This window comes from Carboxylicivirga mesophila, from assembly GCF_018271975.1.
GTDB lineage: Bacteria > Bacteroidota > Bacteroidia > Bacteroidales > Marinilabiliaceae > Carboxylicivirga > Carboxylicivirga mesophila.
The window spans coordinates 57,672-115,342 of record NZ_JAGUCN010000001.1 but is presented as its reverse complement, the minus strand read 5'-3'; the positions used below and the strand labels follow the sequence as shown (position 1 = coordinate 115,342).

The window sequence follows — 57,671 nt, the reverse complement described above, 5'->3', positions numbered from 1 at the left end:
GCAGCGTTAATGTTTCGTGCTTGCCATAGCTCCAGCTAAAGGCATAGTCCACATCCAATCCCGAATGCTCCTTATGTCCCTCTTTAGGCGTTAGTTCTGAAGCACCCCGGATGGAGTACTTACCATATTCAGCCGTTGTCCATAAGTTGGTAATATTGGGCAACACCGCCAGCATTGCTGCAATAATCAACATACCCGTTGTTTGGGCAAAAGGCTTAATGGCTTTTTCTTTAATAGCATATACCAATCGTGACAGCACAATAAAACCCACCATAAACGCCAGGTAATAGGTAATCTGCACATGGTTATAAGCAATTTCCATTCCCAATGCCACAGTAGTTATCACCGCACCAATAAACCGGTTGCGATTATAGGCATACAGCACACCTGCCACCACCGGTGCCATCAGCGCAATGGCATAGGTTTTTGTGATGTGTCCGGCAATAATTATTATGAGGTTGTAGGAACCAAAGGCAAAGGCAATGGCCCCAATCACACTGAGCCAGTGATCAACTTTCATACTCAACAGCAAAAGGTAAAAACCCAGCATGTATAAGAACACGATGGCTACAGTTTCGTATGGTAAACCCAAACGCGTGTAGCGGTTCAGGTAACTGAAAATATTTTTAGATGAATCGCTTTTGATCTGGTAAGCAGGCATACCACCAAACATGGAGTTAGTCCACATGGCCTTCTCGCCAGTTTCTTTTTCATAGTCGTTTAACTCTTTTGACATCGCTTTGGCATGGGTATTATCCAGCTGCGGCAGTTGCTTCCCTTCGAGTACAGGTGAGAAGTAAACGAAACTTAAAACGATAAATAACAAAACTGCGCCTAAATAAGGCAGATAGCCTTTCAATTTGTCGAACATGGTAGTGTGTTTATATTTTGCATGTGAAAATACGTAATGTAATTGGATTAGAAAAAAAGCTAATAGCTATCGGCTAACTGCTATCAGCTTTTCCAATACCTTTGCAACAAATTACACAGCATGCTCGAAATTATATTCCAAGATCAATACATGGTTGTTATCAACAAGCCGCACGGCCTGCTGGTGCACCGTAGCTCCATTGCGGCCGATGCTGAGGAGTTTGCCCTGCAGATGGTGCGCGACCAGATTGGCAAAACAGTGTACCCGGTGCATCGGCTTGACCGGAAGACTTCGGGCATACTGGTATTTGCGCTTAACAGCCGTATGGCAGCCAGGCTGAAAACCATCTTTGAGAATCCGGAAACGCAGAAAACATACATCGCCATCGTACGGGGTTACTTCCCTGATGCCATTGAGGTGGACTATGCCCTCACCAATGACCGCGGTAAAACACAAGATGCTATTACTCACTTTAAAACCATAAGGAGAAACGAACTGCCCGTTCCGTTTGGTCAATTCGACACATCGCGCTACTCGTTGATTGAGGCTTACCCCAAAACAGGCCGCATGCACCAGATACGTAAGCACCTGAACCACCTGCGACACCCAATAATTGGCGACCGTCCGCACGGTTGCAACAAGCAAAACCGCTTGTTTAAAGAGCGCTGGAACATGACCACCATGCTGCTGCATGCCCATCAACTGGAATTTGAACATCCGTTAACCACCGAAAAGCTGGTGCTTAAAGCTGAGCCATTTGAAGAGTTTAAGAGGATGCTGCACACATTGGAACTGGAATAGTCAGTTTTTAAAGTGTGCTCATTAAAAGGTCTCGATACTGTCAGGTTGTTTTATTCCTTATCTGTTTCTTTTGCTCGAGGAACCAGGTAACGCGCCCCTATAAATTGCCCTAAAATAGCAATCGCTATAAATAATGGAATAAAGGCAACAGGTGTATCCAGCCATATGCGCAAGGGTATCAACACCGGTATCGAAGCATGGATGAGTAACCACCAGGGTATACTCATCTTTCTGTAGTTAGCCCGGTATTTCCCCAATACAAGATTCATTGCCAATGAAGCGACTGAAACATAAACAACTGACATACCCTTAGTTTTATTTGGCTGCTAATATAGATGATAAAAACGTTTATTGACTATAGTGTAATAAAAGTCAATAGTTACACAAAGCAAACCAAAACTTTTAATAAATGCTCATCAAAAGGATGGTGTAAATATTTCTATGCATCCCTCATACTCCATAAGTAAGTATAATATCATATAGCAATGCAATTTATTATTGCTATTTTTAAATACTCGTAATAACCTTAACACATCACATTATGAAGCATCTCGTGTATGGAGCCTGTCTCCTACTATTTATCGGCCTATCTGGCTGCAAGAGCATTGGCATCTCTGGTAGTGGCTACGATGAATACCCAGAATACAAAGAAGGCTACCGCGATGGAGATCCGGATGCACCCAAGTTTGAAACCGTTGAGGAATGGAAGAAACGACAAGAAGAAGAAAAAAAATTGGAAGAAGAAAAGTTAAAGAAGAAAGAGCAAACAAAATCTAAGAAAGATTAATTTCAGTAAAGAAGCTTGCCGGATGTCATAAACTTTGATTTAGGCAGTCATCCGGCAGCTAAGTTTTAGTCAACAAGTATTTCCTCTACCACCTGGCACTTGCGCTCCATATTTAAACCCTTCACCTGATATCTATAACGATTGCCTAATGAATCTTGCACTGTAAAAATAAACGCATAGTTTTTGCCACGTGTTACATTGCTTGCTTCAAGTCTAAATGAACCAAAAGAATCGTAATTAGTCGTTTCAAGCCTTTGGGGCAGTTGATTTTCCCAAATCATATCACCTTCGATGTTTTCAATCTCTACTAAGTCGCATGGCCAGCCATAGTTACACATTCTAAGGCTTAAAGTACCATTGCCCATGCCTCCTGTTCCCTTATCTTCAATGGCTGGGGCAAACAGGCGGTATATTTTTTCAATTTCATAACGCTTACCATCCTTAAACAGATCAATACCCCGACGATCGCCTTTCTTATAATCATCATATTTTAAAGTCATTGCTTCAGCGAGTAATGATTTATTAAGCATAATACTATCTGAAAAGGCTTTGTTCTTTAAATACAAGGCTTCCAGCTCGCTGTTTTTATATTGGTAGGGATTTTCAATAAATAATATGGAAGCCGAAATGACATCGTCTTTTACTTCCTCCACCTTTAAGTAATAAGCCGGTGATGAAAAGTAAGAACTCTCAACATCCTCAAATTTAATCAGGTATGACGTATTTAAGTTCGTCAATTTCCTTTGAATAGCGCTAATCTTATCTTCATGTTTACCTTCCTGGTACTTATAACTTTTATAATCATCGTATAGTTCATGGCCAACATATCCACAAATGCCCATGGCGATAAATGCTGGGATAAACCATAAAAATCGGGTGGCCGAAAAACCTTCACTATTGGTTTTAACAACCATTGTTTTCGAAATGGTATCATGCCATCCGTTATCGCCAAAAAACGAAAATGCTTCTAAAGGAATATGCCTGCTCAGCGTGCGTAAAAAAGCCGCCTTAAAACCAATGGAAGAACCATTTTCGTTGATTACAATAGAGGAAGTTAAGAGCTTGGCCGGACTTATACCCAACAATCCTTCGAACATTATTAAGTATATAAAACGACTGACAAATATTATGAGGTAGATAACGGTTCTTTCTCCTGCAAGAGATGCTAAACCAGATAGTTCCTCACGAAAAATAGCAACCAAAGCACCTGAGAACATTAGAATGCTCATTATCAAATCAAGTATATGATGAATGAATCGTTGATTCAGGCTGGCTTTCTGATATATCAACAGACTAAGCGCACTATCGTTTGTACTTTTCATGACTTCGGTATTGGCCAAAAGTAGTTTAAGCGCATGATGGGCTATAAATGTCCAGCCTGCTGCAACCAGAAGGTTAAGAGCAAAGATTGCATGCGAAGCTCCACTATACATGGCAAAATACTTGATATAACTAATAATTATAACCAAAATGGAAAACGCCTTGAAAAGAGCAATTATCGAAAATGAGAAAGCCAGCAAGCGCTTTTCTTTGCCCTTGCTTTTAGCATATAACATAGCACCTACAAGCATAACAAAATAAAAAGCCAGCAGAAAGTAGTTGGCTACAAATGGGTTGTCACTGTTTCTATATTCGAATAAGCTGTTTCGAATAAACGAAAGGTTGATGCCCGGGCTTAAATATGACGAATAGTTAATCAGGTCTATTGTTGTCTTTAGTGGCTGAAGAGGCAGAAAAGCAATTAACTGAAAGACTAAACCGGTTATTGAAGCCCAATAGCTTAGCCATTTAATTTGTTTATTCATGTGAGGTTTTTCTATGTATAATCCGTTGTTTAGTACGATGGTTTATGATTCAGGTTTCTGAATTCTGATATAAAGTTTGATATAAAAAGCCCGACTGATTCAACAGCCGGGCTTATTACTATTTTGTTGCATCCGGCAATTTCTGCCTTCAGCCTTATAACTATCAACTGACTTCTACAAATTCTTAAACGCCTCGCGCATGCTCACCTTCTTACTGATGATACCTTGCAGATCAGCAATCTTCACACGTTCCTGCTCCATGGTATCGCGGTAACGGATGGTTACTGTATCGTCTTCCAGCGCCTGGTGATCAACTGTTACACAGAATGGTGTACCAATGGCATCCTGACGACGGTAGCGCTTACCAATACTATCCTTCTCATCGTACTGACAGTTGAAATCAAACTTCAACTCATCAATAATGGCACGTGCCTTTTCAGGCAATCCGTCTTTCTTTACCAAAGGCATAACGGCCAGTTTGATTGGCGCCAATACCGGCGGCAGATTCAGTACCACGCGTGTTTCCTTCTTACCATCTTTACCCTCTACCTCTTCCTCGTTGTAAGCTCCGGCCATGATGCTCAGGAACATGCGATCCACACCAATAGATGTTTCTACCACATATGGCACATAGCTTTTGTTCAGCTCAGGATCGAAGTACTGGATTTTCTTACCTGAGAATTCCTGGTGCTGCGACAAATCGAAGTCGGTACGCGAGTGGATACCTTCCACTTCTTTAAAACCAAAAGGCATTTTGAACTCGATATCGGTAGCTGCATTGGCATAGTGCGCCAGTTTCTCATGGTCGTGGTAGCGGTATTTCTCCTCACCCATACCCAGCGATTTGTGCCAACGCAGGCGGGCACCTTTCCAGTATTCGAACCACTTCATCTCTTCACCCGGACGTACAAAGAATTGCATTTCCATCTGTTCGAACTCACGCATACGGAAAATGAACTGACGGGCCACAATCTCGTTACGGAAGGCTTTACCGATCTGGGCAATACCAAATGGCAGCTTCATACGACCAGTTTTCTGCACATTCAGGTAGTTCACAAAAATACCCTGGGCTGTTTCGGGACGTAAATAGATTTTCTGCGCACCATCGGCTGTAGAACCCATTTCGGTTGAGAACATCAGGTTGAACTGACGCACATCGGTCCAGTTCTTGGTACCTGAAATAGGACAGGCGATTTCATAATCAACGATGATCTGACGCAAATCTTCCAGGTCATTATCATTTAATGCTTTGGCAAAGCGGGTGTGCACCTCATCAATCTTCTTCTGATTAGCCAATACACGCGGATTCGTCTCGCGGAACTGTGCCTCGTCAAAAGACTCACCAAAACGCTTTTTAGCTTTCGTAACTTCCTTGTTGATTTTCTCTTCGAACTTCTGAATTAAGTCCTCAACCAACACATCGGCACGATAACGTTTTTTAGAATCTTTGTTATCAATCAAGGGATCGTTAAAAGCATCCACATGGCCCGAAGCCTTCCAGGTAGTTGGGTGCATAAAAATGGCTGAGTCAATACCCACCACATTTTCGTGTAACAACACCATGGCATCCCACCAGTATTTTTTGATGTTATTCTTTAACTCAACTCCATTTTGCGCATAATCGTAAACAGCGCCTAATCCATCATAGATTTCGCTTGACTGAAAAACAAAACCGTACTCCTTACAGTGAGCCACCAGCTTCTTAAAAACGTCCTCTTGTGCCATATTATATTGTTATGATTTTTAATCAGAAGCACAAAAATAGTTGAAATTTGAAAAGTAGAGAAGTTTTTTTGTGATGCGTTTAAAATAAGATACAAGGATTTGGTTCTCATTAACAGTCTTTCGGTTACTCAACACTGGAGGGTTTCCAAGTTATTTGCAGCAAAAAGTAACCATTAGTCGCGTAATTCGTAGGATAGCAATCAATAGGATTTATGCATTGCAGTGCCTGATTATATAATTCTATTGCACTGCGATGAAGTTGGGGAAAGCTATCCGTTAATGAAGAAAAGGTATACAAGGCCACAAATAACTCAAATAACTATTGATAAAAGTATATCGCTGGTAATGATGAGCAATGTACTAGGCAATGGTAACGGGCAAGGCGGAGGCTGGGGGGCCGGAGGTAAACCTAAAGGTGCTGCACAAGCTACCAATACACAACTCAACAGTAACCCATTCGAAAGTAATCCGTTTCAGTAACAGAAAACTATCGTATACAAAAAGCCATCCCGCAATGAGATGGCTTTCCTTTTTTAAGATGTTGTGCCTGAAACTTGTCAGGATATAATTCTCGTTAGAATTTAAAATTTAATCCGCCCAGCACCATGCCAGGTATTTCATCCATGTAAGCAAATTCTCTGTCTTTCATATTCAGGATATTTCGCCCGTTTACAAAGAAAGTAAGGTTATCGTTCGCTTTGTAACTCACCTTGGCATTCAATAAAAACTTGCCTGCAATTGTTTCGGTACTGTACTGGTTTTCGAACGTTTGCTCACCAAAGAAATAGGCTTGCGGGAAAATTTCAAGCTTTTTACAAGGGCGATAAGTCAATGAGAAACCTCCAAAATAGGATGGTGTGGCTTTGTGTTCATAATCGTCTTGCTCTACATCAGGTACTCCTCCTGTTGAGGAAACAATGGCATATGTCTGCTCTTCCGGGTTTATTGTTCCTCCTTGCACTCCTCCAACGTACTCTGCAATTGCCTGTCCTATCTTAGTTGGCAAATCCGGATCAGCACTTAAAACACCGGCCTGATAGCCAACCACTTCATTTCTGTTTAAAGGAAAGTAATTATCCAATTTAGTTTGCTGATAGGTAAAGTTACCATTAGCCACTAGTTTCTCAGAAATAACCCAATCGAAAGAAGCTGTTACACCTTGTTGCTTAGCCACAAGATCCATGTTTTGATAATTGATATTAACAATACCGTTAACATCAGGAGTTGCCCCGGTCATTGCCACGTCCAGAGGATTAAACACTGCAAAAGAAGTTGAAGAAGGCATTAATGCACCAAAATCTTCAGATATTGTGTAAAAAGCCTCAATATCCAGGAATAAGCTTTTAGCTGGTCTCGTACGATAACCAATCTCAAACATGTCCATTGTTTTCAAATCATGATCTTCATTACCATCAAATTGCATAATACGCGGATATTCCATATTTACCACATTCCAGGTATAATTAGAATACGTATTCACCAGGAATGATGATTGATTAGCTCTTGAATAAACAGCTCTTACAATGTTGTTGTCACTGATTTTATAGGAGCCAACCAACTGCCATGATGCATATACATCATCAGGTTTATTATATTTTTCCGCCCGCAAAGCAGCTACCAAACGCAATTTATCGGTTGGGCGATAATCAAAACGGGCACTACCAGCCATTATATTGATGGTTCTCTTTTGATTTAGGTAACCGTTACCAACTTTAGCAATGTGTTCCGAATCATCATACGACATTGACTGATAGCTCACACCCGGACGAATACTTACCTTACCCAGATTCCAATCATATTCGGCCTGCAGGTTAAGCTGCTGGTTATCCAACTCAAAACCCTCATTACCTGACATGTAGTCGATGGTTCCACCATTGTAATTAGCCTGCACACTAAGTCCCTTATAATTAGCACGCATATCAACATACGAAGTAGAGGCAATTTTTGTGGTATAAGGAGTTGGCACATCACCCATACTTGAGGTCACAGCCTGCGAATTCTGATGCCCGGCCATTAAGCTGATATTTGTACTTTCAGATGCTTTGTAATCCAAATAGGCATTAATACCCCTACGCTCTTTCGCTTGCTCAGGATCAGGAAAGGACTTGTAGATATCATATCTTTCACCTTTCACATCGTATGGAGGCCAAACAGGTAACGAACCATTTCGCATACGATTAATCTCTCCAATATTAAAATATCCGGGATCTACAGGCTGACCATCCAACGAATATTGCGAACCACCACGATCGTATATCAGGATTTCTTCGCGTTCACGATCGCGTGCTTCAAAATTACCTGTTACTCCAATACTTATTTTATCGTTAAGCTTTTCACGATAAGCAATATCACCAATTAATGTATTTAAACTACCTGCCTGCACATTACCCGACACCAAAGGCGATTCGTCGGTAATGGTTTGTGTAATAATATTAATTACACCTGACAGCGCATTAGGTCCGTAAAGTGCACTGGATGGTCCACGTACCACTTCAATACGATCAATATCTTCGAAGCCAACTGGCAGTGTTTCCCATAATGTTCCTCCGTGCGAGTAGTTAAATACCGGACGGCCATTAATCATTACCAGTGTATTCATGTTTTCGGAATACAACAGCATGTTTTTAGCTGGCAGATTGTCGTTACCACGGATATGCACATCAAAATTACCATTGGTTTTTTCGCGCACAATCAAACCTGGCACAAGGCGCAAAGCCTCTTCAATAGTTGTTGCACCTGAAGCAATAATCTGGTCATGTGACAATACAGTTGTTGATAATGGTGAATCGAAAAGGCTCTCTTCTGATTTTGATGCGGACGTCACATCTTTATTCAGCAATAGCTCATACAGTTCTTCGAGCGATGATACACCTACTACATCAATGGCTGACATCAGATCTTCGAGTGACAAGGCACTCAACTCCTCGGTTGTCATCGATAGTACTTTTTCTTTGGTTAAAGTAGTTTTTTCACCTTCTTGCGCCATTACACCAGCACAGGCAAATAGTGAAAACAATACGATGATAATGTATTTTGTTTTTAACATTTTTACGACTTTAAACAGTTGTTGCTATTGGACTTCAATGCCCAGACTTATTATTTTTTGTGTGACTTTAAGGTTGTGTGATTCGATTAATGCAGGACAGATTTCGTAACGTAACTTACCACTGATGGTTACAAAAGAAATACCTGCACCCTGCTTACATAAGCCACCTTTATCGGCCACCAGCAGCACAGGTTTATCCTGTTGCTCATAACTCAATGTCTGCATTAACGCGCTTTTGGCAGCGCCTAAAAATACAATGTGCGAATCACCCACTTCTTTCACACTTCGGGCCTGAACAATCTTAATGCTTTTGTTTCCGGCCTTTTTAACCTTCGCAATCTTCTCCAATTCTGCACTCACATCATCGTCACCCAAAATGGTGATTACCAAATCAGAGCCATTAGCTTCAGCCGGCCAGTCGATGTTTTTAGTAAAGTTGTAGAGGAAAAGTGCTTTGAAAGTGGCTGTTTGCCCTTTCATCTCACTTAACAATGCGCCTAAGCATAAGACGCAGATTAACAAGATTGATTTTCTCATGTTTGTTGTTTGTTATGCATGTATATCAATTTAAATGTATAATCAATATATCCGGCAAGACAAACGACCCGGAGAGACTTATCAGCTTAACGACAAAAGAATCTCATCAGCATAACTACTGCACATTACCGGTGCATGCACCGGCCACCAACAAAAACTGGTGCTTTAGCCGTTAATCCCAATGAGTCTTATGTCCGAAGTCAATTATCTCCCTAATATAATCTACTTCGATAATGGACGTGAAAATAGGTGTATACTGGTAATTGCACAAAAAAATATGATTAAATTACCATTACTTATGACGAATATAAACAGGTAAATGAGTACTTATAACAATTGTCATAATTTAAGCAATTATTTCAAATTAGGCTAACAGACCTGTTATAAGTGGACTTACAAAGAAAAAGTGATATTTTGTATTACAGTTTCAATCAATTATAACAATTGCATCATGAAAAGAAACAATAACAATAAAACGGTGTCACTCGTACTCGGAAGCGGCGGAGCAAGAGGATTAGCCCACATCGGTATTATTCGCTGGCTTCTGGAAAACAACTACACCATTCATTCCATTTCTGGCTGCTCAATTGGTTCGGTAATAGGTGGCATTTACGCAGCCGGACAACTGGACAAGTTTGAAGAATGGGTACGGTCACTCACCTTAGTGGATATTGCTTCTTATATGGACATTTCCTGGGGCAGCAGCGGACTAATCAAAGGTGAAAAACTAATTAATAAGCTTAAGGACCTTATAGGAGACACACATATTGAGCGACTTCCGATTAAGTTTGTTGCCGTTGCAGCTGATGTTAAAAATGAGAAGGAGGTATGGCTGTCGGAAGGTAACTTATTTGATGCCATCAGAGCCTCTATTTCATTACCATTGTTTCTTACACCGGTTAATATTAATAATACCGAGCTGATTGATGGTGGTGTATTGAATCCCATCCCAATTGCGCCTGTTTTTAGTGATAACAGCGACCTGATTATAGCTGTGAACCTTGGTGCCAAGTCCGTTACTTTAGAGAATAAGCCTACTGCTTCAAGCAATAAAACTTCCACTTTATGGAGAAAGAATATAAAAGAGCCGCAACAAAGCCAATCGGGCATGTATCAGATTGCCGATCAGGCTTTTGATGCTATGCAGAATACCATTGCACGACAAAAGCTGGCCGCTTACCCACCAGACTATTTAATTGAGATTGCGCGTAATGCCTGTGGGACCCTCGATTTTCACAAAGCTGATGAAATGATAGAGCTGGGTTACAATAAGGCAGCCGGATTGTTAGCTGACATTTAGCTTCGCACCGTAAAAGTACTGTAACCGGCTGCGTCCTTTTTTAATTCTATCTGTGTAGTAACACGCTCTTTGAGTGCCGGCACATGACTGATTATACCAATGGTGCGGTTAGTCTCAAGCTGCAGCCTTTCAAGTGCCGATAGCGCAAGGTCCAGCGTATTCTGATCAAGTGTTCCAAAACCTTCATCGATAAACAAGCTGCCAATAACGGTATTTTGCCCTGCCAAATCAGATAAGCCAAGGGCAAGAGCTAAACTTACCAGAAAACTTTCTCCACCAGACAGAGTCTTAACCGATCTTTCGGCATTACCGTGGTATAAATCAACCACAAACAGATCGTCCAGGTTGTCGTTTTTAATGTGCTTAACCTTGTAGCGATCACTTAAAGTTTCCAGATGATGGTTAGCCAGCTGTAAAACTTGTTTGAGTGTTAACTCCTGAGCAAACCTGGCGAATTTATTTCCGGTTGCATCACCTATGAGTAGAGTCAAATCATTCCAGCGATTGACCACCTGCTCCTGCTTTTCTATTAACAAAGCTTTCTCCTTATGTTTGGCCTTGTTACTTTTATCTGCCTTTACACGCTCTGATAAGGCGCCTGCCTTTCCAAGCGCCTCATTCAATAGGATTTCTTTCGCCCTAAGAGCTTCAACTATCACTTCTTTGCCTGGCAATTCGCTGGCTTTTTCTTCAAGTTTCGATAACCTGGCCTTATGGTCTTTCAGTGAGTGCTCTAAGCGGTTTTCTGTTGTAATAATTTCCTTTTGCCGACTTTCCAGCTGCTGCACTTCTTGTTCGGCTAATAAATTATTCAATGCAGCATCAATACTGGCTAGCTTGTGTGCTTCGAGGCGCTTCAGCAAAGCGTTTGAATCAGACGTCAATCGTTGCTCATCTGTTTGTACCTGAGCATTTAATACTTCTTGACGCTTAGTTAATGTCGCTGTTAAGGTAGAATTTTCTTTTAGCTTAATTTTCAATTCATTGTCTCTATTTGCAATCTGCTCCGCCTGCTGCTTCAACGTCTGCTCCACCTCATCAGGCATTTGCTTGCCAAACAGTTTTTCCCGCTCTGCATGTTTTGCATTCACTGATTTCTCAGCGAGTTCCAGTTCTTTATCAAGATCAGCAAAACGCCCCATGGTTTTCTTTAACTGTGCTCCCTTTTCATCACGACTTACTTTCAGTTGTAGCAACTGCTTCTCGTTGGCTTGCAAGGCTTCATGCTTAGCCTGATAGTGTTGAAGTTTTTGTTCAAGCAGTTCAATGGATGACTTAGCCGAAGCCATGTTGGTATCAATATTGTAGTGCTTTAAAAACTGATAATACTTAAGTTGCTCTGATGAAAGATTCTCCAACTGCTCCAACAGATTCTGGAAATCTTTACTGCGCGAAACAGCCGTATTAAATTGCTCTACCAACCTGATAGTCTGTTCGAGTTCCATCAGTTGCTTTGTCAGATGTTCTTTTTCTTCCAGTATCTTTTTCTGACTAATTGGAGATAACTTCATCTCCATGTCGTTAACCAGTCCTTCAACAGTTTTTCTATACTCTACAGCTTTAAGCTCTACTTGTCTTATCTGCTGCTTATAAGCAATAATAGAGGACTTTAACCGCGATACTTCAGCAATCAGTTGCTTCTCTTCATTTTTTAAATTTAGCTGTTCTTCGTTTCTCTTAGCTAACTTGGCCTCTGTCTCATTAGCATTGACAGTGTAATGCTCCACAAAGGGATGCTCCTGAGAGCCACATAAGGGACAGGCTTCTTCGGGTTTGAGCATTTTACGCGCCTCATCATATTTGGCCTCCAGCAGCTCACGCTCGCGTTTGGCTTTTAATTCCTCAACATGCTTGATGTTAATTAGTTGAGCCTTCTCTATCACCTGAAGCTTATTCTCATTCACTAACAACTCCTTGGATGCCTTATCTAAAGCAACAGATAAATATTGTTGTTCCTGCGTCATCTCCACACGGGCCTTTTCCAGTTCAAGGGCCTTTTCCAGTGAGCGATCTTTCTGCTGAGCGATTTTTAGCGTCTCATACAGCTGCTCTTTATCATTTAAACGAGAACCAAGTGATTGTTTTTTCTCAGCAATAAATGCCTGACTCTGATCTATGGCTTTGGACAGAATCTCCTTTTTATCTGCCACATGCTGCACACTCTCCAATTGCTGCTTAGTAGGTGATGACTCCAGCTCCTGTTGCTTTGATTCCGCCACTTTCTGTAATGATACCACTACTGCTGATGTCTGCTTAATTAGGGGCAGCTGTTCGGCCAGTCGCTCCAATTGCTTGTTAGCATCAATAAACGTATGCAGCTCCTTTTGGGTGACCTCCAACTGCTCAAGCTTCGCATCCTGCTCTTTTAATTCTTTATGCAGGTTATCAATGAGCTTACCTTCTTCATCAGCCGTTTTCCTTAAGCGCAACAAAGAACTGTCTTCCAGCCTGATCGCTTCATCCAGTAAGCGCACCTGTTTGATGATGGGTCGCAGCTCTTCTTCCCTAAATTTATGCTGTTCTATCAGCTGACTAAGTTCAGCTTTTTCCTCATTCAGCGTTGACTGTTCACGCGCATAAGCTGCCAGTTGCTCTTCATTTGTTTTAAACTCTTTACGCTTATCTTTTAGTAAATTTCGTTGACCCTGAATAGCTACAATATCAGCTTTCAGAGGCAGCACCTTCAAATGCTGCTGCAACCTTTTCTGATCCGGCTCAAAAGCTTCCTTTTGCTGTTTGACAGCCATCAGTTTCTCTTCGGTCAGCCCAACATCATTTTTTACTTGAGAGTATTCTTCCACCAGACGTTGTTGATTTCTCAACTCGTCAATATGCTGACGTTGCTCTTTGGTCGAACCGTCAATTTCAAGCAGTTCCTTTTCTAACTGCAGCACTTGCTCTTCGGGTAATAACTCTATGCCTTCGAGCTGCAGTTGTAGTTGCCTGAGTACATCATTTTCTGCTTTTTGTCTTTCAAAACAGGTCTTGCCTATCTCGCGGTATATCTCGGTCCCAGTAATTTTCTCGAGTAACTCACCACGCTCATTGGCATTCGACTTAAGAAAGCGGGCAAAATCGCCCTGAGATAGTAATATGGAACGCAAAAACTGATCGAAATTCAACCCGATTAGTTGAGCATTATACCTGGGTACCTCATTACGCTTAACATCCAGTGCCACAAAAGTCCCGTCGGCTTCTTGCCTTGACAATACCAATGAGTAATCGCGCAAATTTCCGTTACGGTTCACAGAAATACCCCAATGCGAGCGATAGGTCACTCCTTTAGTACGATAGTCTAGTTGAGCCCACGCCTCTTCGGTGTTACGCGTAATAATGCTTCCCAGGCGGGCAATATCATTCTTCGAAACGGCACCGCTCCTTGGTGTTTGGTTATAAAGTGCGAGGGTAATGGCATCCAGGATTGTTGATTTTCCGGCTCCGGTTGGGCCCGTAATGGCAAATAAACCAGTAGCCCCCAACGGGCCATCCACAAAATCTATATGGTGTTCTCCTTTAAGAGAGTTCAGGTTTTTGATGCGTAAATGAAGTAACTGCATGCACTATTCTTTTTCCGTCTGATGATAAAACTGATCCAACAATTCGGCGAATGTTTGGTTAAGGGTATCAACGTTGCTCACTTGTTTATTGTCCAAAAGGCTGCTGAATACATCTTGTACACTTAAATCACTCAAGGCAATCGTCACAACACTATCATCCATTTCATTCCCGCCTGCAAACTTCAGCAAGGGTTTTATCAACATTAAATTGTTGTCTGTCTGATTTGTTTCCTCAATCAGTTTCTCAAAATTCTGGCGAATGGTCGTATCCATTTGCTCTTCCTCAACCACCACTTCAGCCCAATCGGCCAGTTGTGATTCTCCCCGGTAATTTTTTAATGCTGTCTTCACCTCCTCAAAAGTGCCGCTTACACGAATAAGCTTTCTGAAACTGGGGACTCTTAGCTCTGTAATTTCAATTGCTTGATCCTTGTGTACATCCAGTAACACCAGTTGCTTATTATCCTTTCGTTCTGAAAAGCTCAAAGGCAGTGGCGAACCTGAATAGCGTATTTTTCCATCAACCGATAACTTTTGGGGCCGATGAATGTGTCCCAAGGCCACATAATCAAATACATTGGGGAATGATGTTGCCTGCAGGCCAGCCAGGTTACCTATATGAATATCGCGCTCACTGTCCGATAAACCAGCTCCCTGCACATACAAGTGTCCCATGGCAATTATCGGGCATTTATATGCTTTCGCCTCCATCGCTACTTGCTCATAATGTTTGACAATGCCTTGATTGGTAGCTTTCACACTGTCTTCATAGGACTCCCCCGCATTCACCTGCCGGATATCTTTATCGCGTAAAAATGGCACGGCCGCTACTACACATTCGGTTTGTCCGTTGACGCTCAGCTCAATAACTTCATCCGTAATTGATGATTTGGCACCGCCTATTACCTGTATGTTTAAGGCCGAAAGAATTTCAGAAGGTGCTTCAAGCGTACTGATATAATCATGATTACCGCCTGTAATGATCACCTGGCTGCAGTGCGTATGAATGAGAGACGTCAAAAAGTTATAATACAACTTAAGCGCACTATTGGATGGAAAGCCCACATCGAAAACATCACCAGCCACCAATAAAACATCTATTTGTAATTCATTAATCTTTTGCTTCAACCAATCGAAGAAAAGTTGATGTTCTTCTTCCCGATCATTACCATGCAACTTTTGCCCAATGTGCCAATCTGAGGTATGGAGTATTCGCATGCATTAGTGTTTAAAAAGTTCATCCAATATCTGTAGCGAAGACTCAATGCACTTGGAGCAAACCTTGTCTTTCAGCCTATGGTCATTGAAGTATTGCCTGCCTGCATCGGTTCGTATATCGCAACCTAAAAGGTGGACGCACTGGTCAGTCTGGTGCCGTTGGCAGAACTGCTTGCGAAACGCCTGTACCATCTCAGGGGTTTTCTCTTTTCGCTCATCATAATCGGCAATGGCCTTTGAATTGTGCAATCCAATCACCATATAAGCCCCTGTAACGGCACCACAGACTTTTTGCATTTTGCCCATTCCACCTCCAAAACCAAGCGCTAAAGCCAAGGCTTGTTCCTCGTCAAACTTTAACTCATCTGCATAAGCCTTAAGAACCGATTGTGCGCAGTTATTGCCATTGTAAAAGGCTTCAATGGCTTTTTCCTTTTTCTTTTCCATGGTACAGGTGATTTGTTCACTGTAAAAATAGCAAATGATTCGAAATAGGAATAGCTTAATACTGGCTTTCATGATGGCATTTTATCCGATATTCATCACCTATACTAAAAACGATATTGAAGCTGCAGTTTCCATTCTGTGAACTGATGGCCTTTGATTAACTGATTACCAGAACCTATCTCGTCAAGGTTAGTGTAACTTGTGTGAGCAAGGCGGCCCCAAAGACGAAGATTTGGCAGTGGCGAATAACTCAGATTACATATTACGCGAGAACCAGCATTGAGATAGGCCGGTATGGTAAAGGCATACAACACATCGGGTTCGTAACTGTAGATGCGACTGTCATAATCATCGATGTCGAACAGCACATAACGCAACGACATACTGTAACGTTGACTGGCCTTAAAGCGAATATCCTGAAAGGCCATCCAACCGTTCGACTCCTGCTCACTTTCATCGTAGAAAGCATATTCTATCTGGGTTTGAAAGCGCCACTTCTCACCGGAATTTAAGGCATAAAACAGGCGAATATTATCCTTTTGATAGGTGTTAATCTCATAATTGGCGGTACTTTGATAGCCATTAATCTCCTTTTGGCTTGACTTATAGCGCAGATAAGCCGAATGGACGTCATTAATACGATAATCAGCCTGTAAAAACCATTCGAATCCATCGGAAGGGCGGTACACATTGTATCGTAACCAATCATATGAAAACACATCAGCAAAGGCCTTTAGTTCCAGTTTTGCCAGTGGCTTAAAACTCATGGATGCAAATAAACCAGACTCGCCAGCAGGTGTTGATGATTCGGAGAAAGGATTGGATAAAATAGCCGTATATCCTCTGCTGTATTTCCGATAAGCAACAGAAACCACTACATCGTTTCCCGCATTGTAGGTCATCCCCTGGTAAATGCCATAATCGACCTGGTTCTGCAGCGCCACTTCACCAAAAATCATCAGCCTGTTCAGAAAAATGGAATGAGACAGCCATACACTCTCCTGGTGACTTCCGGTAAATCGGTATTTGTCCTTCAGGTGTTCTTTGGGAGCAATCGCTTGATCGATGGACCAGTTAGCATAACCTGTCTCCAGCTGAAATAAATGATGGTGATACCCTATACGCCCGCCATACACCAGTTCATTAACAGCATACCTGTTCGACAGCTCGGTTAAAGTGCGATGATAACCGGTTTCTTGTAAAGAAGATAAATACTGATTCTCCACCGAGTCTTCCAAAGTCGAAGCATCGCGTTTTTTATAGGACACGAATGGAGACACCTCCCATCTGCCAAATTTAAGCTGCAAGGCAGTGCCTCTTAAAAAAGAGCTTTCGTTGACAGATGTGTAAGAGTTAATGCCTTTGGGACGACGGCGTAACTGTGCCGTTTCAGGTGATTTAGAAAAGGCCATATCGGTCCACACAGCCAGCCCCTGTCCAAAAGACAAGCGATAGTCGCCAACTATCCATGTATCAATAAACTTCAAAGGCTGATTAAGTCGCAAAAAACCTGATGTAAAGTCGGCTGCCGGGAAATACTCCGGGAAAGCTTGTTCGCCCTGGTCTTTCTCAAGTGTGAATCCAGCTTCCACTCTATCGCCAAACCCAATACGTCCACGCGTCATCCATTTTTCTTTTTCACCAAGGTAAGCCGCCGCTACAGAGCCATTTTTAGGCTTGTAGCCAAGCGGTGTTTGAAAAGTACTTTGGACACGTGCCATGATTTGCCCCATTACTCTTTTGGACGGAGCCCTACCGACTTCCTCAACCACCACAAAAGGCAGCATATTTGAAATAGTGAGACTATCCATCCGCTCAACAGCCTGTAGTTCATATATGCTATAAAGCGGTCCATTGGTATAACGGTAGTACAGGAAATTTTCTATTTGATAGTCAGTCAGGAAAAACAATTGCTCCAAATCACTTTTAGTGGCGGTATTGAGGTTGATGGGCTGCTGATTCAGGGCGATTAAGTCGTTCACCAGCTCTTCATAGTCGGCTTGTAGCAATTGTTTATCAGCTAACGATTCAAGCATGTCGCCAATGAGCTTTTGTATGTCTCCGGCTTGTTGTGAAATAGCACCTAAAGGCATGAGGCAGACTGTGAATAAAAAGATCAAGCGCTTCATAACTAAGGGTGTTTTCGGTTAAATGAATAGCTCAGTCCCACTCCTGAAGTCATTCCCAACTGCTGATGATGCGCAAAACCAGCATCAATGAAAAATCCAGCAAAGCGAACACCCCCGCCAAAGGTCATTTCAACAGGGTTGCTTTTTATTCCTCCACGCGCAAATAACCGTTCATTAAAACTAAACTGAATACCTGTTTTATAAATAAGGTTGCGCTCCAGTTGCTTTTCTGCTTCTACAATCAACGTAAAATGCGAAGTGGGGTGCCAGCGGCAACCCGCATTGAATAAAACGGGTATTGCATAGCTGGTGGATTGGTAACTGAGTTCACTCTGTTCCGGATTCTGTATAAAAACTCCAACAGCCCACTGTTCCGAGATCAGGAAGTTAAGCCCAAGACTCGTATAAAATGAATTGGCAGGATCAGCTCCTTCAATTTGATGAGTCAGGTAATTAAACTGCAGACCGGCCGAAACTCTTTCACCAAACAAACGACTGTAGCTAAAGGCGTAGCGACTATAATTACTCTTAGAATAGCCACTCTGAAAAATGACACCTCCAAATGTGCCAAACCTGTTAGGCGCGACTAGTGTTGCGGCCCGCGAACTCAACTCATCCATATTGAAACGCATCTGATAGGCGGCTCCTACTGCGTAATGTTCAAATGAAGCCAGGTTAGCCACATTATTAAGTCCTGACATGGAGGAATTGTCAAACACTTTTGTAAAACCCATAGCAGTGCTGACGGGTCCTGAATAGTCAATGGTTTGGGCAAATGTAAGCGCGCCAGTGAGCACTGTTGCACAAAAAGTTAAGGTTAGTCGATTCATGATAACACAATATATTATCAATAAATTTATTAACCTATATTTTAAAAGTCAAGATACTACCTTACATTGAACTACAATTCGTTAAATATTTCTAAAACACCCCTTTCCGGTGTCACCAACTCAGTTTGAAATCCCAGGCTGGCAGCAGCCTCAAGGTTGGCGAGCGAATCATCTAAGAATAGTGTCCTGCGAGGATCAATACTGGTTTTTTTTATAACATACTTAAACGAGCGAACGTCGGGCTTACTCAGTTGCATCCGATAGGAATAGAAAACATCAGTAAACAAATTTTCAAGATTACCATAATCGTTTGCCATGCCGATAAATGTTTCGCGATGTATGGCATTGGTATTGCTCAATAAGTAAACAGGTTTTTCATTGCGAAGCTTATTCAGCAGGGTTACCCGTTCATCAGGCAAGCTCACCAGCATAGCGTTCCAGGCAGCTATTATCTGACTGGGTTCTACCCCATTTGGCAGTTCGCGTTGAATGGCTGCAATGAACTCACCATCCGTTATCGCCCCAAGCTCATATTGTTTAAATAATCCTTCGTGATGACTTTGATTAATGTGTTCTTGCATGCTATTGAAACCCAAGGCGGCAAAGGCATCAATAGCAGCCTGTGGACTAATATCAACAATAACACCTCCTAAATCAAACAAATAGGCATCAACAGCCGAAAAGTCAATCGTTTTCATTTCATGCAATTTTTATAACAAATGTACTCCAAGCTGTTAAATAAACTAATTGTGTGTCAACTTATAAATGACAAAATACCAAATTCGATGAAAACCATTATCTTTGCAAAACTTTTTCACTTTTTACAAGCGAAATAATAACGGTTGACAGGCAAATCTGTCATTTTAGTAATGTTCTAAAAATAGATTAATAGAATGAGTACGTTGGAACTGAGCGAACAGGAAATTATCAGACGAAAAAGTTTAGAAGAGCTAAACAAGCTGGGTATTAACGCGTATCCGGCAGCAGAATTTAAAACCACTCATCTGTCAACTGAGATAAAACAGGAATTTGATCCTGAAAAAGATAACCTGAAAGAGGTGGTGATTGCCGGCCGTATCATGAGCCGACGCATCATGGGTAAAGCTTCTTTCGCTGAATTAAAAGATGCCGAAGGGCGTATTCAGATTTACCTGAACCGCGACGACATGTGTCCGGGTGAGGATAAAACATTATATAATACCGTATTCAAGAAACTATTGGATATTGGTGACATCATTGGCGTAAAAGGATTTATCTTCCAGACACAAATGGGCGAAACAACCCTTCACGTGCAGGAACTGACTATCCTGAGTAAGTCACTAAAGCCACTGCCAATTGTTAAAGAAAAAGATGGCAAGGTGTATGATGCGTTCAGCGATCCTGAGTTGCGTTACCGCCAGCGCTACGTTGACTTAATCGTTAACGAGGGCGTTAAAGATGTATTCATCAAACGCACCAAGCTGATGAACAGCATGCGTCAGTTCTTCAACGACCGTGGCTATTTAGAGGTTGAAACCCCCATCTTACAGTCAATTCCGGGTGGAGCTGCGGCTCGTCCGTTTATCACGCACCACAATGCATTGGATATTCCGTTGTATTTACGTATTGCCAACGAGCTTTACTTAAAGCGTTTAATTGTTGGCGGTTTTGATGGTGTATATGAGTTTGCCAAGGATTTCCGCAACGAAGGTATGGACCGTACGCACAACCCTGAGTTTACGGTGATGGAAATTTATGTAGCCTACAAAGATTACAAGTGGATGATGGACTTCACCGAAGAGATGGTGGAAAAAATCGCTCTTGACCTGCATGGTAAAACCGAATTGCAGGTGGGTGACAAAACCATTGAATTCAAACGTCCGTTCAAGCGCATCTCTATCCTTGACGCCATCAAAGAACACACAGGCATTGATGTGTCGGGCATGAACGAAGAAGAGTTGCGCAAAGTATGTGGTGAGCTGGAAATTGAAATTGATGAGTCAATGGGTAAAGGCAAGCTGATTGATGAAATTTTTGGTGAGAAGTGTGAGCACAACTATATACAACCAACGTTTATTACCGATTATCCGGTGGAGATGTCACCACTGGCTAAGCGTCACCGCGACAACCCAGAGTTGACAGAGCGTTTTGAGTTAATGGTGAATGGTAAAGAAATCTGTAATGCCTACTCAGAGCTTAACCACCCAATTGACCAGAAAGAGCGTTTTGAAGAGCAGATGCGTTTATCGGAAAAAGGTGATGACGAAGCCATGTTTATTGACCACGACTTTGTGCGCGCATTGGAATACGGTATGCCTCCAACATCGGGTATGGGTATTGGTATCGACCGCTTAACCATGCTCATGACCAACTCTGATTCTATTCAGGATGTGTTGTTCTTCCCGCAGATGCGTCCGGAAAAACGCGTTTTGCCTGATAGCGATGAAAAATTTGCAGAGCTGGGCATTCCTGCTGAATGGATCGAGGTGATTCGCAAAGTAGGTTTCAGCAAGGTGGATGTCCTGAAAGAAGCGAAGCCAACGAAAGTTTTCCAGGATATTTGTGGCTATAACAAGAAAAATAAACTGGGCTTAAATAATCCATCGCAAGACGATGTAAAAGCCTGGTTATCTTAATAAGAACTAATCAACTAAGACAAAAAAGGTAATTGTTCCTTTTTTGTCTTATTTTTAACATTCTAATTCAAAACAACTGTATTTATGGATGAATCATCAAAGGTAGGTATTATAGGTAGTGGAAGCTGGGCAACTGCTATTGCTAAAATGCTATTGAATAATGTTCCATCCATCAACTGGTATTTTCGGGATCAAGTACATATCGATGACTTCAGACGCTTCAGGCACAACCCGAACTATCTGACCAGTGTTGAATTTAACCCGGACCGCATCAACTTTTCGGATGATATCAACGAGGTTGTTCAGCAATCTGATATCATCATACTGGCTATCCCGTCAGCATTTATCAAGTCGGCGCTTAAGAAGTTAACAGCTCCTCTCAAAGACAAATTTGTGGTCTCGGCCATTAAAGGACTGGTACCGGATGAGAACCTTATCATCGGTCAGTATTTTAACCAGGTGTACGGTGTGCCAACCGAATCAATTGGTGTTATCAGTGGCCCTTGCCATGCCGAGGAAGTAGCATTGGAACGCCTCTCCTACCTGACCATTGCTTGTCAGGACATCAAAAAAGGTCGTGCCTTTTCAGGTTTTCTGAAAACACCATACATCATGACAACTATTTCGGATGATATTTATGGTACCGAGTACTCGGCTGTTTTGAAAAACATTATGGCTGTTGCATCAGGTATTTGTCATGGATTGGGTTATGGTGATAACTTTCAGGCAGTCCTCATTTCTAACGCTATCCAGGAGATGAAACGTTTTGTAGATACCGTTCATCCTATCACGCGTGACATCAAGAGCTCAGCCTATTTGGGCGACTTGCTGGTAACGGCCTATTCGCAGTTTAGCCGCAACCGCATGTTCGGTACCATGATTGGAAAAGGCTATTCGGTAAAATATGCCCAAATGGAGATGCTGATGATTGCCGAAGGATACTATGCTGTTAAGAGCATCCATGAAATAAATGATAAGTACAAAGTAAACATGCCCATTACCGAAGCTGTTTACAATATCATCTACGATCGCATATCGCCAGCTATGGAGATACGGCTGTTAACAGAGCATCTAAGATAAAATTGCCCGCAGATTTCACAGATAAACGTAGAATCGTTTGACGGAAAATACGTGAAAACAAACTCAGTACCATGACTGAAAATGATATATCTTATCAAATACGAGAAGCTATATTTAATGTATACAATACACTGGGCCCTGGCCTATTTGAATCGGTATATTCAGCTGCGTTAATTTACGAATTACAAGAAGCCGGATTAAATGTCAGCAAGGAAGTTGCGGTACCTGTGCATTATAAAGGCAGCAAGTTAGATGTAGGTTTTCGCCTTGATTTATTGGTAGAAGATAAGGTTGTTGTTGAAATTAAATCTGTTGAAAACCTGGCGGAAGTGCATCATAAGCAGGTATTGACTTACCTCAAAATCACAGGCCTAAAACTTGGTATATTGGTCAATTTTAATGTTGATGAAATAAAAAATGGCATACACCTAAAAGTAAATGGCTTGTAAGATAGCTTTGCACTAATAGTGATGAAAATCGTAAACAATAAGTAATCAAGATAAAACCCCGCTTGGAAGCAGACTCTTCAAAGAACAATAAACAAATCGGCCAGAATCTGCGTCATCTGCGGGGAGCAAGAAATCAATACAAACAAACAAATACTACTAACATGTTACCAGGTATTAATCCAACTACTACCAAGGCGTGGAAAGAGCTTGAGGCGTATTATGCCCAGTTTAAAGACACGCAGATGAAAGACCTGTTCGCTAAAGATGGTGAGCGTTTCAACAAGTATTCATTGCGTTTTGAAGATATTCTTCTGGATTATTCAAAGAACCGTATTGACGAAAAAGTGATGTCATTACTATTTCAATTGGCCGATGAGTGTGGGTTGAAAAGTGCTATTGACAGCGTTTTTGCAGGTGATAAAATTAACGTGACGGAAGACCGTGCGGTTTTGCACACAGCCCTGCGTAATCGCAGCAATACACCAGTTATGGTGGATGGCAAAGACGTAATGCCGGCTGTTAATGCAGTTTTGGATCAGATGAAAACGTTCTCCGAAAAAGTTATATCGGGCGAATGGAAAGGTTATTCAGGTAAGGTCATCACCGACATTGTAAACATCGGCATTGGTGGTTCAGACCTAGGCCCCTTAATGGTAACCGAAGCGCTGAAACCATACAAAAAGAACGTCAATCTGCATTTTGTATCCAATGTAGATGGCACTCACATTGCTGAAGCCTTAAAAGTGGTGAATCCAGAAACAACACTATTCATCATTGCTTCAAAAACGTTCACTACCCAGGAAACGATGACCAATGCCAACTCTGCTAAATCGTGGTTCCTTGAAGCAGCCAAAGATGAAACAGCGGTAGCCAAGCACTTTGTGGCCTTATCAACCAATGCCGAAGCAGTTTCAGCTTTTGGTATTGATACGGCTAATATGTTTGAGTTCTGGAATTGGGTAGGTGGACGCTATTCTTTATGGTCAGCTATTGGACTAAGCATTGCCTGTGGCATTGGCTTTGACAACTTCCGTGAACTACTGGAAGGAGCTCATGCGATGGATAAGCATTTCAAAACCGAATCGTTCGAAAGCAACCTGCCGGTTATCCTGGCCATGATTGGTATCTGGTACAATAACTTCTACGGTGCCGAAACAGAGGCTATCCTGCCATACGACCAGTATATGCACCGTTTCTCCGCTTATTTCCAGCAAGGTAATATGGAAAGTAATGGTAAGTACGTTGATCGCAATGGTGAGCAGGTAAACTACCAGACAGGACCTATCCTGTGGGGCGAACCAGGCACCAATGGCCAGCATGCCTTCTATCAGCTGATTCACCAGGGAACAAAACTGATTCCTTGTGATTTTATGGCGACTGCTAAAAGCCACAATCCACTAAGTGATCATCATCCGAAATTACTGGCTAATTTCTTTGCACAGACAGAAGCCATGATGGTTGGTAAAACTGAGGAACAGGTGACTGAAGAGCTGAAAGCAGCCGGCAAATCAGCTGAAGAGATCAAGGCCTTACTACCTTACAAAGTATTCCTGGGTAATATCCCAACCAACTCTATCCTGATGAAAGAGTTGAACCCACGTACGCTTGGTGCTTTAATCGCTATGTACGAACACAAAATATTTGTACAGGGCATCATCTGGAACATTTACAGCTTTGACCAGTGGGGCGTTGAATTAGGTAAGCAACTGGCTAACGCTATTTTACCTGAGTTGCAAAGTGATGATGAAGTGACTTCACACGATGCATCAACCAATGGCCTGGTGAATGCCTACAAGGAAATGAAAAAGTAAGAGATGAGAACACAAATGTGAGTAGTGAGTCTATTTGCAGCTTATAAAAATAACAAAGGCTTTGGAGCATATCCAAGGCCTTTGTTTTTTTCAAAGTCCTCATCACCCACAATAACTTTCACGATAAGCTCTTTGCCAATTACAATTAGGCAAGTTTTAAATTAAGTCCGTAACTTCCACATAATTATATGTGCACCAAACGACCGATTCTTTCGAAAGCCCAATCCGGATCGTTGAATGTATTTGAGACATAATCATCTAACACCCAAAACAACTCTAAACGATGAACACCATCAAAACCAAATTGAACCCCCGAAAAACATTCTGGAAGGACGGAGCCTGCTCTCACGCCATGTTCCACCTGTTGAATCATGAATTTGACAATGTAAAACCTTTGGAAGAAAAAGCCTCAGATCTATTAGCAGGTGGCATTGCACAAAAAGGACATCAATGCGGAATGCTTTGGGGTGCTTCTTTAGCGATAGGTACAGAGTCGTTTCGCAAATACAAAGACAGAAACATGGCTATTGCAACTGCCATCAATGCGTCAAAACTATTGGTTAACTCATTTCAGAAGCGAGCCAAGACGGTTAATTGCAAGGATATCTCGAGAGTCAATTGGGAGAATAAGTTTGAGCTGGCACTTTATATGCTAAAAACCGTCGCAAGAGGTTTTGTTTTCAGCCCCTGCTTTAATCTGATAGCCAAGTGGACCCCAGAGGCTACAAATGCAGCCAATAAAGGACTTAATGAACAACCGGACTTCAGTATCCCCGTTCTTAGCTGCTCAACTGAACTGATCAAAAAAATGGGTGGTAGCGAAGAGGAATCAATTATGGTTGCAGGATTTGCCGGCGGCATAGGCTTAAGCGGCCATGCATGCGGAGCATTGAGTGCCGCCATATGGTATAAAATGCTTCAGCTAAGTAAAAGCGAACAGGGTAAATCTCAGGCCATGTTCAATAATCCGGATGCCAGGAAGATTTTAAGAACATTTTACATGCAAACAGATTCGGAAGTGTTATGTAAAAACATCTGCCAGGGTCAGTTTAAATCGGTCGACGAGCACTCCGACTACATTAAAACAGGCGGCTGCAGCCATATCATTAACGCCTTGGAAAAAATATAAAAGCCAACTTTATGCTAAACTTATTGAGACGAAAGGTTTATCTCGACAATAATGCCACAACCCGTGTGAGCTACTCTGTCAGAAAAACCATGAACCGTGTTCTTAAACGCCATTGGGGCAATCCTTCATCTGGCTACCGAAGTGGAAAAGTTGCCAGCCAGATTATTGAACAAGCACGCGAGCAAGTTGGCAGGGCCATTAATGCCCATACACACGAAATCTATTTTACAGGATGTGCAACTGAATCCAACAACGCCGTTCTTCAAACTTTAAGCAACCATTTCTACCCGGAAAAGAGGAAAATCATCTCATCACCTATCGAGCATCCATCAATAGCGAATACGCTCGAATTTTTGAAAACAAAAGGCATTATTGTGGAATATTGCTCAGTCGATAAATTCGGTTTTGTTTCGGCTGAAGAAATAGAAAAACTAATTGATAATGACACCTTTTTGATTTGCTGCATGCTGGCAAATAACGAAATCGGAAGTATACAAAACATAGCAGAAATATCAGCACTTGCCCAAAGAAACAATATCCTTACCCTATCGGATTGTGTACAGGCATTTGGCAAAATACCCATCGATGTAAAAGCATTAGGAGTTGATTATGCCACCTTTTCAGCCCATAAACTATATGGTCCCAAGGGTGTTGGTGCATTATACGCCAGAATCAGCAGTCCGCTTGCGCCTTTTATTCACGGAGGGCATCAGGAAGAAGGGATGCGTGCAGGAACAGAATCGGTTCATAATATCGCAGGATTTGGGAAAGCCTGTAACAATGTTCCAAAGCTTCTCTCCCACACTCATCGTACAAAGCAACTCAAGGAGCTATTGGTGGACCAATTACGTTCAGCTGTGCCTGGTATCATTATCAATTCGCCATCTGAAAACTGCCTGCCAAATACAATTAGTGCTACTATCCCCAATGTGAGTAGCAAAGAGCTGATGATGCTATTGGATTATTATGGAATTTCAGTGTCATCAGGCTCAGCATGCAGCACTCATCAAAACAAACCTTCGCGGGTTTTAAAATCAATCGGACTATCTGATAAAGCTGCAAAAGAAACCCTCAGGATAAGTTTAGGAATTCATACACGAAAAAATGACATAACTTATACCCTTAAAATTATAAAAAAGTACTTAGCTTCGGGCGCACAATAGCATCAAGGTTTTTTATTTTTATCACAATAACGGACAGCATATTTTTTGTTCAGGTAATTTATTAATCCATATAATACTTCATCATGTCGGCCTTAGACAGTTTTACCATCACCTATATTGCCATCCCTCTTTTAATATTTCTGTCAAGAGTAGCTGATGTGACCATTGGCACATTACGCATTGTATTTATTTCAAAAGGGCTGAAATTGCTGGCTCCCATACTGGGGTTTTTCGAAATCCTGATCTGGCTGCTGGCCATGTCCAAAGTGTTTCAAAACCTGGATAACTGGCTGTATTTCATTGCCTATGCAGGTGGCTTTGCCATGGGTAATTATGTGGGTTTAAAAATAGAGGAACGTTTGGCTCTGGGCTATGTCAACATCCGCATTACCACACAAAAGCCCGGCACAGAATTAATCCAAAGTTTGTCTGAAGCCGGTTATGGCGTAACATATATGAATGCCCACGGAAGTAAAGGCCATGTAAATATCATTTATTGTGTGCTTAAACGGAAAGACATTACGGAAGTCACTGAAATTATTAAGAGGTTTAACCCCAAGGCCTTCTACACAATAGAAGACATTCGCTTAGCCAACTCGGGTGTTTTCAGAACACGCGCTTTAGGTCAAAAGAATCCATTCCCTTTGCGAAAGAGTAAATAATCAATCAGGAACATTCCTCTTTATTTCTATGAAAGAAACAATTGCTGGAACAATAGCTTTATAATTTTATTTCGCTTTGGTCCTATCCACCTCTTCTAAAGCCCAATGTCTGTCATTTTGCACATAATAAGAGAATGATGGTAGTTCGGGATGCTTGACGAAAACTAAAACTTAGAAATGATGAAACTAATTTTTCTAAAATCGAAAATAAGCTGTCCTGAGTGTGGTTTCCAAAAAGAAGAAACAATGCCTGAAGATTCTTGCCAATTCTTTTACCAATGTGAAAATTGTAAAATGGTGATCAAAGCGAAAAAAGGTGATTGTTGCGTTTTTTGTTCTTATGGTACTGTGAAGTGCCCACCAGTTCAACAAAGGGGATGTAGTTGCTAAAAAAACAACCTCACAAAAGCATGAGGCTGTCTTGTAATTCTTCATCAATGCGATTATATTTTAATCAAATCGGCTGCTTCCTTAATGTTTTCCTTCAATTTATCAGCCATATCACTATTCCCATCTTCATTATCAGGATTAATTTCTATTAATCCATCTTCATCCAAGTCAACAGCTTTTGATAAATCTATTGTATATAATGAGTTTAAGAATTGGTCGATAACGAATTTCACGTTTATTTCCACATTATTGCCTGCAACAACAATGCCTCCTGTGTATTCAAAATCAAAATTTTCACTTGTATCATGCCAGAATTCAAATGGTGTACCATCAATTGTTCCTTTCATAAATAATGAACGGTCATACAATGGGTCAGTTTCCAACCTATCCATATCTTTATGTAGCTTAAATCTCAACACTTTGTATGTTCCGTCTGGAATATCAATCGTTCCAATAGTCTGACTAAGAGCATCCGTCTCGTTCATCAAATCAACATCATAAGGACCTCTAAATTGAACTTCCGTAGCATTTAAATCACTTTCGTCCAATTTAAATTCAACATCTCTGAAAGAGAGCTTGAAATCTGTAATTTTCACGTCTGCAACAAGACTATTTTCGGCTGATTTTAAGGTTTGATTAATACCTGTTAAGCTCAACGTCACGCTACCACTTTCTTCATCCTTGCTACAAGAACTAAAAACAAAAATTGCAGCAAATAATAAACAACTAATCTTTTTCATATGCTTAAATAATTAATCCATAACTAAAGGCAATACGCTTAAAAGCAATTAAGGTTTTAATTGCTTAATAATTAGGTTCTACTTTTTACAAGTGTTAATACCAAAAGGTAAGTATAGAGGACACCAACCTATTAAGGCTGTAAAAACAGGTATAAAACCAACTAATCCCCACCAACTTTTGAAATAAAAACCTGCTACTCCAATGGCCAGCCCAGCAATAACACGGATTACTTTGTCTGTCTTTCCAACATTACATTTCATATCTGTATATTTTTTAGTTTAACATTTTCTAATCTGTTAACAAATATACAGTGTGCCAAAGGCTTGACTTTGTGACGTAGGTTACAGAGGTCGAATTATTTTTATTATTCCTCTTTCAAGAGATATATAACCTTCTTTTTCCAATTGCTTTAAAAGTCTTGAAATAACCTCACGAGCCGTGCCAATTTCATTTGCTAATTCTTGATGGGTAATTCTTATTGAGTTCCCTTCGTTGGCTTGTAGCTTTTGTAATTTTTCATATAAACGGCTATCCGTTTGTTTAAAAGATATGCCATCAACAAGTTGAAGCAGTGAATCAAGTCTGGTATAGTAAAGTTGCATCACGAATTTTCGCCAACTTTTAAAAGTATCCATCCATTCCTTGACTTTTGCTGAAGGCACAATCATTAATGTAGAAGATTCTTCTGTAATAGCTTCTGCATTACTTTGCTTATCGTTTATACAGGATGTAATTGAGAGAATACAACTTTCACCAGGTTTAATATGATAAAGAATTATCTCCTTTCCAGTTTCATCTGATTTTCTCACTTTAATTTTTCCATCTATGACTAGAGGAATCTCCTTTATATATGAATATTCTTTAAGAATAACAGTTCCTTTGGGAATTTCAACTTCCGGTAAACTACTTATTTGTTCAAGTAATTCTGGTTCAAATATGTTGCTGAAATTTAAATCCATATTGGCATGAGCATGGTTAAAAAACTATTCCCAATTATTCATTTTATAAGGAGCTTAATACTTTAACAAATAAAAAAAATAAATGTTATCACCAGACTTTCTGCTTTTTTTTTTAATGGTTTTGTTTGTCCTTTTTAACATAGCTGAAAACTTGCTTAATATCTTACAGATGCAAAGCAAGTCCCAAAATCTTACAAGATAACTAAGGCTTTTAACTAAACTTAATCGACCCTTTATTCTCTTCATTTTCACCATAGGCATACATCTCACGTAATATATCGGCATATTTACGATAGATAATGCGGCGGCGTAGCTTTAAAGTAGGTGATAATTCTCCGGTGGCCGAAGTCCAGGCCTCATGCACCAACCTGAAACGCTTGATTTCTTCGTGCTTGCCAAGCATTTTATTGTAGCGCATCACCTCTTTACGAAATACGCCTTGCACCTTTTCATGCTGAATAAGCTCCTCATTATCGCGGAAATGCACCTTATGGTCATGTGCCCACATATGCAGATATTCAAAATTAGGCGACAACAAGGCGCCCGCAAACTTCTCACTCTCGCCTACAATAATGGCCTGCTCAATAAAATCCGATTCCTTCAACAGGTTCTCAATGGATTGGGGTGCAATGTATTTCCCACTTGAGAGCTTGAACATTTCTTTTTTACGGTCGGTAATTTTCAAGAACTTACCTTTGACCAGGGTGCCAATATCGCCCGTGTGAAACCAGCCATCCTTATCAATCACCTCGGCGGTGGTTTTCTCATCTTTATAATAGCCCATCATAATGTTAGGACCTTTGGCTAATATCTCACCATCATCATCAATTGTCACCTCAACACTATCGAAAACCGTGCCCACAGTACCAATCATCAGGTTGCCGCTTTCTTCGGTATAATTAGAGGCCAGTACCGGTGATGTCTCCGTCAGGCCATAACCTTCCATTAATGGAATACCGGCCGCGAAGAACAAACGGCTTAATCGCGGCTGCAGGGCAGCTCCACCGCTCACCACAAAACGTAAGTGTCCGCCAAAGGCCTTTTGCCACTTCGAGAAAACCAGCTTACGTGCCAGTTTAAGCTTAGCCGCATACAAAGGGTAGTTATTGCCATTGGTGCGATAGCGCTCACCCAGGCGCATGGCCCAGAAAAACACAGCCTTTTGAACACCAGACAGGTCGTTGCCTTTCGATACCAGCTTATCGTAGATGCGCTCAATTACACGCGGCACCGTTACGAAGGCATTGGCCTGAATTTCTTTTAAATCACGAGCTATGGCACCAAGGTTCTCGGCATAATAGATGCTACAGCCATTGGCCTGATACAGGTAGTTGATCATGCGCTCATACACATGACACAGGGGCAAAAAGCTGAGCACCTTATCATTGCTTGATAGAGGATAACGCGGAATGGCATCCTTCATATTACTCATGAAATTTTTATGGCTGAGCATCACGCCCTTGGGGTTTCCTGTGGTGCCCGATGTATAGATAATAGACACCAGGTCATCTTCCGAGATACCATCACGTATGGCCCTGAACTCTTCTTTACGCTGAATACGCTCCTGTTCGCCCAGCTCAATAATCTCGCTCCAGTTGGCCGCATCTTTGATATCGTTGAAGGTATAAACTTCCTGGATGCTGTCAATTTCGTCGGCAATCACTTTCAGGCGCCTGTACAAGATAATATCAGACACAATGAGCATGCGGGCATCACTGTGCTCGAGTATGTACCGGTACTCCTCATCGGAGATGGTTGGGTAAATAGGCACATGTACCACGCCTATCATCGACATACCCATATCCACAAAATTCCACTCGGGACGGTTATTGGAAACGGTGGCTATTTTATCACCCTTTTGAAAACCTTTGGCCAGCAGCCCGTAGCTAAATAAACGTGCCTGCTCGCTGTATTCTTTAACACTGAATTTCACCCAATCGCCATCGCGCTTGGCACACAATATATCTTCTTTGCTACTATCCTGCTTAAGATTAGCCAGCAAATCAAACGTCCTTTTAATCTCCATAAAACTGATTTATCGGATTTTTCCACTCAAACTCAACCAACAAAGATATAATTTTTTTAAAAGTGGCTGCATAAACATGTAACGCTTTGGTGTTAAGCCACAAAGCTGTAATTTTGAATTATGACCAAGATGCTAAAACCAGTCCTTCTTTACATTCCCTTTCTAATAGTCCTTGCCTTTCTTATCTACAGGATATATTCCCATATTGATTATATAGACACTGTTCAGCAAATGCGAAATATACGCTTAAGTTGGCTGGATAGCATTAGGCTTGAGGTAGTATTGGGTCGCTTCGTTCCTCCTGTTATGATACTTTTAAGTGCTATTGGTTTTTTCATACGAAAGGTCTGGGGATGGGTGCTTTGGGTAGCGTTTTACTACTACATTAGCATTTTTCCGTTTATACTGGCAACCAATCTTGATGGCATATTCGGCGGTGGCCTCATCTTATTTATTGTATCTGTTTTAATTATTGCCCTCAACATGCCATATATTCGGCAGAAGTTTAATGTCGGCAACTCATCACTATTAACGATAAATCTATTGGCAATACTTATAGCGATGGTTGCCAATAGTATTCATGGCTATATCATTGCCAGCTACCACATCACACTCTCTGAAGCACTAACAAAAATTGGCTATTAACATGACAGCAATTACTATATCCGAAGTTTACCCGGTGAAGCCCGAAGCTGTTTGGAATGCCATTACCCAGGTTAAACAGATGCGCCAGTGGTTCTTCGAAAATATTCCTGCTTTTGAACCTGAAGTAGGCTTTACCACGCAATTTGAAGTGGATGCCGGCGAAAGGCAGTTTATACACAAGTGGAAGATAGTTGAAGTAATTCCTGGTCAATTGATTAAATATGAATGGAGCTACGAACATTACCAGGGCATGGGCTATGTGACATTTAATATTGAGCAGGAAGCCGGGCAAACAACACTAACGCTGATAAGTGAAGGACTGGATAGCTTTAAGCCAAAGGTACCTGAGTTTACCACCGAAAGCTGTCAGGCTGGTTGGAATTACTTTATCAAAGAACGATTACAAGCCTATCTTTCTGGTAGTCTATAGAATACCTGCTGACTTGTATGTGCTTCTTTAATTGAGATACGACACACGGCAATCGCATTTGAAAAATATTTTTCCAACTCAAGCCGTTGAGGCTTCACACAACCATTTAAAATAATAATGGTATCTTGCAATCAATACATCCAAAATCATTAATGAGCAAACGCGGCAAAATACTACTTCACACCCTTGTGTTTATAGTGCTAACGGCATTAACACAAATTGGTGGAGTCGTTTACCTGATGTCGTTTGTGTTCTGCGGCCGTATCAAATATGCTTTCCCGTTAAAAGGGCTGGCAGCTTTTCTTATCATATACAGCCTTGGCACTTTTGTTACAGCTCCCATGTTGGCTAAGCTATTCGACCGTGAGCGCATTGAGCACTACGATAATCTGCACCCGGCCAACTACATGACTATCATTTTGAATCGTAACTATGTACGTCCCGAGGTAAATGCCTATCTGAAAAGCGTGTCGGAAACACTGCAGGAGACCAATCCCGATGTAAAAATACGCTATCTGGATGCCAACTTCCCCTTGATTGATGGTTTCCCGATGTTGCCACATTTGAGCCACTACGACGGTAAAAAGATTGACCTGAGCCTGGTCTACGAAAATGAGCAGGGTGACATTATAGATGCCTGCAAGTCGGTAAGTGGCTACGGCGTGTTTGAAGGCCCCCGCAATGGCGAAGTTAACCAAAACAAAGCTTGTATAACAGCTGGCTTTAGTTACTACGATGCTCCCAAGTACATGACGCTGGGCAGCATCAACGAGGAGCTGCGCTTCTCCGAAAAAGGCACTCGCGCCCTGATGGACGCCCTGACGCGCCCCGACGAAGTGGACAAAGTATTTATGGAACCTCACCTGACGCAGCGCCTGCGTCTGAAAAATAAAAAGATACGCTTTCAGGGCTGTCACTCAGTACGGCACGATGACCATATCCATGTGCAGGTGAGGTAAAACCATAAGAAGCTAAACGCCGCTATCCATCATTATCATTTGCCTTGCTAATTAGTTAATATCAGTTCAATCACAGGTATTTCGCTTAAAGGCTTTACAACCGGCAATTTTAAAACGATGTTACCCTTGATATTTTGCTCATGAGCTGGTCCGTAGCCATGTCGCCTGGTCGACATTTTAATCTCTGAACCATCGTGTAAAAGTTGAGCGTATGCGATTTTACCTTCATAGCCCGGAAGTATGAGGTCGCCCATGGGGTAGTCCACAAGGTGAATGTACAAACGATGCGTTGATGCATTATAGGTGAGAATGGTATGCGCTGGCACGCTATATTGTTCAGGCGCCTGGGTGCAACCATATATCGCGCGGTCGTTGAATGTCATCCACTGCCCCATGGCCTTCAGGCGCTCCTGCGCACGGTAATCGAAAACACCGCGGGCGGTAGGTCCCACGTTTAGCAACAGGTTGCCTCCTTTACTAACTGACTCAATGAGCAATACAAGCAGCTGTTTGGCATCTTTCCAGGTATGCTCATCGCGGTAATAGCCCCACGAACCTGAAAAAGTCTGGCAGGTTTCCCATGGCACACGTTCCCCGTCTATCTCCACCCACTTGCTGGGTTTAAACTGTTCGGGTGTGGTAAAGTCCCAGCCACCTTTAACATCTTTCAGGTCCAGGCGATCATTAACCAGGATGCCGGGCTGCAACTGACGGACCATTTTCAACAACTCCACTGAATGCCAGTCATCGCGTCCCTTACCATTGTTACCCGGGTATGAATAATCGAGCCACAAGATATCTATCTGACCATAGTTGGTCAAAATCTCGCGCACCTGGTTATGCAGGTATTCGCGGTATTTAGCCATATCCCGTTCCTTATTCAGTGCTTTCAGCTGTTTGGCATCGTCGGTTCGTAAGGGATGAATACGGTCAACGGTGAAATCGGGATGGTGCCAGTCGATGAGCGAATAGTAGAAACCAACTTTTAACCCTTCGGCGCGCAAAGCCTCCACATACTCTTTAACCAAATCACGACCAATAGGCGTGTTGGTCACCTTATAATCGGTATACTGCGAATCGAACAAGCAAAAACCCTCGTGATGCTTCACCGTCAGCACCACATATTTCATACCGGCCGCTTTTGCCTGCCTGGCCCACTCTGTGGCATCATACAGGTCAGGGTTAAAATAGTCGAAGTACTTCTGGTAGGCTTCATCATCCATACGCTCGTGCATCTTCACCCACTCATGACGAGCCGGCAGGGCATACAAGCCCCAATGGATGAACATGCCAAAACGGTCGTGTGTCCACCAGGCCATGCGTTCCTGCTTTTCGGCAGGTGTTTCATTCCAGATAGCAGCTTGCTGAGCAACTATGCCCATGTACGACAGGCATAAAACAATGATTAAAAGGATTTTTTTCATGATGATATTTTCTTTAGTTACTGACAAGCTAACAGCATTCAACCACATTCATTTACCTACCGCCTTCGGTCATTGCGTTTTAAAAATGGTTAAAATTGGCCAGAGCAACAAACCCATCCAATGAATAAACCAAGTACAGAGAGAAGCCAATAAAACGTGGTATGATAAAACAGCTGAATAGTCTATAGTCAGAATCACTCGGGATGTTCAGACTTTGGTTTTTAACCAGACTGAATGCTTTGGTTATTGGCATTTCTATTTTAAGCTATAATAAAGTTGACAGGAACAATGACAAACGATTCTGTGGGTTTACCGTCTTTCATTGCAGGTACGAAATTCCATGTTTTTGGTAGCTTTTTTAATACTCTTAAGGATTCATCATCTAAAGCTTTGTGTGAGCTTTCAAATATAACACAGTCTATTACTTGACCAGTCTTATTAATTTTTATGGCAATCTTTGGTCGACCACTTACTCCACTTTCCATAGCTTCCAGTGGATATCTAACATTCATTGCGATAAAGATTCTGAGTTCATCCGGACTAAATAATGGTAATGGAATACGGTCTGCTTGTGTTTTGGTCTTAAGGTCTAGATAGTGGTCGTAATTGTTGGGTTCTTTATAATTTATAATTTTATGCTCTTGGTAATTATACTCTAATAATATAGAACCATCAGAGTCAAAGTATTGAAATGTTTCTTTTTGTCCAAAATTATATGTTCCTTTTGCAAGTAACTGTCCTTTTCGTTTTCTAATATATTCACCATGACGAATTGACTGGTCAGTTTTTAGAACTTTAAATGTTTCGACTATTCCAAATTCCGAATTTTTAATTGTCATTTTTTTGAGCTTAATCTGTCCATTTATGACAAAAGGGAACATTAAAAGTAGGATTCCGATAGTTGTTTTCATTGTTTAGTTTTTGTTAGTGCTATTTTCAATGCCAAACAACGCGAAAGGATTCGCGCAGTAGCGACGTTATTTTTAATTCCAAATCTCAAAGTATTTTAATATCTGTCCAATCTGGTCAGCATCCATCAGATAGAAATCTGGGACAATCCCGTGATTGTCTATCGAATTTATTGGTATGCCAATAATTTTAGTCATCGGGTATTGCAAATACAATGAATCTTCTAATATTTCATGCTGATTGACATTGCTATAATCAATTAGACCAGCTGTATTTTCACCAAATATCTTCACTTTTAAACTTTGCTTTGCGGATAAAACAAACATTTCTCCAGAGCTTTTTACGTTTCTGTCAACAAGTATGGCTACTCTCTTGGGATATTCATTTATTCCAGATATCGTAAAACTTTTAAAAATTTCAGATTTGTTTTTATTCCAAGGAAGATTGACAAATTTCCCTTCGTTGGTTTTATCCCATTTGCCATATTTTTCTTCCCAATTTGCTTTTGTCTTTAGAAACTTGGCATTGCGTAGATATATATCATTTGTTGCAATTATTTGTAAAAGTTTGTGATATGAATTGTCATTACCTCCACCATTACCTCGAATATCAATTATCAAATTTCTTTTTCTCGAAATGGAACTTATATTTTCATTTATTAACTTCTCAACTAATGAACTGGACAAAAAATGAGGAATTTTTAAATAACAAGTTGATTCATTTAAAATGTCAAATTTGAATTCACTAGATTTATATTGGTTATTCTTTCCACTCGCGATAAACTCCGCCAGATCAAAATCATTCAATTTTAAATGTCTGTCTTCGAAAAATGCAAGATATCTATCTAAATTATTCCTCAGGTCATTAGATGAATTAATAGGGTCTTGTCTGATTGTTTGTAGAAGATAATTGTAAAAATCATTCTTGTTCGTAGTCTTGTCTTGGTAGCCTGCATAATTTTCTTCGACAAAATTTACTGTCTCATCAAAAATCGAGTCATACTTTGTTTGTGTAAATCCGATATTTGAAACAATTATGAAGAGTTGAAATATCAATACTTTTCTCATTAGCTCAATTTGGTTGGTTTTTATAATGCATGTTAACTTCCCAATACAAAGCACCAACACTTTATATCACTCTTATCGTACCATATATAGTGTATGCCGCTATTATATACCCTGTGCAAGCCACATAAACATACCAATAATAAAGCACTTTTGGGTGAGTAATGGGATTTATTGCACACCTAACACACGGTAAAGAGGGAGCATGACTGTGCTTTATTGAGGACTCATTTGTCGGCTTATAAGTTGTTTTTTTGAGGGACGGGAAACTTTTTATGCCAAACAACGCGAAAGGATTGGCGCAGTAGCGGAGGCATAGCTATTAGTGACCGGGCTTTCTATGTTTTATGCCATATTGGTCTAACATGGTGGTTAAATACTTAACCCCTCCTATTACTCCCAGATTTCCTTCTTGTCCTGATACAATTCCAACTAAGTACCCATTCTTATCAATTACAGGAGAACCACTTCTTCCTGCCGGATGAGTGTCTGTTTTGAATGGTTTTATATAGAAATAGTCTCCCAGGTTTTTGACGCATTGCAGTTTTATTAGGGCAGGTTTTGAATTGTCTTTCTGTTTTAACCCCCAGCCAACAGCATATACTGTCTCGTTACTTTTTACAGGTGAGTATCTAATCTTCAATGGGTAAAGCTGGTTGCTGTTATCTTCTAATTCAAAAATAATCCAGTCACGTATTTTCAAGGTATTAAACTGACCAATCTGTTCGTTTGGGTCTTTGTTAATTAATTGTTTTATCGTCACTGTTTTTTCTTTGTGATTTTTAGGGTACATCGTCCAATAATTGAATTTGGTCCCTAAATCAATACTGCTTAATCCAAGTTGATTCTCAAAAACCATAAACAGATGTTTACATGAAACACCAATGGTGTCATAGCCTGTATTTACGAGAAATGAGTTGGCAATGTCAGAATAGCTTGTGTCGGTGAAACTAATTTGGTTGGTTAATGCAAAATCAGGCCATGATGCAACAGGTTTTTCAATCCAAGGTTCTTTGACGACCTGTGATGAATTCCGGCATCCAAACAGTAATGTTATACCCACTAAAATCAAAACTAGATGCTTCATTATCTTTCAGTTTTTAAAGGACGAGACTATCGAGGCAGGAATCGGCACCCTCAAAAACCGCTAGGCCCGCTATACATTATACACATACCTGCCGTTTTTATTTGCTATCTTTTGATGTATATATAAATCTCAATCCATGATATAAACTCTGAAAAGGAACATGTCCCTCGTCTTCATAGATTTTTAATTTACAAGATATATTGTTTTTTGATTCAAGCCTTTGACTAAAATCTACAAGTTGCTCTTTTATTACTCCTTCTGGGTCTAAGAAATCAGTCATGCCATGCGTTAGAAAAAGATTTGTTGGCTTGTCTTGCTCAACTTTTAGGTAATTATTTGTTAGGTCAATGAAATATTCTTCACACTCAGGAAACCCACCACTACATGCAATAAATGAATCAAATGAGTTTGGGCTTGTCAAGAAGTAGTATATGGTAAATATTGCACTTAATGATTGTCCGCATAGAAGTTTTTCATGAGTTGTTCGATAAGAACTATTTATGTGTGAAACCAATTCATTTTCTATAAACTTTTTAAAATCGACAGCACCAGGCTTTGATGTGAAAAAGCTTGTATTTGTCGGCATCATGTCACGATTCCTGTTTGTGTTCTCAATCATAACCACAATCATGTCTGGTATTAATTCATCCATATGAACCAGTCGATTGATTGTCCCAACAGTCTCAGTGTACGTGTCTAAATCTCCATCTAATCGATAAAGTACAGGATAGGATTTGTCTGAGTTATTATAATCTCTTGGAAGTTTTACGATAAACTTTCGGGTTTCATTTAGCACATTTGATTGAATCGAATCTTTAAATCCAATTTTAATTGCTTGTCCGGATGATATTGCCGTTGATAAAAATAGTAAGGTTAAAAATAGTGTCGTTTTCATGCAATTTCTATAGTTCATTATCGGATACAGTTCTTTATTCAAATGGCAGGTAACGGCAGTCTGTCTAAAAACCATTTAAGCTGCCGCGTCATCAGTTAAAAATAGGATTAAGTTTTGATAATTAAAAAGGAGGTGTCGTTTTCGCAATCATCACTTCCAAACACATATTCTGGTTCATAATTATGTTTCTCTGGGATTTCCGGCTTTTTTGAGCTGATGATTGATCTGCTGGCTCACCTCACTTATATCAATTCCCATAGACTGTGATTTCTACCCGGTTGTCGGCAACACCGCGTTCAGACTCTGGTTTTCAACCAGCCAGAACGCTTAGTTATTAGGGAGCGTTTCTTAATTTAATTGATTTGGCATACCCAATTCCGAGTTAATAAACCGTTGTCTATCAAATTCGTTTATGGGATTATAAGTGTCATAAAATGAATCATAGTCCTTCGATATTTGATATTTACTCAACTCTTCATTGGCAGTTTCAAATCTATTAAGCAACATTAATATATTAAGTCTGTAAATACTAAATTGGGCTTTCCCTTCCATCTTTTTCTCAAATAACAAGAGTGCATTTTCATAATAGAATCGAGAACTATCTTCCTTATTTTGAAGTTCGTATATCATTCCTTTAATTGTTGAAAAACGAATATTGTCATAAGTACTGATACTGTTTAAGTAATTTAATGCTTCTTGAAACTTATTATTCCTGCAGAATTCTTGAATCAATAAATGCTTTGCGTTATTATCATTCTTTTTTAATTGAATCACTAAATTCAATTTCTCTACTCTTGTTTCATAGTCAGAATAATTGCCATTTACAACATCAATTTTGATCTGACTGACATAGGAATTATAAATTATGGGACTTATTAAAAGTAGAATCACAGAAAATGATATCAATACGATTTTTACTTTCTTACTTTCTTCTTTATTCATTGATGTCTTTTAATGTTCCATAACAACTTGGCAATTACGCGTAAGTGAGGATTAACCTCAGTTCACTTTCAAACTTCACGGAGCCAAAGCGCTGTATTGGTTTTTAACTTTTCATTTCAAAAGCCAAATCAGTGATTTGGCGATGACCGCCGAAGCTACTAAATAACCATATGAAACGGCTCACTTTATAACCATTGTTGGCCAGCATCATTTTTATGAAAATGAATCTGCTATCATGGATAACTACACAACTAATCCTTATCAAAATATTGCTTTGATACTATTTTTTTAATATTGTAGTTACTCCTCTATTCCTACTCTTTTCCACTTTAAGAATGTATACCCCTTTATAAAAATTACTAAAATCTACTTGTTCCTTTGTAGTTTTGGATGTACGGGTATAGATTTGCTTACCGCTCATATCATAAATTGATATCTTTGTATCTGGAAAGATGCCATCTACTACTAACCTGTTTATTACAGGATTCGGATATACTGAAAAATTTATTGCGTTATTCGATTCAATCCCTGTTTTAATATTAAAAAAGTCTTTCCATTGATCTGCTTTTTGATAGTCTGTTAAACTTTCTACAGAAACATATACAGGTATTGTTTTATCAACCCCAACAAAAACATCAGAAGATAAAATAGGAGGCGTTATGCTCAAACAGGTAATAGAGTTTATTCCAGTGCAATTTTTGAATCCATAATATCCTATACTATTTAGAGAGGAACCTAATGTGAGATTTGTTAGTTCTATACAACCTTCAAATGCTTTCCCTTTAATACTTTTTACAGAATTAGGTATTTCGATTGTGTTTATACGAATACAACCTGCAAATGCAGAATTACCAATAATAGTTAGGTAATTATTTAATTCAATGGATGTTAGGCTTAAGCAGTTTTTAAATGTATTGTAAGCGATCTCCTCTAAGGGATCAGGTAATTGAATCGACGTTAATTTACTACATTTTTCAAAAGCACTCGCGCCAATAATATCAACTGAGCTACCGAGCGAAACTTTTTCCAAATTATAACAATTATAAAATGCTCGTTCCTCAATTGTTGTGATAGTATTCGGAAGTACTATTTCATCAATTTGGTTGTTATCTTTAAAAGCTTCTGATTCGATGCATACTACTCTGAAGTTGTCGTATTTGTGCGCTATCTCAGATGATATAACTATTTTGCCAGAAATACCTGCGCCAATAACAATCACCTCACCGGGTTCTATCGAACTAATTACAAACAAAATTCCATTGTCATTAATTATCTCAAATTGGATATTGGTGAAATCTTTCCAGCCAGTAGCACTTTTATAAGCATCAATACTTGGCCTTAAAACGTAGAGCGGGATGGTTTTAGATACATCAGTGAATACCCACCAGTCAAGGCTTGGTGGTTCAATTGCATAGCAGGTTATTTCTTGCATGGAATGACATCCCCTGAAAGCATTTTGACCAATTCTTGTAATTGACTTTCCTAATACAATTGAAGTTAAGTTAGTACATTGATCAAACGCACCTATACCAATAGATTCTACTGAATTTGGAATAACTAGCGAACTAATTTTCTCGCATTCACTAAAAGCTGCCTGGCCAATGGATTTAACAGAACTACCTATTGTAACAGAATTCAAAGAAGAACAACGCTCAAAGGCATAATATCCTATTGACTGCACTTGATCGGGAATATTAATTGACTCTAAAATAATACAATTATAGAAAACAGAGCCCCCCAAATTTTTGAGAGTATTTGGCAAAGTTATATTCGATAAATTAATACAATTATAAAATGCCATATCACCTATTGTTTCAACAGAATTGCCAACACTTATTGAAGCCAATTTATCACAATTCATGAACGCTCCATCACCAATCGATTTAACTGTATTTGGCAATTGTATTGTTGTAAGTTCATTGCAACCACTAAATGCATTAGCCCCTATAGTTTCTACTGATTTTCCTATGTGAACTGAGGATAAAATGCTGCAGCTATGAAATGCCAAATCTCCAATATATGTAACCTGATCGGGAATCGTTATATCTTTTTAGTAGATAGCAATATCTAAAGGCATTATCTCCAATTGAAGTTAATGAACTACCTAGAGAAATGGTAGCTAGTTCATGGCAATATATAAAAGCATCATTACCGATTGTTTTAACATTATCAGGGATTTCAATTTTTGATAATTTTCGGCAATCCATAAAAGCCTCGTCACCAATAGCAGTTACAGCATATGTATTTCCTTCGTGAATTAAAGTATTAGGAATCACAACAGTACCTGAATATTTTGGTTCTTTATTAGATACCTCTACAGTATACGAACCATCTGTGGATGTAATTTTATATGCAATCCCATTAGAGATAAAACTTTGGGCAATAGAGACATTAAAACCCGTACTTATGAGCAGTATTAATAATTTAAGTTTTTTCAATGTTCAAAATATTAAATAGTTTTTATTTGATGCTTAATAACTTCCAAACACAAAAACACCAACCCTCTATATCGCCCTTATATATACCATGCCGTTATTATGCACAATAGCCACATAAACATACTAATAATAAAGCACTTTTGGGTGAGTAATGGGATTTATTGCACCCCTAACACAAGGTAAAGGAGGATCATGATTGTGCTTTATTAAGGACTCATTTGTCGGCTAATAAATTGATATTTGAGGGATGGGAAACTTTTTATGCTATTTCAACGCGAATGGATGCGCACATAGCGGAGTGATAAAAACGGCTGAATAGTCTATAGTCAGAATCTCTCAAAAACAGGTGTTTTAATCAATTTGTACGACTGAATATCACCCGTATCAGTTATAACTTTTAACCTTACTGTATCACCTTCAAAACTGGTATTTTTAAATACACAGTAACTATCCAGGTCGGCCAGTGGCATCCCATTAACCGAAATAACCTCGGTGCCAACAGTCAAACCGGCCCTGGCTGCAGGCATATCCTCTGCTATTGTTCCAATTTCCACTTTCTGAGTGACGCCGTTATATTGAACAGACATACCGCTGGTGTTAATATTAAAATCGGGCTGGGTAGTGTAGGGTTCCAGAATGAGTAGATTATCGGGCCAGCTTATGGTGGTGCGGTAATTAGTAAAGAAGCCCAAGCCTAATAAATTGAGACTTTTGGAGCCAGCCCCCACAGTTACATCGGTAACATGATAGGATGACTCACTAAACAGCAGGCTATCCAGCAAGTAATAATGATGAGTGATAGTGGTATCCACTTTTGTTCCCAGTCCTTTACTCGCCTGCCCATCTATTCTTTTTGACAACAGAGGGATAGAGTCACTCAATAGTAGGCTTTCCTTGATGGCCAGGGTGCGGTTACTGCCCAGGTCCACCAACACTTCTTTAGGCCGTTTATTGTACCGCAGTTTTATCGCCGCCCGCAAATGATGACTGTATTTATTTCTGCGTAATGGTATTTCTATTCTATCATCACTTAAACTTAATTGCTGCAGGCTATTGGCTACAATAATCATCTGCTTTTCAAAATCGATTTGCCATACCAAATGCTGCATAAGGCCTGTACCGATTATACCAGCCACATGTTGCTGACAATCAAAATTGAAATCAGCTTCTTTGGCATTAAGCCCAATAAATTTCAATGCCCCAATTTTTAACGAATCAATCCCTTTGATTTTGGTTACAAAGACATTCTCCGCCGAACCGATACCAATACCATAACCATTATTATCAAAATCCTTACCAGCCGTAAAATGGCTAAACAACATGTTAGATGCTCCGCTATCCAATATAAACGGATAAGCTTCTTCATTGTCGTTGATTTGAGCATCGATTAAGATGTGGCCTGAAGGGGAATAATAGAATGGAATGGTATCGCAAAGCACTTTGGAAGCTAATGTGCCCTTTGCCAGCTTATGATGCTGTGACAATATCTGGTAAATGGATGTCACAACAGCACCTGCTGTTAACATCAAAACAATGGCCAAACTAATTAATAGGAATTTTTTCATCTAAAAGTTTATTAACGCGTCAACAAATCAGCCAGAAACGCAATGCTGTTCCAGGTGGCATGTATTATGAATACCGGCATAAATGCCCAATTAGTTCGATAGCGGGCTGCATAATATGCTACACCCATAAACACCCCCCCCACAGTGGCCCAAATAATATAATACACGCTAAACCAATGCGATAATCCAAAAAGAATAGAAGAAAGCCCAATGGATAAGATAAAATTATAGCGTGGCCGTTTGATAAAAAAACAAATACCACCAATTATGAGTGATTGATAGATAACGGTTTCTAACCATGGTCCGAAAAATATGCCGAAGACCACCTTTTTGCTATCGGACATGCCATTAACCACAGCGTTGTCAGCCCAATTACCAGGAAAGGCAAATGAAATAAGTTGGAGCAGGAAAAAGCACATTAGAAAGACCAGAATGAATTGTACGATGTGCAGCCTCCTTAATAGGAAAAGACCGCGAGTAAGCCATGTTATACGCATAAGTTTCTTTGTCAGGTTTAATTATTCTGTATTTTCAAATTTTGATATCCATTCTAACGCCCACTTATGCCATTACCTTATTTTGTTATATGATTTCTTTAAGATGGCCACCGCGGATAATAAAGCCGAAATAGCAATCAGTAATAAACCGACAGGCATCAACCCTTCTGCTTTGGCAACAAAAATTGCCCAAAGGATGATGAGCAGACCTGCAAAGGCCAGCACTAATTAGAATGCGCGTAAGCACAGTAAGCTGTTTAGATGGTTATTTCAATCTTAAAAATACATTGGCTGCTGAAGCAAACAAAAACATACATAAAAAGAGTTGCCAAGCAAATTATGGCAACCCTTGTATTTCTTTTATTTGTCCTATTAATTTCTAACAAACAGGCCCGCTACCTCCAGCAGGTCGTTGCGCTTGCCCAGTGCCAGTTTCAACAGGGCAATTAACTCCCTGTTTCGGGCTATCATTTGTTCAACGGCGTCGTTTCGCAACTGGGTGGCACGCTGTGCTTCGCCCGTTTCTTTTTGCTGCCTGGCCTGTAGCTCAATTAACTCTATTACCCGGGCCTGCTCAGCCTGCAATACTTCAGCACCCCGGTTATACCGGCCCATTAAAGTCAGCAGCTGTTCATCGCCCAGCACGCCATCATAAAACGAGCGCATGCGTTCGATGCCGGCATTGATTTTGGCTGGCAAGGGTAAACCAATTTTAAGCGAAGTATTTAAGTCATTGTTTGCTAAAACAATCCGGGCAATACCTTCGGTCTTTTTGTAGATCTCTTCCACCTCGTCGAGTTTACTGTCGCGCTCGTTAGTGGCGTTGTACTGCTCGCTATACTCTTTCTTTTGAGTATTGCTGGCATCACGCGCATTAGTGACAGTTTGCAAGCCTTCGTCCAGATAAGCTGCATCAATATTAAAGACCGTTAGCAGACTCATAATTTCTTTACTGCTTTTAACGTTGTTGAAACGTTTCTCTACATCGGTAATTTTTTCGTCAACCGATAGTTTTTGAAAATTTGACATGGATTAGTGTTTAAAGTTAATATTTGGTTTATTCATAGTGCTAACTCTATCGCCTTAGCTCTGTAGCACTGAAATAGGATATAATTGCTTTTACTAGTTATTTTATCGGGGTAATTATTCATTTTATCGGTACGAACTCTGAGCTTGTCTTTTGAAACATTCATTTTAGCGGGTCGATTAATGACTTTATCGACACCATTATCCACTTTATCAGCTCAAAAATTCATTTTATCACCATGGAGAATGGCTTTATCGTGTCACAGAATCATTTTATAATTATGATGATTGATTGTGTATTGTTGGGGATTCATATTGTCGGTTAATAGCTTAATTTTGTTGGGATGGGTATTTAGTTAGCGCTATTACAACGCGAATGGATTTGTATAGAAAGGCGCCCTTTAAGTTAAACTTTCTTTTTTCTCACAGGAAACCAAATCAATAAGCCAATAAACAATACAATGTATCCCCAATAGGGAAATATTATATAGTTGTTATCCTTAACATCAAGCCAGATAAGTGTTTTATTAATTATTAATAAAGCGAGATAGAAGATTAAACCACCCAAGAATGAGATGAAAAATTTATTTTTTATAAGTATTATAATAGAAGGTTACTAAATTCATTAATACACCTAGAAAACAGACCTTCTCTTCCAAAATCCTTCTTTAATCGAAATCACAATTAATAAGAGAAAAACAATAAGTTTTGAAATACTATAAACATTTGTTGAAACGTAATATGAGATATTAAAGGTTGAGCAAATCTTCTCAATACAAAGTTCTGCCATATCAACAAATCCAATACTAGCAAAGACTAAAATAATTAGTTTTAATGCATTTATAACAATTCTTGTTTTCATAAGTCAATTTAGGCTGGCATTGCTACCAGCCTATTTAATTTAATCGTTAGACATTTTTTCAATTTGCTTATCAACCCATCCATGTGCATATCCAATACCGTATGCAACATACTCAACAGCTCCGATAACTCCAAAAACCGTTAAAACAGCACCAAATGGTGTTATACCTCCATTTGTTTCCTTGAGTTCTTTGGCATCTAATTCACGTAATATTTCTATATTCTTCATAGCTTTCTATTTATTACCTTCTGCATACCCTTTATCGTAATTATCAACTACTTTGTCAGCAACTACAGCAGCGACAGCGCCAACTGCTGCAGTTCTTAATGTAAAGGTCCCCCAACCTACTGCTGCAACAATTAATAGCGGAATAATTCCTCCATCCGTCTTTTTCATTTCTTTAGCATCCAACTCCTGAACGCCTAATTCATTTAAATTTTTCATTTTCACAAAATTTAAGTTTATAAAATAATTAATTTTGTGCTGGCTGTGGCCAGCGCCCCGGTGGAACTGTTTTGCAAGGACGTCCATCTAATGTACAAATTACAAAACTGTGTCAGCGAAGAGATAACCGAATATCATAATAAATCAACGCGAATAAAACATGAATGATAGTAGGACGAATGTTTTAATTAGTGCTTTTTATTTGCTTAAGCATTGAATAAAAAAGTATAGCGAAAGTTCCAATTACCTCAATTAGCATCAGAAAACTAAGGTTATTTAAGATATTAACTACACTTATGGTGAATAAGAACATAGCAAGGATACTAAATTGCCAATGGATACTCTTATTATTTAAACAGTACAAGTTGAATGTGATGATATACAATATTATTGCAACAATTAAATAACCGAAATCCAAAGAAATTAGACTTAATCCACCAAGCGTAATGATAAAACTAATAAAAATGTATTTTAACATAATATATAGGTTTATTGGTATCTGTGTTTTGGCACCCACAGATACCAATGAGTTATAATTACCTACCAACATCGTTCGCCCATGAAATTAGGGCTCCTGCAGCAAAAGCAGCACCAACTAGTGCAAATCCAACTCCTCCTGTTGCGATTCCAACCGCAACTCCTACTCCTGCTAAAGGAACACCTACTACTGTAAATAAGTCAGATAATCCACCTGCATTAATGGTTTTCATTTCTTTTTTACTCATCTCCTGAACGCCTAATTCATTTAAATTTTTCATTATCACAAAATTTAAGTTTATAAAATAATTAATTTTGTGCTGGCTGTGGCCAGCGCCCCGGTGGAACTGTTTTGCAAGGACGTCCATCGGGGTATTTTGTAACGTTACAAATGCAATGTTAAAATATGCCAGTCTCATTTTTTGAGACTGAGAATAATTTCCTGTTAATATTTGTTAATTTTTCAAGTGTGGCGAAGCCCCCATTTAAAGCCTGCAGTTCTTGTGCTTTCAGCTCATCAGCGTAGAAACCACAATAAAAAGCCACATTCCTTGTATAAACAAAGCTTTGCTTTACAATACAATACTCAATGGGTGCACCAAATTCTTTCATTACATCAATCACCCTGTACAGCGATGCTTTTGATATATTCAGTCTTTCGGCCAGTTCATTGGGTGTCCCGGTTGCATTTCGTTTAATGAGCCTATCAATGCGCTCCATTAGTTCAATCGTCTTGGTTAGTTTTGCCATATATAAGAATTAAGATTTAATAGTTAAAAGTGAAAAGTAATAGGTTAATGGTAAAAGGCTATGATCTGAGTGATGCCTTAGTTGTTTTTACTGTGGAAATCAACATTGCAATTAGCTCACTGCACTGTTTTATTAGATCATCAAACTTGTTTTGGACAATATAACCGCTATCAAATAATAGGTTGAGCCAATAATCAGTTTCATTAGCTTCTTTAAGTGCAATACTCATCTTGTGAATAAAATCTGCCTTGCTTTGTGCAAATTCAGCTTCGCGGATTAAGGCACCTAAAGCTGTTCCACTTTTCAAAATCTGACGACGTAAAACAAACTCTTTCAAATTTTGGAGTTGACTTACCAATTCAACAATTTGTATCGCAAAATGGTAACTATTATCTCTTAATGGACTATTCTTTCTCATAAAACAATTCTTCATTATTCACTACAACCTTTTCACTTTTCATTATTAGGTATTCACTCTAAACTCTTCACTTATTTGTGGCATCTGCTTCTCCCACATCTTATAGTATTTCCCTTTCTGCTCAAACAGTTGATAATGGGTGCCCTCTTCCATCAAACGACCACCCTCCAGCACCACTATTTTATCGGCATTCATCACCGTACTGAGGCGGTGGGCAATCACTACTATGGTTTTACCTTGCTGTTTCAGAACATCGATAGCTGCCTGCACATGGCTTTCCGATTCGGAGTCGAGCGACGAAGTGGCTTCATCCAGTATCAGCACCTCCGGATGGCGGTACAAGGCACGGGCTATGGCCAGGCGTTGCTTTTGCCCGCCACTGAGGCTGGCACCGTTCTCGCCCAGATAGGTATTAAAGCCATTGGGTAAGCCTTCGATAAACTTCAGAATCCCAAGCTGGTTACACACCTCCAGTACCCGTTCCATATCCGGATTAAACTCACCCACTGCAATGTTTTCCACCACATTGCCCGCAAACAAATCGAGCTTTTGAGGCACACTGGCCACCAGCTGTCGCAGGCTGTCGTTACTAAAATAATTAATGTTGTGCTGCCCAATGGAGATGCTTCCCTTGTTGAGCGGGTAAAGTTTCTGAATAAGGGCTGCAAGCGTGGTTTTACCCGATCCACTCTCGCCAATAATGGCTGTTAACCGGCCTTTAGGAATGGTAAGACTGAAATCTTCAAATACATCCACCCGCGTGCCATAGCTAAACGACACATTTTCAAAGTTTATATCTCCCAAAAGCTCCTTACGTAGGTCTATTTTATTCTCTTCCGACTCCCGTTCCAGATCCATAATTTCAAACAAGCGGTCAGCAGCAATCAGGGCATTCTGCACTGTTTTGTTCATCCCTATCAAACCGGCGGCGGGCGAGGTAAAATAGCCTATAATGGCATAAAACGACAGCAGTTCGCCAGGGGTAATACTTTGGTCGATGACAAAATAGGAACCGACCCAAAGCAAAATAATGGTAAATACCCGGCTTAGAAACTCCGATGAGTTACCGGAAAAGATGGAGTTAAGTCCCGACTTGTAAACCGTTTTTAACAAGGTAATAAAACGCACCTCGGTTTTTACATTGGTAAAATCTTCCAGTCCAAACTGCTTGATGGTACGCACCGAATTGAGCGATTCCACCAATTGGCTTTCCAGCTCAGCGGCATGCTCCATTACTTTGCGTTCCTGTTTTTTGTTGAGTCTGTTGGTAATAAAATAGGTCAGCGCATAAAGGGGAATCACCACAGCCATAATCAAGGCCAGTTTCCAACTATAGATAAACATCAAGCCAAACGAGAACAGTACGATAAACACATTCACTAACAAACTAACAGCCGTATCATTGATAAACGCCCGGATTTTGACCGCATCATTAATGCGCGAAATAATCTCTCCAACCCGCATCGTATCAAAAAAACGCTGTGGCAAACGCAGCAAGTGTTTATAGTACCCCAATATCAGGCGCGCATCAATCAGCTGGCCGGTTCGTAACATCAGAATAGTTTTGGCAGCTCCAATAAAGATTTGAAACAATAGAATCACCAACATGCCCACACTTAATAGATTGAGTAGCTTGGTATTCCCATCCACCAATACATAATCGGTTATCTTTTGAATATAGATGGATGTTGACAGTCCCAGTATGGTATATAAAATAGCTCCCACCAAAGCCTGAAGAAGCATACTTTTATGTGGCTGTAACAAAAAGACAAAGCGCCTGAAGTTGGACACCTTCTCATTGCGGGACACAAAGTCATCATTGGGTGCAAACAAAACCAACACACCGGTCCATTGCTTCTCAAATTCAGCAAGCATGACTTTGTGCATCTGCCCGTCACCGGGATCCATATACTCCACATGCGTTGCACTTACTTTATAAATAACCACATAATGCTGCAACACTTCTTTTACGATAACATGCGCAATAGCGGGTAGCGGTATTTTGGGTAATGCATCAATACCACCTTTAACCCCCTTGGCAGTAAAACCCAATTTTTCAGCCGCTTTAATCAAGCCAAGCACATTAGTGCCCTTCTTATCGGTACCTGCCAATTGACGTATTCTGGAAACCGGTAGTTTCAATTTATAATGTGATGCGATGGATGCCAGACAGGCTGCACCACAATCGGTTATATCGCGTTGCTTAATTTTCATAAGTTAAGAACTAAGAGTGATGAACCATAAGTGAATAGTTAAGAACTAAGAGTGAATAGTTATGAGTTTAGGTTAGCTTTGGTAGTTTTGATAGTTGAGACCAGCATGGCTATTAACTCATTGCACTGTTTACTGAGCTGATCAAACTTGATTTCTGCCAAGTAATCAGTATCAAACAATAGATTCAGCCAATAATCGGTTTCGTTAGCTTCTTTGAGTGAGATGCTCATCTTGTGGATAAAATCAGCCTTGCTTTGAGCAAATTCAGCCTCACGAATCAATGCACCTACAGATGTCCCACTTCTAAGTACCTGTCTACTTAAGACAAACTCTTTCATATTTTGCAGTTCCCGTGTCAATTCAACAATTTTAATTGCAAACAGGTAACTCTTATCTCGCAATGGACTGTTCTTTTTCATTTCTACTTACTATACATTTTTAGCTTTTCACTATTAGTCATTCACTTTTCACTAATTTCGGATTCATCCAGTCATCAACTTTATCAAACAATAATTGGTAAAGCGTACGATTGGTCAAGACAAAGCGCCCTGTAAGGGTCATTCCTTTCATCAAATGGCCTTTATGTCCTGATTTTAATTCCAGGTAATTAGCCGGTATAGTAGCTCTTACCTTAAACACCGGCTGATTATTAATTACTACTATATCATCAGCAACAGCACTAACTTCACCTATTAGCAACCCCCATTGGTTATAGTTATAAGCATCCAGCTGTAATCGCACCTCCTGCCCCTGTTTTATAAAACCAATATCCTTGGGATGGATATAACACTCTGCAATCAAGTGCTCATTTGGCGAGATAGTTGCCAGAGCTTGGCCTGGTGTAATAAAACTACCTACCTGCACGCCTGCCGGAGCTGATATGGTTCCTGCAATTGGAGCTGTAATGATATATTGCTCACATTCCTTTTTAAGCCGGTTTATTGAAGAACTTAGACTAGTGCATTCTTGTAACAGTTTTGTTTTCTCAACCTGCCAGTTATTTAGTGATTGGCGCTGATATACCTCAAGCTGAGAAACTGCTGCATCGTAATTGCTCTTCTTCTGCAGGTATTCCATCTCAGGTGTAACATTATCATGGTACAGCGACTTAGCAATTTCATACTCTTTTTTAAGAATATTACCTTTTATAGATAACTCATTCAGCCTGGCCTGATATTGGGTAGCTTCCAGACAGTACCTATTTGTTTTGGGTTTGTTAATACCTTTTAGTAACAGGCTAAGGTCATCAACAAAACGCTTTTTTTCATCCAGCTGCTCTCTTGCTAACTCAACCTGCTCCAATATGTCATCAGCACGCAAAACCACCAGGGTATCACCCACAAACACTTGCTCACCTTCATTTAGTTCACATTTTATTATCTGACCAGCAAATGAACTTTGAATCTGACTATTCTCAACAGGTGTTCTTATTACCCCCCTACCCTGAGTAGTAAGTTCAACATGAATGAAAGGCAGGACAATTATCGAAATAATTATCAAGATTAAGGAAAATACATAAATCCATACAAATTGTTGACTATGCTTTTGAAAATGTGCTTCGGTCGAATGCACAGCAATTTCAGGCGGAAAAATTTGCTTCATAAGTTAAGGCTAAGTGTTTTGGCAGCGTCAAATATAGCCATGGGTTTGTCCAAAAAAATGGAATAACATAAAGTACCACCATTAATTTTTTCTAGTTCCTCTTTATCAATAATTTGAATTGGCTCATCAACCTTAACACATATATCCTCTTTTAAATAGAAAGATTTTATTTTCTTATCATACTCAACTTCAATTCCTTTTTCCTTTAAATCATCAATCAGGTTATAGAGTTTACTTCTTGATATTCCAAGCTTTTTATGAAAAGTGCTTGAATTACCGGTTTGTCTTTTATGAATTAACTCAAACATTCTTTTGAGCATTTCAACTTCTTCAAATAGTTTCATGACAAAAAAATTGATAAAACATAGGCCTCTATTAGTTAATTGCAGAAAACCAGAAACGTAACACCTTTTTGAAGGGAAAAATACCATTTGCTTGACTAACGGTTGATTTATTATGACTAATGAACAAATACACCTGATTAATTTAAATATATAGATTAACATAACTAACTCTCAATGTGCATACCATGGCAGATTCTCACATTTTAACTATCATTGCACAAAATCTACACGCATGAATATGAAAGCATTGGGCATAGTATGCCTCCTACTCACCGGCCTGTCGTCGTGCCAGCTAAAACCCGCGGATGCGCTCGAAGCACACCGCCAGGCTATCACCATTGACACACACGTGGATACACCCATGCGCTTCTTGCGCGACACCTTTGATATTGGAAAGGAGCACCAGGCACCATCGAGCCGGGTAGATTTGCCGCGTATGCAGAAGGGCGGCCTCGATGCCATCTTCTTTGCCATTTTTACCGGGCAGCGACAGCGCACCGACGAGAACAATGCACTGGCCTACCAGATGGCGCATGAGATGATTGACTCCACCGAGAAAGCGGTTAAGGCCAACAGCCAGATAGCCGAACTGGCTTACACAGCGGAGGATGCCATTCGTTTGGAGCAAGCAGGTAAGCGGGCCATCTACCTGGGCATGGAAAATGGCTTTCCGCTTAACAGGGAAGCCAGTCGTGTAGAAGAATTTTACAACAGGGGCGTGCGCTACATCACCCTGTCGCACACCAAAAACAACGATATATGCGATTCATCCACCGATAAGAAAGGTCCCGAGCACGATGGCCTGAGCCCTTTTGGCAGTGAAGTGGTTAAAGAGATGAATCGGCTGGGTATGATCATTGACGTATCGCACATATCGGATAAAGCCTTTTACGATGTGATGGACCAAAGTACTGCACCGGTTATTGCGTCGCACTCATCGGTGCGTGCCATCTGTGACCATCCTCGCAATATGGATGACAGCATGATTAAACTGCTGGCGGCCAAAGGTGGTGTGATACAGATATGCATACTGGGTGGCTACATACAAGCCGAAGACACCACCTCACTTAATTACCTGAAGCACGAAGAGCTGCGCATAAAGTACAATAACTGGAACTATAGCAGCGATGAACAACGCAAACAGGCCTGGGCCGAATGGCGGGCTATTGACGAGCACTACCCGCCCCTGCTTCCGAGTATTGCCGATGCGGTGGATCATATCGATTACGTGGTAAAACTTGTGGGTATTGATTATGTGGGTATCGGCTCCGATTTTGATGGCGGTGGCGGGCTGAGCGACTGTGTCGATGTGGCCGACTTTCCAAAAATTACCGAAGAACTGGTGAAGCGCGGCTATACCGAGACGGATATTGCCAAAATATGGGGCGGTAACTTCCTGAGGGTTTTCAAGCAGGTAGAAGCAGCAGCTGAAAGAACGTAGTATTAAGGTTTACATCTTCTTATTAACATCTACGACGTTAAGGATCGCATCTTTATTTATTTCTTGCGAATAAAGATGCGATCCTTAGAGCTTCTCACAACCCTCTGAAGTTAATCTTTTATACCACTCCTTCTAAAAGAGAAGGTGACATTACACGAAATGACAACTACCTCTAATGCACGATAATATACTTACTAAGTAGTGGCCTCCTCTCCTTGAAGGAGAGGATTGAGGAGTGGTGTTTTTACGAATTAATCATTAATAACCGATTAAGTATATATTCAACCTCGCTGAGGTTGATTGGTCATTTACATTGCGCTTATCTACAAATATTTATCTCCGCTGGAGATAATAACAGGGAAATTGCTTTTAAACACCATTAAAAATATTAAACCACTAATTGCACCAATTAACACCAATTATTTCGCTATGCGGAATTTAACATTGGTGTAATTCGCGAAATTGACTTCGTCGAACGTTGTTTTGTGGATAAAAGAAGAAATTTAATCAATCTATTTTTTAAAGGCGAAATCTCTGGAGATAATACAACAACTTTGGAGAAGTTGAATATTTATAGAAAAAAAGCCAACCCTATTAATAACAATCCCGGCGGGATTGCATATCACATAGGCTTTTCAATGGTTTTTACATTGTAATCGGTCTTTATTTACACCCTGCTTATCAAGATGCGATCCTTATATATTTTATGCTCTCTGCTGTGAATAAAAAAGGCTGCAACAGAATAAACCTGCCGCAGCCTTACTATATTAAGTACAAACGTTTCTTAGTGTTGTGTGAGCACCCACACAGTTTTAAAATCCTCTTTCTGACGATACACGCCCATATCGGCAATGGCATCGGCTTTGTCGGCATAACCTTCAATAGCCACGCGGTAACGATTATTGGGGCTTGGCAATACAAAAGCCTGCTGCTCGCCCATCTCATGCACAATATTCAGAAAACGCTGCGCCTGGTTCTCTGTTTTAAAACTACCCGCGATTAGGTAGTAACTATTCTTCTCAACAGGCGTCGCTTCTTCAGCTGCAAGCTCTGCTTCTTTTAATTCGGCAGGCTGCACCTCATAGTTTGCTTCGGTTGGTGTTTCCGGCATTACAAACGAGATGGTACTGGCCGCATTCATACTCTTCTTGAGCTGCGGGTTTTCCACACTCTGAGAAATAGCAAACAAGCCAACCAACACAGCCACCGAGGCCGCAATCTGTTTCAAACTAACAGGCTGCAGTAAACGACGTACCTGACGGTTTTCAACCATCGGCTTCTGAGGCGTTACCACAGGTGTAAAATGGAAAGACGACAGGCCATAAGCATCAGTCAGATAGGCCTCCGACTCATCCGCTACAAACAACAGGTAGCCCAGCGCATCTTTCTGCAGCGTGCCCACCTTTTCAATTAGCGCCTTGCCTCCAGTATTCACCTTAGCCTCCACCGCAGCTACAAACTCTTCCACCAGTACCTTGGCTTTGCCATAACTGATGCCATTCTGCTGCGCCAATGTGCTAATCAGCAGTCCATCGTTATGCGAAAGGCTGCGATTAAAACCAATTTCTTTTGATGGTGGTAAAAACAGGTTTTTATCCATATCGCGCGCGGCACTTACCGGACTCGATACAAAAGCACCTAAACCAGGAACAATCACACACTCATGCGTGAACAATAGATTCGATATTTGTTGGCTAACTGTTGTCATACCTGCAAAATTAACAAAAACGTGCCTGAGGATATTAACTTTCTTTCAACATCTGTTGGTAAAGTGTTGAAAACCGGTTGATAAACAACCTACTTATTAACCACCTCCCGTTAATAATGTGCTAAGTTACTAAATTTGAGGCAACAAACACAATCCAATACTGTGAATAAGTTATCCCTCTGACTGTTAGTACTCATAGCCGGCCGTCAATAATAAAAGTACTTTTAACGTTTATTAAGGGCTTACATGATAAAATACAGCCACATTTGATCCGCTCATTGCAAACGATTTCGTACTTTTGAAGCTCGTTTAACTATGAAACGAACAAGCAGAGTACAGATTTTCACTTAAACGTAAGTAGTCAGTCGCTGTTTGTAAGTTCAACCTGAATAAAAGACAATCAGGTTAAAAAGAAAGCTACACTAATGGCAAAGCAGATTTTAGTAACCGGAGGAACAGGTTACATTGGATCACACACCGTGGTTGAATTACAGGAAAAAGGATTCGACGTGGTGATTGTTGACAACCTGTCGAATTCCAAAATTGAAGTGCTGGACAACATCGAGAAGATTACAGGCATCCGTCCGGCTTTTGAAAAATTCGATTTATCTGAACGCGAGCTCACCGACAACTTCTTCCAGAAGTACCCCAACATTGATGCCATCATTCACTTTGCAGCTTATAAGGCCGTTGGCGAATCGGTACAGAAACCGCTGGAGTATTACCGCAACAACATGGGCTCACTAATGAACCTGCTGGAGTGCATGAACAAGTACAAGGTGCCTCATATGGTATTCTCTTCATCTTGCACCGTTTACGGGCAACCTGAAGTACTGCCTGTTACTGAGCAAACTCCCCGCAAAGAAGCCGAATCGCCCTATGGCAACACCAAAGCCATATGCGAAGACATTATGCGCGACTACTGCAAGGCCAATGAAGCCATCAATTGTATTGCCCTGCGCTATTTCAATCCTATTGGCGCACACCCAAGTGCATTGATTGGTGAGTTACCAGTAGGCGTACCTAACAACCTGGTACCATTTATCACACAAACAGCTGCAGGTATTCGTGAAGAACTGAGCATTTTTGGTGACGATTATGACACCGAAGACGGCACGGCTATTCGTGACTACATTAACGTAGTTGATCTGGCAAAAGCACACGTTGTAGCTATCGATCGCATGCTGAATGGACAGACGAAAGCCAATTACGAGTACTTTAACGTAGGAACCGGCTCAGGCTACTCAGTGATGCAGCTGGTAAAATCTTTTATTGAAGTAACAGGTGTTGACCTGAAATACAAGCTGGTGGACCGACGTGCAGGTGACATTGAAAAAATATGGGCCGACACCACCTATGGTAACAACGAGTTGGGCTGGAAAGCTGAGAAAACACTTGAGGAAACTTTAGCCTCGGCCTGGGCCTGGGAAAAGAATGTGAGAGGCCTTTAAC

At 40.4% G+C, this 57,671-nt stretch carries 54 protein-coding genes (1 of these 54 only partly in view); 17 read left to right on the top strand and 37 right to left on the bottom strand.

What is annotated here, in order from left to right; all coding sequences use genetic code 11:
- Positions 1 to 871, bottom strand: the start of a protein-coding gene (locus KEM09_RS00505) for a YfhO family protein (RefSeq protein WP_212223722.1). The gene continues 1,622 nt to the left of window position 1, outside the view; the window shows 871 of its 2,493 coding nt (coding positions 1–871); it begins with the start codon at positions 869 to 871; its stop codon lies beyond the left edge, outside the window.
- A 120-nt stretch (positions 872 to 991) separates the two neighbouring features.
- Between KEM09_RS00505 and KEM09_RS00500 the strand changes: the two genes are divergently transcribed.
- Complete coding sequence (locus KEM09_RS00500) at positions 992 to 1,672, top strand: pseudouridine synthase (protein ID WP_212223721.1); 681 nt, start codon at positions 992 to 994, stop codon at positions 1,670 to 1,672.
- Positions 1,673 to 1,722: 50 nt separating this feature from the next.
- On the opposite strand, the gene KEM09_RS00495 is transcribed toward KEM09_RS00500, so the two are convergent.
- Entirely contained in the window at positions 1,723 to 1,977 is a 255-nt protein-coding gene (locus tag KEM09_RS00495; RefSeq protein WP_212223720.1) for a hypothetical protein, read from the bottom strand.
- A 236-nt stretch (positions 1,978 to 2,213) separates the two neighbouring features.
- Here KEM09_RS00495 and KEM09_RS00490 point away from each other — a divergent pair, with 236 nt between their 5' ends.
- Entirely contained in the window at positions 2,214 to 2,459 is a 246-nt protein-coding gene (locus KEM09_RS00490; RefSeq protein ID WP_212223719.1) for a hypothetical protein, read from the top strand.
- 65 nt (positions 2,460 to 2,524) lie between these two features.
- Here the strand turns inward: KEM09_RS00490 and KEM09_RS00485 are convergent, their stop codons facing one another.
- A complete protein-coding gene (locus tag KEM09_RS00485; RefSeq protein WP_212223718.1) occupies positions 2,525 to 4,264 on the bottom strand; it encodes an RDD family protein in 1,740 nt (579 codons plus the stop codon).
- A gap of 174 nt (positions 4,265 to 4,438) precedes the next feature.
- On the bottom strand, positions 4,439 to 5,989 hold the full coding sequence (locus KEM09_RS00480) for a glycine--tRNA ligase (RefSeq protein WP_212223717.1): 1,551 nt from the start codon (positions 5,987 to 5,989) through the stop codon (positions 4,439 to 4,441).
- A 279-nt stretch (positions 5,990 to 6,268) separates the two neighbouring features.
- Here KEM09_RS00480 and KEM09_RS00475 point away from each other — a divergent pair, with 279 nt between their 5' ends.
- Positions 6,269 to 6,469 (top strand): hypothetical protein, encoded by a 201-nt coding sequence (locus KEM09_RS00475; RefSeq protein ID WP_212223716.1) that lies wholly within the window; start codon positions 6,269 to 6,271, stop codon positions 6,467 to 6,469.
- 94 nt (positions 6,470 to 6,563) lie between these two features.
- Here KEM09_RS00475 and KEM09_RS00470 read toward each other — a convergent pair whose 3' ends face one another.
- The gene (locus KEM09_RS00470; protein ID WP_212223715.1) at positions 6,564 to 9,035 is read right to left on the bottom strand and encodes a TonB-dependent receptor plug domain-containing protein; all 2,472 of its coding nucleotides are present in this window, start codon (positions 9,033 to 9,035) and stop codon (positions 6,564 to 6,566) included.
- A gap of 24 nt (positions 9,036 to 9,059) precedes the next feature.
- Positions 9,060 to 9,572: a YfiR family protein gene (locus KEM09_RS00465; RefSeq protein WP_212223714.1), complete on the bottom strand. Its 513-nt coding sequence runs from the start codon at positions 9,570 to 9,572 to the stop codon at positions 9,060 to 9,062.
- 451 nt (positions 9,573 to 10,023) lie between these two features.
- Between KEM09_RS00465 and KEM09_RS00460 the strand changes: the two genes are divergently transcribed.
- Positions 10,024 to 10,872, top strand: coding sequence for a patatin-like phospholipase family protein (locus KEM09_RS00460; protein ID WP_212223712.1), 849 nt, complete (start codon positions 10,024 to 10,026; stop codon positions 10,870 to 10,872).
- Here the strand turns inward: KEM09_RS00460 and KEM09_RS00455 are convergent.
- From KEM09_RS00455 to KEM09_RS00430, 6 genes are all read right to left on the bottom strand, one after another.
- Positions 10,869 to 14,429, bottom strand: a complete 3,561-nt coding sequence (locus KEM09_RS00455; protein ID WP_212223711.1) for an SbcC/MukB-like Walker B domain-containing protein — start codon at positions 14,427 to 14,429, stop codon at positions 10,869 to 10,871. The two genes, KEM09_RS00460 and KEM09_RS00455, sit on opposite strands and share 4 nt — an antisense overlap.
- 3 nt (positions 14,430 to 14,432) lie before the next feature.
- Positions 14,433 to 15,647, bottom strand: a complete 1,215-nt coding sequence (locus KEM09_RS00450) for an exonuclease SbcCD subunit D C-terminal domain-containing protein (protein WP_212223710.1) — start codon at positions 15,645 to 15,647, stop codon at positions 14,433 to 14,435.
- Positions 15,648 to 15,650: 3 nt separating this feature from the next.
- Positions 15,651 to 16,094, bottom strand: a complete 444-nt coding sequence (locus KEM09_RS00445) for a C-GCAxxG-C-C family protein (RefSeq protein WP_212223709.1) — start codon at positions 16,092 to 16,094, stop codon at positions 15,651 to 15,653.
- A 104-nt stretch (positions 16,095 to 16,198) separates the two neighbouring features.
- Positions 16,199 to 18,223, bottom strand: a complete 2,025-nt coding sequence (locus tag KEM09_RS00440; protein WP_212223708.1) for a helix-hairpin-helix domain-containing protein — start codon at positions 18,221 to 18,223, stop codon at positions 16,199 to 16,201.
- Between the two features lie 2 nt (positions 18,224 to 18,225).
- Positions 18,226 to 19,053: a PorV/PorQ family protein gene (locus KEM09_RS00435; protein WP_212223707.1), complete on the bottom strand. Its 828-nt coding sequence runs from the start codon at positions 19,051 to 19,053 to the stop codon at positions 18,226 to 18,228.
- A gap of 71 nt (positions 19,054 to 19,124) precedes the next feature.
- Complete coding sequence (locus KEM09_RS00430; RefSeq protein ID WP_212223698.1) at positions 19,125 to 19,751, bottom strand: HAD family hydrolase; 627 nt, start codon at positions 19,749 to 19,751, stop codon at positions 19,125 to 19,127.
- A gap of 195 nt (positions 19,752 to 19,946) precedes the next feature.
- On the opposite strand from KEM09_RS00430, the gene lysS reads away from it, so the two are divergent.
- The 8 genes from lysS to KEM09_RS21990 all read left to right on the top strand — a co-directional run bounded on the left by lysS (position 19,947) and on the right by KEM09_RS21990 (position 28,352).
- The gene (gene lysS / locus KEM09_RS00425) at positions 19,947 to 21,668 is read left to right on the top strand and encodes a lysine--tRNA ligase (RefSeq protein WP_212223692.1); all 1,722 of its coding nucleotides are present in this window, start codon (positions 19,947 to 19,949) and stop codon (positions 21,666 to 21,668) included.
- 84 nt (positions 21,669 to 21,752) lie between these two features.
- Entirely contained in the window at positions 21,753 to 22,748 is a 996-nt protein-coding gene (locus KEM09_RS00420) for an NAD(P)H-dependent glycerol-3-phosphate dehydrogenase (protein ID WP_212223690.1), read from the top strand.
- Positions 22,749 to 22,819: 71 nt separating this feature from the next.
- Positions 22,820 to 23,197, top strand: coding sequence for a GxxExxY protein (locus KEM09_RS00415; RefSeq protein WP_212223689.1), 378 nt, complete (start codon positions 22,820 to 22,822; stop codon positions 23,195 to 23,197).
- Between the two features lie 161 nt (positions 23,198 to 23,358).
- The gene (gene pgi, locus KEM09_RS00410; protein WP_212223687.1) at positions 23,359 to 25,008 is read left to right on the top strand and encodes a glucose-6-phosphate isomerase; all 1,650 of its coding nucleotides are present in this window, start codon (positions 23,359 to 23,361) and stop codon (positions 25,006 to 25,008) included.
- Between the two features lie 283 nt (positions 25,009 to 25,291).
- Positions 25,292 to 26,137, top strand: a complete 846-nt coding sequence (locus tag KEM09_RS00405; protein ID WP_212223683.1) for a C-GCAxxG-C-C family (seleno)protein — start codon at positions 25,292 to 25,294, stop codon at positions 26,135 to 26,137.
- 11 nt (positions 26,138 to 26,148) lie between these two features.
- Complete coding sequence (locus KEM09_RS00400) at positions 26,149 to 27,300, top strand: cysteine desulfurase family protein (protein WP_212223681.1); 1,152 nt, start codon at positions 26,149 to 26,151, stop codon at positions 27,298 to 27,300.
- Positions 27,301 to 27,383: 83 nt separating this feature from the next.
- Positions 27,384 to 27,962 carry a DUF2179 domain-containing protein gene (locus tag KEM09_RS00395; protein WP_212223679.1) on the top strand — a complete coding sequence of 193 codons (579 nt, stop codon included), beginning with the start codon at positions 27,384 to 27,386 and terminating at the stop codon, positions 27,960 to 27,962.
- Between the two features lie 177 nt (positions 27,963 to 28,139).
- Positions 28,140 to 28,352 carry a GDCCVxC domain-containing (seleno)protein gene (locus KEM09_RS21990; protein WP_425305774.1) on the top strand — a complete coding sequence of 71 codons (213 nt, stop codon included), beginning with the start codon at positions 28,140 to 28,142 and terminating at the stop codon, positions 28,350 to 28,352.
- A 53-nt stretch (positions 28,353 to 28,405) separates the two neighbouring features.
- On the opposite strand, the gene KEM09_RS00390 is transcribed toward KEM09_RS21990, so the two are convergent.
- The 4 genes from KEM09_RS00390 to KEM09_RS00375 form a co-directional block, all read right to left on the bottom strand.
- Complete coding sequence (locus KEM09_RS00390) at positions 28,406 to 29,092, bottom strand: hypothetical protein (protein WP_212223677.1); 687 nt, start codon at positions 29,090 to 29,092, stop codon at positions 28,406 to 28,408.
- 78 nt (positions 29,093 to 29,170) lie between these two features.
- On the bottom strand, positions 29,171 to 29,353 hold the full coding sequence (locus tag KEM09_RS00385) for a YgaP family membrane protein (protein ID WP_212223676.1): 183 nt from the start codon (positions 29,351 to 29,353) through the stop codon (positions 29,171 to 29,173).
- 81 nt (positions 29,354 to 29,434) lie between these two features.
- Entirely contained in the window at positions 29,435 to 30,052 is a 618-nt protein-coding gene (locus KEM09_RS00380) for a Crp/Fnr family transcriptional regulator (RefSeq protein ID WP_212223675.1), read from the bottom strand.
- Positions 30,053 to 30,263: 211 nt separating this feature from the next.
- Positions 30,264 to 32,078 carry an AMP-dependent synthetase/ligase gene (locus KEM09_RS00375; RefSeq protein ID WP_212223674.1) on the bottom strand — a complete coding sequence of 605 codons (1,815 nt, stop codon included), beginning with the start codon at positions 32,076 to 32,078 and terminating at the stop codon, positions 30,264 to 30,266.
- Between the two features lie 231 nt (positions 32,079 to 32,309).
- Here KEM09_RS00375 and KEM09_RS00370 point away from each other — a divergent pair, with 231 nt between their 5' ends.
- From KEM09_RS00370 to KEM09_RS00360, 3 genes are all read left to right on the top strand, one after another.
- The gene (locus tag KEM09_RS00370; RefSeq protein WP_212223673.1) at positions 32,310 to 32,723 is read left to right on the top strand and encodes a hypothetical protein; all 414 of its coding nucleotides are present in this window, start codon (positions 32,310 to 32,312) and stop codon (positions 32,721 to 32,723) included.
- A 1-nt stretch (position 32,724) separates the two neighbouring features.
- Positions 32,725 to 33,153 carry an SRPBCC family protein gene (locus KEM09_RS00365; protein WP_212223672.1) on the top strand — a complete coding sequence of 143 codons (429 nt, stop codon included), beginning with the start codon at positions 32,725 to 32,727 and terminating at the stop codon, positions 33,151 to 33,153.
- A gap of 152 nt (positions 33,154 to 33,305) precedes the next feature.
- On the top strand, positions 33,306 to 34,112 hold the full coding sequence (locus KEM09_RS00360) for a hypothetical protein (RefSeq protein WP_212223671.1): 807 nt from the start codon (positions 33,306 to 33,308) through the stop codon (positions 34,110 to 34,112).
- Between the two features lie 47 nt (positions 34,113 to 34,159).
- Here the strand turns inward: KEM09_RS00360 and KEM09_RS00355 are convergent, their stop codons facing one another.
- The 20 genes from KEM09_RS00355 to KEM09_RS00260 all read right to left on the bottom strand — a co-directional run bounded on the left by KEM09_RS00355 (position 34,160) and on the right by KEM09_RS00260 (position 53,070).
- Complete coding sequence (locus KEM09_RS00355; protein ID WP_212223670.1) at positions 34,160 to 35,536, bottom strand: alpha-L-fucosidase; 1,377 nt, start codon at positions 35,534 to 35,536, stop codon at positions 34,160 to 34,162.
- A 260-nt stretch (positions 35,537 to 35,796) separates the two neighbouring features.
- On the bottom strand, positions 35,797 to 36,447 hold the full coding sequence (locus KEM09_RS00350) for an energy transducer TonB (protein ID WP_212223669.1): 651 nt from the start codon (positions 36,445 to 36,447) through the stop codon (positions 35,797 to 35,799).
- Between the two features lie 72 nt (positions 36,448 to 36,519).
- On the bottom strand, positions 36,520 to 37,512 hold the full coding sequence (locus tag KEM09_RS00345) for a S41 family peptidase (RefSeq protein ID WP_212223667.1): 993 nt from the start codon (positions 37,510 to 37,512) through the stop codon (positions 36,520 to 36,522).
- A 319-nt stretch (positions 37,513 to 37,831) separates the two neighbouring features.
- Complete coding sequence (locus KEM09_RS00340) at positions 37,832 to 38,596, bottom strand: trypsin-like peptidase domain-containing protein (RefSeq protein WP_212223664.1); 765 nt, start codon at positions 38,594 to 38,596, stop codon at positions 37,832 to 37,834.
- A gap of 97 nt (positions 38,597 to 38,693) precedes the next feature.
- Complete coding sequence (locus tag KEM09_RS00335; protein ID WP_212223662.1) at positions 38,694 to 39,491, bottom strand: alpha/beta hydrolase; 798 nt, start codon at positions 39,489 to 39,491, stop codon at positions 38,694 to 38,696.
- Between the two features lie 348 nt (positions 39,492 to 39,839).
- Complete coding sequence (locus KEM09_RS00330; protein ID WP_212223660.1) at positions 39,840 to 40,433, bottom strand: hypothetical protein; 594 nt, start codon at positions 40,431 to 40,433, stop codon at positions 39,840 to 39,842.
- A gap of 280 nt (positions 40,434 to 40,713) precedes the next feature.
- A complete protein-coding gene (locus tag KEM09_RS00325) occupies positions 40,714 to 42,441 on the bottom strand; it encodes a leucine-rich repeat domain-containing protein (RefSeq protein ID WP_212223658.1) in 1,728 nt (575 codons plus the stop codon).
- Positions 42,428 to 42,871 (bottom strand): leucine-rich repeat domain-containing protein, encoded by a 444-nt coding sequence (locus tag KEM09_RS00320; RefSeq protein ID WP_212223656.1) that lies wholly within the window; start codon positions 42,869 to 42,871, stop codon positions 42,428 to 42,430. The genes KEM09_RS00325 and KEM09_RS00320 overlap by 14 nt, the downstream gene beginning before the upstream one ends.
- Before the next feature lie 326 nt (positions 42,872 to 43,197).
- Positions 43,198 to 44,436 carry a hypothetical protein gene (locus KEM09_RS00315; RefSeq protein WP_212223655.1) on the bottom strand — a complete coding sequence of 413 codons (1,239 nt, stop codon included), beginning with the start codon at positions 44,434 to 44,436 and terminating at the stop codon, positions 43,198 to 43,200.
- 11 nt (positions 44,437 to 44,447) lie between these two features.
- A complete protein-coding gene (locus tag KEM09_RS00310) occupies positions 44,448 to 44,933 on the bottom strand; it encodes a CPBP family glutamic-type intramembrane protease (RefSeq protein ID WP_212223653.1) in 486 nt (161 codons plus the stop codon).
- Positions 44,934 to 45,305: 372 nt separating this feature from the next.
- On the bottom strand, positions 45,306 to 45,962 hold the full coding sequence (locus KEM09_RS00305; RefSeq protein WP_212223651.1) for a PQLLE family protein: 657 nt from the start codon (positions 45,960 to 45,962) through the stop codon (positions 45,306 to 45,308).
- Between the two features lie 898 nt (positions 45,963 to 46,860).
- On the bottom strand, positions 46,861 to 47,049 hold the full coding sequence (locus tag KEM09_RS00300; RefSeq protein ID WP_212223649.1) for a class IIb bacteriocin, lactobin A/cerein 7B family: 189 nt from the start codon (positions 47,047 to 47,049) through the stop codon (positions 46,861 to 46,863).
- A gap of 6 nt (positions 47,050 to 47,055) precedes the next feature.
- Positions 47,056 to 47,265, bottom strand: a complete 210-nt coding sequence (locus KEM09_RS00295) for a hypothetical protein (RefSeq protein ID WP_212223647.1) — start codon at positions 47,263 to 47,265, stop codon at positions 47,056 to 47,058.
- A gap of 536 nt (positions 47,266 to 47,801) precedes the next feature.
- Positions 47,802 to 48,161: a hypothetical protein gene (locus KEM09_RS00290; RefSeq protein ID WP_212223645.1), complete on the bottom strand. Its 360-nt coding sequence runs from the start codon at positions 48,159 to 48,161 to the stop codon at positions 47,802 to 47,804.
- Positions 48,142 to 48,492: an HTH domain-containing protein gene (locus tag KEM09_RS00285; protein WP_212223643.1), complete on the bottom strand. Its 351-nt coding sequence runs from the start codon at positions 48,490 to 48,492 to the stop codon at positions 48,142 to 48,144. The genes KEM09_RS00290 and KEM09_RS00285 overlap by 20 nt, the downstream gene beginning before the upstream one ends.
- Positions 48,493 to 48,550: 58 nt before the next feature.
- Positions 48,551 to 48,910 carry a four helix bundle protein gene (locus KEM09_RS00280; protein WP_212223641.1) on the bottom strand — a complete coding sequence of 120 codons (360 nt, stop codon included), beginning with the start codon at positions 48,908 to 48,910 and terminating at the stop codon, positions 48,551 to 48,553.
- A gap of 45 nt (positions 48,911 to 48,955) precedes the next feature.
- Entirely contained in the window at positions 48,956 to 51,124 is a 2,169-nt protein-coding gene (locus tag KEM09_RS00275; protein ID WP_212223640.1) for a peptidase domain-containing ABC transporter, read from the bottom strand.
- Positions 51,125 to 51,183: 59 nt separating this feature from the next.
- Positions 51,184 to 51,543 (bottom strand): four helix bundle protein, encoded by a 360-nt coding sequence (locus tag KEM09_RS00270; protein WP_212223639.1) that lies wholly within the window; start codon positions 51,541 to 51,543, stop codon positions 51,184 to 51,186.
- Between the two features lie 37 nt (positions 51,544 to 51,580).
- Complete coding sequence (locus KEM09_RS00265; RefSeq protein ID WP_212223638.1) at positions 51,581 to 52,726, bottom strand: HlyD family secretion protein; 1,146 nt, start codon at positions 52,724 to 52,726, stop codon at positions 51,581 to 51,583.
- Positions 52,723 to 53,070, bottom strand: coding sequence for a hypothetical protein (locus KEM09_RS00260; protein WP_212223634.1), 348 nt, complete (start codon positions 53,068 to 53,070; stop codon positions 52,723 to 52,725). The genes KEM09_RS00265 and KEM09_RS00260 overlap by 4 nt, the downstream gene beginning before the upstream one ends.
- 232 nt (positions 53,071 to 53,302) lie before the next feature.
- On the opposite strand from KEM09_RS00260, the gene KEM09_RS00255 reads away from it, so the two are divergent.
- The gene (locus KEM09_RS00255; protein WP_212223632.1) at positions 53,303 to 54,511 is read left to right on the top strand and encodes a dipeptidase; all 1,209 of its coding nucleotides are present in this window, start codon (positions 53,303 to 53,305) and stop codon (positions 54,509 to 54,511) included.
- Positions 54,512 to 55,295: 784 nt separating this feature from the next.
- Here KEM09_RS00255 and KEM09_RS00250 read toward each other — a convergent pair.
- Entirely contained in the window at positions 55,296 to 56,219 is a 924-nt protein-coding gene (locus KEM09_RS00250) for an HU domain-containing protein (protein ID WP_212223630.1), read from the bottom strand.
- A 425-nt stretch (positions 56,220 to 56,644) separates the two neighbouring features.
- Between KEM09_RS00250 and galE the strand changes: the two genes are divergently transcribed.
- A complete protein-coding gene (galE, locus tag KEM09_RS00245; protein WP_212223627.1) occupies positions 56,645 to 57,670 on the top strand; it encodes a UDP-glucose 4-epimerase GalE in 1,026 nt (341 codons plus the stop codon).
- Position 57,671 lies beyond the last annotated feature (1 nt).

Coding starts and splice junctions, on each gene's coding strand:
- KEM09_RS00500 (WP_212223721.1), top strand. CDS start 992: ATGCTCGAAATTATATTCCAAGATCAATACATGGTTGTTATCAACAAG.
- KEM09_RS00495 (WP_212223720.1), bottom strand. CDS start 1,977: ATGTCAGTTGTTTATGTTTCAGTCGCTTCATTGGCAATGAATCTTGTA.
- KEM09_RS00490 (WP_212223719.1), top strand. CDS start 2,214: ATGAAGCATCTCGTGTATGGAGCCTGTCTCCTACTATTTATCGGCCTA.
- KEM09_RS00485 (WP_212223718.1), bottom strand. CDS start 4,264: ATGAATAAACAAATTAAATGGCTAAGCTATTGGGCTTCAATAACCGGT.
- KEM09_RS00480 (WP_212223717.1), bottom strand. CDS start 5,989: ATGGCACAAGAGGACGTTTTTAAGAAGCTGGTGGCTCACTGTAAGGAG.
- KEM09_RS00475 (WP_212223716.1), top strand. CDS start 6,269: ATGAAGAAAAGGTATACAAGGCCACAAATAACTCAAATAACTATTGAT.
- KEM09_RS00470 (WP_212223715.1), bottom strand. CDS start 9,035: ATGTTAAAAACAAAATACATTATCATCGTATTGTTTTCACTATTTGCC.
- KEM09_RS00465 (WP_212223714.1), bottom strand. CDS start 9,572: ATGAGAAAATCAATCTTGTTAATCTGCGTCTTATGCTTAGGCGCATTG.
- KEM09_RS00460 (WP_212223712.1), top strand. CDS start 10,024: ATGAAAAGAAACAATAACAATAAAACGGTGTCACTCGTACTCGGAAGC.
- KEM09_RS00455 (WP_212223711.1), bottom strand. CDS start 14,429: ATGCAGTTACTTCATTTACGCATCAAAAACCTGAACTCTCTTAAAGGA.
- KEM09_RS00450 (WP_212223710.1), bottom strand. CDS start 15,647: ATGCGAATACTCCATACCTCAGATTGGCACATTGGGCAAAAGTTGCAT.
- KEM09_RS00445 (WP_212223709.1), bottom strand. CDS start 16,094: ATGGAAAAGAAAAAGGAAAAAGCCATTGAAGCCTTTTACAATGGCAAT.
- KEM09_RS00440 (WP_212223708.1), bottom strand. CDS start 18,223: ATGAAGCGCTTGATCTTTTTATTCACAGTCTGCCTCATGCCTTTAGGT.
- KEM09_RS00435 (WP_212223707.1), bottom strand. CDS start 19,053: ATGAATCGACTAACCTTAACTTTTTGTGCAACAGTGCTCACTGGCGCG.
- KEM09_RS00430 (WP_212223698.1), bottom strand. CDS start 19,751: ATGAAAACGATTGACTTTTCGGCTGTTGATGCCTATTTGTTTGATTTA.
- lysS (WP_212223692.1), top strand. CDS start 19,947: ATGAGTACGTTGGAACTGAGCGAACAGGAAATTATCAGACGAAAAAGT.
- KEM09_RS00420 (WP_212223690.1), top strand. CDS start 21,753: ATGGATGAATCATCAAAGGTAGGTATTATAGGTAGTGGAAGCTGGGCA.
- KEM09_RS00415 (WP_212223689.1), top strand. CDS start 22,820: ATGACTGAAAATGATATATCTTATCAAATACGAGAAGCTATATTTAAT.
- pgi (WP_212223687.1), top strand. CDS start 23,359: ATGTTACCAGGTATTAATCCAACTACTACCAAGGCGTGGAAAGAGCTT.
- KEM09_RS00405 (WP_212223683.1), top strand. CDS start 25,292: ATGAACACCATCAAAACCAAATTGAACCCCCGAAAAACATTCTGGAAG.
- KEM09_RS00400 (WP_212223681.1), top strand. CDS start 26,149: ATGCTAAACTTATTGAGACGAAAGGTTTATCTCGACAATAATGCCACA.
- KEM09_RS00395 (WP_212223679.1), top strand. CDS start 27,384: ATGTCGGCCTTAGACAGTTTTACCATCACCTATATTGCCATCCCTCTT.
- KEM09_RS21990 (WP_425305774.1), top strand. CDS start 28,140: ATGATGAAACTAATTTTTCTAAAATCGAAAATAAGCTGTCCTGAGTGT.
- KEM09_RS00390 (WP_212223677.1), bottom strand. CDS start 29,092: ATGAAAAAGATTAGTTGTTTATTATTTGCTGCAATTTTTGTTTTTAGT.
- KEM09_RS00385 (WP_212223676.1), bottom strand. CDS start 29,353: ATGAAATGTAATGTTGGAAAGACAGACAAAGTAATCCGTGTTATTGCT.
- KEM09_RS00380 (WP_212223675.1), bottom strand. CDS start 30,052: ATGGATTTAAATTTCAGCAACATATTTGAACCAGAATTACTTGAACAA.
- KEM09_RS00375 (WP_212223674.1), bottom strand. CDS start 32,078: ATGGAGATTAAAAGGACGTTTGATTTGCTGGCTAATCTTAAGCAGGAT.
- KEM09_RS00370 (WP_212223673.1), top strand. CDS start 32,310: ATGCGAAATATACGCTTAAGTTGGCTGGATAGCATTAGGCTTGAGGTA.
- KEM09_RS00365 (WP_212223672.1), top strand. CDS start 32,725: ATGACAGCAATTACTATATCCGAAGTTTACCCGGTGAAGCCCGAAGCT.
- KEM09_RS00360 (WP_212223671.1), top strand. CDS start 33,306: ATGAGCAAACGCGGCAAAATACTACTTCACACCCTTGTGTTTATAGTG.
- KEM09_RS00355 (WP_212223670.1), bottom strand. CDS start 35,536: ATGAAAAAAATCCTTTTAATCATTGTTTTATGCCTGTCGTACATGGGC.
- KEM09_RS00350 (WP_212223669.1), bottom strand. CDS start 36,447: ATGAAAACAACTATCGGAATCCTACTTTTAATGTTCCCTTTTGTCATA.
- KEM09_RS00345 (WP_212223667.1), bottom strand. CDS start 37,512: ATGAGAAAAGTATTGATATTTCAACTCTTCATAATTGTTTCAAATATC.
- KEM09_RS00340 (WP_212223664.1), bottom strand. CDS start 38,596: ATGAAGCATCTAGTTTTGATTTTAGTGGGTATAACATTACTGTTTGGA.
- KEM09_RS00335 (WP_212223662.1), bottom strand. CDS start 39,491: ATGAAAACGACACTATTTTTAACCTTACTATTTTTATCAACGGCAATA.
- KEM09_RS00330 (WP_212223660.1), bottom strand. CDS start 40,433: ATGAATAAAGAAGAAAGTAAGAAAGTAAAAATCGTATTGATATCATTT.
- KEM09_RS00315 (WP_212223655.1), bottom strand. CDS start 44,436: ATGAAAAAATTCCTATTAATTAGTTTGGCCATTGTTTTGATGTTAACA.
- KEM09_RS00310 (WP_212223653.1), bottom strand. CDS start 44,933: ATGCGTATAACATGGCTTACTCGCGGTCTTTTCCTATTAAGGAGGCTG.
- KEM09_RS00305 (WP_212223651.1), bottom strand. CDS start 45,962: ATGTCAAATTTTCAAAAACTATCGGTTGACGAAAAAATTACCGATGTA.
- KEM09_RS00300 (WP_212223649.1), bottom strand. CDS start 47,049: ATGAAGAATATAGAAATATTACGTGAATTAGATGCCAAAGAACTCAAG.
- KEM09_RS00295 (WP_212223647.1), bottom strand. CDS start 47,265: ATGAAAAATTTAAATGAATTAGGCGTTCAGGAGTTGGATGCTAAAGAA.
- KEM09_RS00290 (WP_212223645.1), bottom strand. CDS start 48,161: ATGAGACTGGCATATTTTAACATTGCATTTGTAACGTTACAAAATACC.
- KEM09_RS00285 (WP_212223643.1), bottom strand. CDS start 48,492: ATGGCAAAACTAACCAAGACGATTGAACTAATGGAGCGCATTGATAGG.
- KEM09_RS00280 (WP_212223641.1), bottom strand. CDS start 48,910: ATGAGAAAGAATAGTCCATTAAGAGATAATAGTTACCATTTTGCGATA.
- KEM09_RS00275 (WP_212223640.1), bottom strand. CDS start 51,124: ATGAAAATTAAGCAACGCGATATAACCGATTGTGGTGCAGCCTGTCTG.
- KEM09_RS00270 (WP_212223639.1), bottom strand. CDS start 51,543: ATGAAAAAGAACAGTCCATTGCGAGATAAGAGTTACCTGTTTGCAATT.
- KEM09_RS00265 (WP_212223638.1), bottom strand. CDS start 52,726: ATGAAGCAAATTTTTCCGCCTGAAATTGCTGTGCATTCGACCGAAGCA.
- KEM09_RS00260 (WP_212223634.1), bottom strand. CDS start 53,070: ATGAAACTATTTGAAGAAGTTGAAATGCTCAAAAGAATGTTTGAGTTA.
- KEM09_RS00255 (WP_212223632.1), top strand. CDS start 53,303: ATGAATATGAAAGCATTGGGCATAGTATGCCTCCTACTCACCGGCCTG.
- KEM09_RS00250 (WP_212223630.1), bottom strand. CDS start 56,219: ATGACAACAGTTAGCCAACAAATATCGAATCTATTGTTCACGCATGAG.
- galE (WP_212223627.1), top strand. CDS start 56,645: ATGGCAAAGCAGATTTTAGTAACCGGAGGAACAGGTTACATTGGATCA.